The sequence below is a fragment of the Saccharopolyspora sp. 6V genome (assembly GCF_020176785.1).
Taxonomy (GTDB): Bacteria; Actinomycetota; Actinomycetes; order Mycobacteriales; family Pseudonocardiaceae; genus Saccharopolyspora_C; species Saccharopolyspora_C gregorii.
On record NZ_JAIUKB010000001.1, the window covers coordinates 1 to 55,499 of the forward strand.

Sequence of the window (55,499 nt, forward strand, 5' to 3'; positions counted from 1 at the left end):
CGGCCGTGAGGTCATCGCCGGTGTTCGTGGCGGTGATCGTCATCGAGCCGTCGGCGACCTCGACGGACAGCCGGGCGCCCCCCCCCCCCCCCCCCCCCCCCCCCCCCCCCCCCCCCCCCCCCCGCGCCGAGGTTTCGCATCTACCTGATCGCAACCCTTGGCGCGGCCGCGAACACCGCCCCTCCGCGCCTCGCGGGATCGGGCTCGCGCGGCGGATCTCGTCGTTCCCCCGTCAGCGGCGAACCCGCGGCGGGAGCCGGGCAACGGCGCCCGTCAGGGCGCGGCGATGCCGCGGAGGGAGGCGAAGTCGGCCAGCGGGGCCGGTTTGCCGAAGTAGAAGCCCTGGCCGTGGTCGCAGCCGATGCGCCGCAGGATGTCCAGCTGCTCCGCGGTCTCCACGCCCTCGGCGACCACGGTGAGCCCCACCGCGTGCGCCATCGCCACGATGCTGGTGACGATCGCCTGCACGTCGTCGGAATCGCTGAGCTCGGCCACGAACGACCGGTCGATCTTGAGCGTGTCCAGCGGCAGCCGCCGCAGCTGCGCCAGCGAGGAGTAGCCGGTGCCGAAGTCGTCGATCGCCAGGAACACGCCCAGCTTCCGCATCCCGCGCAGCATCCGCACCGCCGAGGTCGCGTCCAGCATCAGCGCGTTCTCGGTGACCTCCAGGCACAGCGAGCCCGCGGGCAGCCCGGCGTCGCCGAGCGCGGCCCGCACCGTGTCGTGCAGCCGCGGGTCGCCGAGCTGGCGGGGGGAGAGGTTCGCGTTGATCTGCAGTTCCGCGCCGTGCTCCCGCCGCAGCTCGGCGAACTCGCGGGTCGCGGTGCGGAGCATGAACCCGCCGACCTCGTTGATCAGGTCGCTCTCCTCGGCGAGCGGGATGAACTCGGCGGGGGAGACGGCACCGTGCTCCGGGTGGGTCCAGCGCAGCAGAGCTTCGGCGCCGACGATGCGCTCGGACGCCAGCTCCACCACCGGCTGGTAGGCCACCCACAGCTGGCCGCGCGGCACGGCGTGGCGCAGCTCCTGCTCCAGCAGCATGTGCCGCTGCACGCGTTCCCGGAGCTCCACGTCGAAGAACGCGTACCGGCCGCGGCCCTGCGCTTTCGCCCGGTACATCGCCACGTCCGCGTCGCGCAGCAGGTCCTGGGCGGAGCGGGTGTCGCCGGGCCGGGACACGACGATGCCGACGCTGGCGTCCACGTGCAGCCGGATGCCGTCCACGTGTGTCGGTTCGGTGAGGGTGCGCAGCAGTTCGTCCGCGCGGGCGCGCAGGTCGTCGTGGTCCGGCGAGTCCTGGGTGGCGACCACGAACTCGTCGCCGCCGAGCCTGCCGACGAGCTCCCGGTCGCTGGTGGCGCGCACCAGCCGCTGCCCGATGTTGCGCAGCACCTCGTCGCCGACGCCGTGCCCCAGCGAATCGTTGACGATCTTGAAGTTGTCCAGGTCGACGAACAGCACCGCCAGCGGCTCGGTGCGGTCCGGCGAGTTCACCGCCGAGTCCAGGTGGCGCAGCACCAGCGTGCGGTTGGCGAGCCCGGTCAGCGGGTCGTGGGTGGCCTCGTGCTCCAGCCGTTCGCGGGCGGCGAGGCTCTCGGTGATGTCGCTGAACGACACCAGCACCCGGTGCGGCGGCCGATCGTCGGGGTTCAGCGCGCGGGAGGACATCGCGAGCCACACGCTCTCGCCGTCGTCCCGCTGCACCCGCATCACCTGCGAGTTCACCGGTTTCCCCGTGCGCAGCGTGACTGTGGACGGCCGGGTGTCGCCGCTGGCGCGGTCGCCGTTCTCGTCGAACATCGGCCACCACTCGGAGTCCATGCCGACCAGTTCGCTCGGCCGGGCGCCGAGGATGCGCTGCGCCGCCGGGTTGGCCGATTCGATGATCCCGGTGGGGGCGACCACCAGCACGCCTTCGTCGAGCGCGTCGATGACGGTGGCGAAGGTCCGCTCGGCGCGGCGGCGGGCCGTCTCGTCGGCGCACACCAGCACGTAGCCGTCGTCCATCTCGGAGACGGTGACCCGCACGATGAGCGCGTTGCCGTCGCCGCGCCGGTGCAGCGCCTCGGTGACCCCGCCGGCGGCGAGCAGTTCCGCCGGGCTCAGCCGGGCGCCGACCAGTTCGTCCACCGGGCGGCCCATGGCCTGGTCCGCCGAGATCCCGTAGACCGCTTCGGCGGCCGGGTTCCAGCTGGTGACCAGCGAGTCCCGGTCGGTGGCGATGATGGCGTTGCTGACGTGCTGCACCAGCGCCGCCTGGTAGCGCAGGCTCGTCTCGGCGGCCTTCTTGTCGGTGATGTCGCGCAGGATGACCTGCAGCGCGGGACGGCCTTCCCAGGTGGTGAGCACCGAGACGACCTCGACGGGGGCGCGGCTGCCGTCGAACCGGTGCAGCGCGGCCTCGGCCGGTTTGGTCCGCGCGCCGGGGAACGTCAAGGTCCGCAGCCGCGCCCGCATCATCGGCACCGAGTCGGCTTCCACGAAATCGGTGATGGCGCGACCGACCACCCGGTCGGTGCTGTCGGTGCCGAGGATGCCCAGCGTCGCCGAGTTCGCGTAGCGGACCACGCCGTCCTGGTGCACGCAGATCGCGTCCGGGCTCAGCTCGACCAGCAGCCGGTACCGGTCGGCGAGGTCGGTGAGGGTCTGCCGGTCCTGGTGCACGCGCGTGACGTCGGCCGCGACGCCGATGAGCCGTTCGGCCTCGCCCTCCTCGCGGTGGCGCCGCGCGTGGAAGTGCACGAAGCGGGTGCCGCCGTCCGAGGCGGGCAGGCGCTGTTCGAGGTCCAGGTCGTGCCATTCGGCGGCGGTGCGGGCGGACAGCGCGATCGGTTCGAGGAGTTCGCGCAGCCGGGCGCGCAGCGAGTCCTCGTCGGCCCCGGGCAGGCCCAGCAGCGCGTCCATGCCGGAGGTCCAGACGAGACCGTCGTCGTCGAGGCGCAGCGACCAGCGGACCGCGCCGCTGGCGGCCAGCGCGAGGTCGAGGAACTCGCGGTCCAGCTCGGAGTTCTTCGAGTGCGAGACCACCGGGTCAACCATCGATCATCCAGGAGACAGATCTTGTGCACGTACTGCGCAACCGCTCCACCGCCGTCCACGCCATGTCGTTCCGCTCTCGAACAGCGAAGCGCCCTCCCCTTCTCCCCGCGAGGCGTAGGCCCCCGACCGGATGCTCGTAGTTTCCCATGTGCGCTGCTCGTGAACCGTCCTGAGTGGCGGGTGCGTCCGAGGAGCCCGCTGATCATAAGCCCGCGCCGGATCGGCGGCGAACACGGCAGGTGATCCGCCGCGGGTTGTCAGTAGTGATCTGTTGGCCCGTTCGCGTGGTCATTCGAGTTCAAAAACACTAATGGTTTTCGAGGACCGCCTTCTCGTTTCACTCTAAAGAGGATCGAGCTGGTAGGTGCGGTGCACCAAGTGACTGCGCGTAGCTCGATCTCCGACTCGGTGATCCGCCTCTCCCGCCGGTACCGCGAGATTCACGACACCGGTCCCGGCGGGCGATTCGCGGCGGCTCCGAACGCGCTTCGCCGCGACTCGTGCGGCGAACGCGGAATCGATTGATCGGAAAGCGAGAAGGAGAAGCAGATGAACCCGCAGCGCTCTGCAATCGAAATCGGCGGCATCGGCGCGGTGACCGGCTACGGCTGGGGTCGCGCCGAGCTCTGGGACGGCCTGGCCGCCTCGAAGCTCGCCGCCACCCTCGTCGACGGGTACGGGCCCGACCAGGACCGCACCGCCTGGGTCGCGCGCGTGCCCGACGGCGGCGACCCCGCGGACGGGCCGAGCCGCTTCGCCAGGGCGATGCGCTCGGCGGCCCGCGAAGCGATCGCGGACGCCGGCGAACGCGGCTGGAAACCCGGCCGCCGGGTCGGCCTGCTGCACGCCGTGGTGCTCGGTGAAGTGGATCTGTGGCGGGAGTTCTACCAGTCCCGCGGCGGCCAGGTCTCGGTTCGCGAATACCTGGCGCTGATGCCCTCCACCCCGATGTCGACGTTCATGAAGGAATTCGGATTCCACGGACCCGCCATGAACGTTTCCGCCATGTGCGCGTCGGGGAACGCCGGGATGCTCACCGCCAAGGCGTGGCTGGACGCCGGGATCGTCGACGACGTGGTCTTCGTGGCCACCGACCTGTCGGCGAGCCCGGAGAACGTGCTGCACTTCGAACGGCTCGGCGTCGTGGTCACCGATACCGATCCGTTCGACGCCTGCCGCCCGTTCCAGGAAGGCAGCCGCGGATTCGTCATGGGCGAGGCCTCGGTCGGCATGGTGCTGTCCCGCGGCCTTCCCGACGCCTACGCGCGGGTGCTCGGCGGCGCCATGTCGCACGACGCGCACCACGTCACCTCGATCGAGCCGAACCTGGCGGAGGTGACCCGCTGCGTGCGGGACGCGCTGGACAACGCCGGGGTGGCGGGCGGCGACATCCGCTACCTCAACGCGCACGGCCCCGGCACCGCGCAATGCGACCGCGCCGAAGCGCGGTTCTGCGCGGAACTGCTGGGCGCGGACACCGAGATCTTCTCGGTGAAGCCGCTCGCCGGGCACTGCCAGGGAGCGGCGTCGGCGGTCGAGGTGGCGGCCACCGCGCTGGGCCACCGGCACGGCCTCGTCCCGGCCGCGCCGCGGCACGCGGCGGGCGATCCGCGGCTGCTGGACGGTCCGACGCCGTTCGACGGCGGGCTCACCCTGAAGTCCTCCATCGGCATGGGCGGGCACAACTCGGCCGTCGTGCTCGCCCCGCCGCGGTGAGCGCGCCCCGGAGGTCGCCCGAGCCCGGCTCGGGGTGATCGGAGCGCGGCGGTGCCCGGACCTCCTCCGGGAGGCCGGCCCCCGTCCCGGGTCAGGGCGTCCAGGCCGCCACTTCGGCGAGGAACTCGTCCCGGCGCCGCTCGTCGAGGAACGCCGCGCGGAACGAGTTCGCCGCCAGCTCCCGCAGCTGCTCGGTGCTCAGCCCCAGCTCGCGGCGCACCGCGTCGAAGTTCTCGTCCACGTACCCGCCGAAGTAGGCCGGGTCGTCCGAGTTCACCGTCACCAGCAGCCCCCGCGCCAGCAGCTCGGGCAGCGTGTGCCCGCTGAGCTCCGCGAACGCGCCGAGCCGCACGTTGGACAGCGGGCACACCGTCAGCGGGATCCGCTCCCGGCGCAGCCGTTCCACCAGCTCCGGGTCCTCCAGCGCGCGGATGCCGTGGTCGACGCGCTGCACGCCCAGCAGGTCCAGCGCCTCCCGCACGTACTCCGGCGGCCCCTCCTCACCGGCGTGCGCGACCGCGCGCAGGCCCAGTTCGCGGGCCCGGGCGAACACCTCGGTGAACTTCGACGGCGGGTGCCCCACCTCGGCCGAGTCGAGGCCGACCCCGACGATGCGGTCCAGGAACGGTTCGGCCAGCCGCAGCGCCTCGGCCGCCGATTCGGCGGACTCGTCGCGCAGGAAGCAGAGGATCAGCGAGGCCGACACGTCGCTGCTGGTCAGCGCCGAGTGCAGCCCGCCGATCACGGTCTCCATCGGCACGCCGCGCTTGAGGTGCGCCTGCGGGTCGAAGAAGATCTCCGCGTGCCGCACGCCCTGCTCGGCGCAGCGGTCCAGGTAGGCGGCGGCCAGGTCGTGGAAGTCGGCCTCGGTCCGCAGCACGGCCATGTTCGCGTAGTAGATGTCCAGGAACGACTGCAGATCGCTGAACCGGTACTTCGCCCGCAGGTCGGCGACCGACTCGTGGGGGAGCTCGATGCCGTTGCGCCGCGCCAGGTCGAAGACCATCTCGGGTTCGAGGGTGCCTTCGATGTGCACGTGCAGTTCGGCCTTGGGCGGGGTGGGCGCGGCGTTCATCCCGCGAGACTAGCGAGGCGCCGGCGCCCGGGACGCCGCTCCGGTGCCCGGAGGAGACGGTGCTCACCGCGCGGGGGGCGCCGCCTTGGCGTGCTGGGCGGCGGCCATCACCTCGCGCAGGGCGGTGTTCAGCGATTCGAGGGTGCTCAGCGGCAGGCCGAGGCGGTCGACGATCTGCTGCGGGATCTTCTCGGCCTCGGCGCGGAGCTCGCGCCCGGCGGGGGTGAGGCCGACGGTGACCGAGCGCTCGTCGCCCGCGTTGCGGCTGCGCGTGAGGTAGCCGACCGCTTCGAGGCGCTTGAGCAGCGGGGACAACGTCGCCGGTTCGGCCTGCACGGTGTGGCTGAGGTCCTTGACGGAGCGCGGTTCGGCCTCCCACAGCGCGAGCATCACCAGGTACTGCGGGTGGGTGAGGTTGAGCGGTTCGAGCAGCGGCCGGTACAGCGCGATGACGCTGCGGGACGCGACCGACAGCGCGAAGCAGACCTGCCGGTCCAGCGCCAGCGGGTCGTCGCCGAGTTCCAGGTCCGGTTCGACGGGGCTCATCGCGTTCCTTCCGATCGGCCTGGGTGCACGTTAACATATAGCGGGCATATGATTAGCGTGTTAAACATCGGGTGGTCGTTCCAGGTGTGGACGGCCGAACGGGAGGCGGTTCGCGGTGACCGAGGCGAAGCGGGTGCGCCCCGACCCGGTGCGCTGGGTCTGGTACGCGTTCGGCGGCAAGCTGCCGTCGCGGCACGACGAGTGGGTGCTGCACGACGTCACCGCTCGCACCTGGCAGCTGCGCCACGCGGTGCGCAGCCTGGTGCAGATCTCCCCGGGGCTGCTGTTCCTGCTGGTCCCCGGCCCGATGTGGATCAAGGCGATGGCGATCCTGGGCGGCGCGATCCTCGCGGTCTGGTACGGCATGGCCTACGCCGAGTTCACCTGCGAGCACCGCGCGTTCAAGCAGGGCTATCCGCTCGGCACCGCGCGCCGGGTCCGCAAGGAGGCCGCCGAGTGGATGAGCGAGCAGCAGCGCGCCCGCTACGCGGCGCTCTACCGGACGCCCGAGCAGGACGGCTCCGGCGAGCAGGCCGGGAGCTGATCGCGCGGGAGCACTTCGGCCGGGTCCCGCGTGCGCGGGAGATCGCCCGGAAACCCGGGGCTCGGCGGGAGATCGTCCGGGAACTCCGGCGCCCCGGCGGAGGAACCGCCATCGCCCACACCCTCGTCGAACGCGCCGCCCCGGATGATTCATGCTGGTGACACCCGTCCCCGCGGCGAAGTGCCCGGAACGCGCCGCCCTGGGACGGTGGGTCGAGACCTGAACGCCGGAACCGGCGCCCCCGCGCAGCGATGCGGGCGGGCCGGGCGGTTCCGACGGTCCGGCGCCGGGATCGGCCGAACGACACGGACTTGAGGAAGGCAGCGCCATGACGACCACACTCGGAACCCTGCTCACCGCGATCGTCACCCCGTTCGACGACGAGCTGAAAGTGGACGAGGACGCGTTCGTCGCGCTGCTGCACCACGTGATCGACAGCGGTTCCGACGGAGTGGTGGTCTGCGGCACCACCGGCGAGGCGGCGACGCTCACCAACGAGGAGCACCTGCGGCTCGTCGAGATCGCCTGCGCCGAACGGCCCGAGGGCGTCACGATCCTCGGCTCGACCGGCTCCAACGACACCGCGCAGGCGTGCGCGATGACGGAGCGGGTGACGGAGCTCGGCGTGGACGGCGTGCTGTCGGTGACGCCGTACTACAACCGGCCGAACCGGCGCGGGCTGGTGCGGCACTACACCGAGATCGCGCAGGCCACCGACAAGCCGGTCGTGCTCTACAACGTCCCGTCCCGCACCGCGATCGACGTGCCGAACGACCTGCTCGCCGAGCTCGCCCAGATCGAGCGCGTCGACTACGTGAAGCAGGCCAACGACGACAACCTGGCGCTGATCGACGGGCTCGGCGTCTACTCGGGCAACAACGAGACCTTCGCGCGCGCCCTCGACATGGGCGGCGTCGGCGGCATCGTGGTGGCCAGCCACGTGGCCGGCCCGCAGATGCGGCGGATGATCGACGAGCCGGAGAACCGGGCCGAGCTGGACGCCGCGCTGAAGGACCTGTTCGCGGCGCTGTCGGTGACGACGAACCCGATCCCGGTGAAGGCGGCGCTGAACCTGCTCGGCCACCGCGTCGGCGGCCCGCGGCTGCCGCTGGTGGAGGCCGACGAGGCCGAGACCGCCGTCGTCCGCAACGCCCTCATCGCAGCCGGCTTCCTCGAATCCTGACCCGCCCCGAAGCGCCCCGGCCGACCCGCTCGCCCGGGGCGCTTCCACGTCCAGCCGTGTCGTCGTCCTTCGCTCGTCAGCGGCGAAGCCGCTGAGCGGCGACCCAGCACGCAGCGCGACCGCCCGCGGGTTCTCAGCTGCCTTCTCGCGAGGACAGCGTTTTCTCCTGTGGCGGAGCCACCGGTGAAAACGATCCCGCAGCGAGAAGACAGCTGAGGTTCCGCCACCTGCCCCGACTCGCAGTCGGATCCGGGGGCATCACTCGGTGATCAGTAGGTCTTCTAGTTCTTGTAGGGCGTTGCGGAGGTGGTCGGCGAACTTGTACATCTCCCCGGACACCGCCAGCGGCGTGCTCAGGTAGATGTTCAACCGGTCGGGCAGCAGCACGTAGGCCACCCCGATGCACTTGCCGCTGGTGGAGCCGAACCCGAAGTGCTGGATGTTCTTCGACGGCGCCGAACTGGTGCTCAGGTAGTCGTCGCGCATGATCGTCCAGCCGGGCGAGTCGTAGAGCGCGAGCGGTGCCGCGTCCGCCTCGCCACCGCGGCGCTGGATCAGCTGCAGCTCCCATAGGTGCTGTTCCGGCGCGTCCCCGGCCTGGCACTGCTTGGCGCGCGCCACGTGTGCTTCGGCCGCGGCCCGGAACGCCGCGGTCTTCGCGGCCGCGTCGGCGTCCGGATCGTCGACGGTGCGCACGAAGTCGACGACCTGCGGGGTGACGACCCGCATCGCCTCGGTGCGCCCGTGCCGCCATTGCCGGGTGGCGATGGATTCGTAGGTGGCGCCGATGCCCTTGGTGCGGTGGTGGGCGAGCTGGTACGCCAGCTGCACGAACGCGTCGGGGGACATGCCGAGCCGCTTGGCCCGTTCCGAGCCGAAGTCCTCGAAGGCGAGGACCTTGTTGGAGGTCTCGGCGGCGAAGGTGGCGAACGCGCCCGCCGCGTCGCGCACCTCGGCGCGCAGCGCGTCGTCGAGGACGAAGTCGAGGCGGGAGAAGTCGGGGACGCCGAGCGCGCGGGCGCCCGCGTTCGCCGCGTGCTGCTCCGGCGTCGAATCCAGCAGCCCGTCGACGAAGGCGAGGATGGTGGTGCCGTCCAGCTCGCAGTGCTCCACGTTGATCCCGGCCCGGCCGTCCTCGAACACCACCAGCGACACGGCCTTGTCGAACCAGCGGTTCCCGCTGTCGCCGTGCAGCAGCTGGTCGCAGGCCTCCTGCACGTCGGTGGGCGCGAAGTCCTCCAGGCACAGGCAGAACAGCGCCGACTCGATGGTCTCCAGCGCGTCGCCGTTGCCCAGTTCGAGCAGCCGCTGCCGGGTGTGCGCCCAGTCGGCACGGGCCTTCGTGGTCAGGTGCCCGACGGCGGTCTCGACCGGGGCGCGCTGGGAACCGGCGTCGCGGATGGCCTCCAGGCCGGTCGCGAGGTCGGCCAGGTCGTGCGGGGTGCCGTCGGCTGCGAGCACGTCGAGCCGGAACGCGTTGCCGCGGAAGAACACCACGACGTGCCGGGCGTCCGACGGGCCGGGGTGCTCGGCCGAGTACGGGGAGCGGACGGTGTCCTGCTGCTCCCCGGGGATGCGGATGGTGGAGAACAGGTACTTGTGCTGCTCCATGGAGGAGGCGGCGCCGCGCTGGACCACCGGCGGCAGTTCCTCGGCGTCCACCGCCCGCTTGTGCGCGACGGCGCCCGCGATGAGCCCGGCGGCGCGTTGCACCTGCGTCAGCTCGGAGTCCTGGAACAGGAAGAAGAAGTTGGCGTTGAGCGCGATCCGGTCCCGCCTGCCGAGGTAGCGCGACGGCCAGAACCGGTCGAGCCAGCTGTGCGTGCCCTCGGCGGCGTCGAAGCGCCGCAGCTCGGCGTGCAGTTCGCGGGCCGGGCTGTCGGGCCGCAGGTACTCGGCGACGGCCTGCTCGGTGCGGGCGGTCTGGTCGGCGTCGAGCAGCGGGGCGCACCACTCCAGGAAGCGGGCGCAGCTGCTCTCCAGGGTGGGCAGCGGCACACGCGGCAGCCGGTCCTCGTTGCCGAAGGTGCGGGTGGACCAGTCGTGGTCGTCGTTCACGGTCATCCTAGTGCGATCGGGCTTTCCGGTGTCCGGCTTGCTGGTGGTGCGGTCAGTCGTGCGGGCGGGACAGGTGGAGCTCGGCGTAGAGCCGCCCGTCGGCTTCGAGTCCGGTCGGGTCGACGCCGGCGGCGGTGAGCGTCGCCAGCATCTGCTGCTGCTCCTGCGGGGAGGCGAACCGGCGTTGCTCGAACACGTCCGCCACGCGGGTGGTGCGGTAGCCGAGCTCGGCGAGGGCGGCGGCGATCTCGTCGTACGGGAACATCCGCAGCACGAAGTGCGCCATCCACGGCTTGCGCGGCCCGGCGGCGTCGACGATGCGGCGCAGGGTGTGCTCGCCGACGTAGCCGAGGCAGCCGGTGGAGATCACCAGGTCGGCGCCGTGCAGCAGGTCCCGTTGCCGCGCATCGGGTTCCCGGGTCTCGAAGTCGGCGTGCACTGCCGCGTCGAGGTAACCGGCGGCGAGCCCGTAGTCCAGCGCCGGTCCGGCGGTGTCCAGCCCGATGAACCGGGCCTCGCACCGCTCGCCGCGGGCGCGCAGCCAGTCCCGGTCGCGGGCCAGCAGCCGCTCGTGGTCGAGCTCGTCGGCGTCGCCGGTGTAGCGGGCGTAGAACTCGTCGAGCGTCGCGTCCGCCCGGAGCAGCGCGGCGTTCACCCCGTACGAGCTGCCGACGCCCACGACGGTCGGCACCGGCACCCCGCGGGTGTGCCGGTACTCGTCGAGGAACTTGGCGAAGTACGGCTTGGCCAGTTGCGGGATCCGGTAGTCGAGGGGGTGCAGCGTGCGCGCGAAGTCCCGCGGATCGGGACGGGTGTAGATGTGGTCGAGCGTGATCTTCCCGGTCGAGTCGAACTGCACCGGCGTGCTCCTCTGCGGCTGGGGGTCAGTCGAGCAGCGCGTCGCCGCGCACGGCGTTGCCCGCGGCCGCCAGGTGCTCGGGCAGGACGCGGCCGAAGATCTGCTTCGTGCGGGAGACGCTGCCGATGACGCCGGGACGCTCGCTGTAGGCGAAGATCGCGGTGTGCCGGGCGCGGGTGCCGCCGACCTCGGTGACCCGGTGCAGCGAGAACCGGCCCTTGAACAGCTGCAGGTCGCCGGGCCGCAGCGCGAGCCCGCGCACCAGGTGCTCGCCGTCGCCGTCCAGCACGGCCCGCACGTCGTCGAAGTTCTCCTGCTCGGCGGAGCGGATGTCCTGGCAGTACTCGAAACCACCGCCGGATTCGGGTTCCTGCGTCAGCATGCTCACCGCGAACTCGTTGGTGTCGAAGTGCCACGGGTGCGACATGCCGGGGTTGACGACGTTGAGGGTGAGCCCGGCCAGCGGGTCGGCGAGCGGGTGGATCACCGGCAGGCCGACGCAGTCGGCGAGGAACCGCTGGAACCGCTCGTCGGTGTAGAGGCGGTGGATGATGGCGCCGGAGGGGATCTGGTCGCGGGCGACGAACGCGTTGCCGCGCCGCATGGTCTTGCGGCCCGGGTGCTCCGGCGGCAGTTCGGTGCGGACGTCGATGTTGTAGGCGTTGACGGTCTCGACGTCGTAGTGCGCGTCGGGGGCGATGGCGGCGCACTCGGTGCGGAGCTCGTCGCGGAGTTCCGGGCGGATGAAGTCGGTGAGCACGCTGCACCCGTGTTCGGCGAGGTCCCGCCGGGCCCGGCCGACGGCCTCGGCCCAGCCGGGTCCGCCCGGATCGGCGAGGGGGTAGCGGTCGGTGTCGACCATTCGCTCGACCAGCGGGGATTCGGATGCGCTCATGGGGTCCTCTCCGCACGTCGAGTTCACCGACCCGGTCGAGCGGGTCCGGTGCACGCGAGCCGCGCCGCTGCGGTGTACTCCGGATCCAACGAATCTGGCATGGTGCGGTTGCTGTCGGGTGCACCGCGGTGCGGGGAATCCGGAGCCTTTTTCCCGGGAAGATCAAATCAGCGGATTTGCTCCGGCGGAAGGTGGGCGCCGCCGCCGGATCGTGTGATCGGGATCTTCTTGTGCGCGGGGCCCGCGGAGAGGTAAGGGGCGGCCGAGCGGATCGGCCGCCCCGCTCGTCAGCGCCGTGCTCCGGAGGCGGTGGGGGTGAGCGCGAAGTCGTGCTCGCTGCGCCCGGCGGGCACCGACACCCGGCTCGCGGCGGGCGCCGCGCCCGGTGCGGCGGCGACCACGGTGACGAACCGGTCCGGCAGGTCGTGCACCTCGTACCAGCCCTCGACGTCGGCGTCGACCCGCGCCAGCTGGTTGCCCGCCGCGTCGGTCACCGTCACCACCGCGCCGCGCGCGGGGAGGTCCCCGGCCAGCCGGATCGTGCCGGCCAGCGTCCGGTGGTGGGCGGGGCGCGGCGGCTCGAACGTCGGATCCACGATCGCGTCCCCGTCGTCGCGGTGCTCGTAGGAGCCCGCCTCGGCCACGGCCTCCGGATCGTTCTCCCGCTTGCGCTTCGCGTGCCACTGGGTCGCCGCGGTGAGCCCGACCCCGATCGCGCACCAGACGGCGAGCCCGGTGATCCCCGGCCAGGAGCGGGCGCCGTCGAAGTACAGGACGCCGCGGATCGAATCGGCCGCCTGCCCCAGCGGCAGCAGCAGGTGGAAGAACTGGAAGAACGGTGGTACCAGCTCCTTCGGGATGGCCCCGCCGCTGGAGGGCATGCTCAGCAGCACGAACAGCGACATCGCCACCCCTGGGATGAACTGCTTGACCAGCGGCACCAGCCCGAACGTGGTCCAGCCGACCGCCTGGGTGAGCATGAACCCGAGCAGCAGCACGATCGGGTGCGGCGGGATCACGTTCAGGATCCGCCCGGCCGAGTAGCAGACCACGGCCGCGAACGCGCCGACGCCGACCAGGCACAGCAGCTTCTGCCGGGTGGTCAGCTCCGCGCGCAGCAGCACCATCACCGTCACGTACGGCGGGATGTTCATCGCCAGCAGCAGGTAGAACAGCCCGGTGCCCATCACGTCGCCCGCGGCGGTGGGCACCAGGTCGACGGGCGTCAGCGCGTGCCCGGTGGCGGCGGCGACGGGCGCGAACATCTGCTGCAGGAACTGGACGAGCGCGGCGCCGTTGGCCTTGGCGTAGAACAGCTGCCCGCTGGCCGGGTCGTAGGCGGCGACGGCCTCGCGGTCGGTGATGGCCTCCTTCGCGGCGGCGGCGTCCGGGACGGCGGTGACGTCCACGCCGCCGGGCAGCGCCGCGGCGAACTTCGCGTCGAGCTGCTGCGCGAGCTGTTCGCCGACGGCGACCACCGGCACGTGGTGCGGGGCAGGCGCGTGGAACGGCAGCAGGTAGCACAGCACGAAGCCGAGGATGAAGAACAGCGGGAACCACAGCGACGAGGCCAGGGTGCGCACCAGCGATGTCGGCTGCTGCTCGGGCACGACTTGCTCCTTGTCTCGGTGACGGTCGTGTGCAGGCGGGGGCGGGTGAGCTCGTGCGCCTGGGGCCGGTGGCGGATCGGGATCGGTGAGCCGCCGCCGGGAACGCCCGGTCCTCGGCCTGCTGCGCGGAGCGGATCGACCCGGCCGGGCCGCGGAGGGGCCTGGCGGTGCGGGTCGCCGCGCGCGGCGGGCGAGGTCGCGGAGATCCGGGCTCCGGGAGCGTATCAGTGGCTGCATCCGGTGCAAGAATGCAGATAGTGCAAAGTTCCTCCGAGTCGTGGCGCTTTGTCCGGTAGGGGCGGAGTACCCGGCCGCACCGGCCACGGCACTACGATGGTCGGTCCGACGTGCGGCCGCCGCGACGGATCCACGAGGAGTAGCCCAGGATGCCCAGAACGACGACGCCCGACGCGACCGGCGAGGCCCCGCCACCAGCGCCGGAAGGCCTGCGGGAGCGCAAGAAGCGCGCCACCCGGCAGGCGTTGCAGCAGGCCGCGGTCCGGCTGTTCCGCGAGCACGGCGCGATCTCGGTCACCGTCGAGGACATCTGCGCCGCCGCCGAGGTCTCCCCGCGCACCTTCTTCAACTACTTCGCCGCGAAGGAGGAGGTGCTGGTCCCGTGGGACCCGCAGACCATCGCGGGCACTCCGCAGCGCGTCGTGGACCGGCCGAGCGCGGAGCCGCTGCTGCGCGTGGTGCACGTCGTGCTCGGCGAGGCGATCGACACCGCGATGGCCGCCCCCACGTGGCGCGACCAGGCGCTGGTGCTGCGCGACCACCCGGAGCTGGTGAGCCGGGTGGCGCTGGCCTCGCGGGACCTGGAACTGGCGCTGGCCGACGGGCTGTCCCGCCGCGTCGGCGAGGCGCAGGACGACGCCTACGTGCGGTTGCTGGCGGCGACCGCGGTGACCGCGCTGCGGGTGGCGATCCAGTGCTGGCACCGGGCCGATCAGGAGGCGGACCTGCACGACCACCTCGACGCGGGGTTCGCGCGGTTGGCGCGCGGGTTCGCGGCGGACTGATCCGGGCGGGGCGCGGGAAACCCCTCGACTCCCTCCGTCACTCTTGCGGGTGAGTCTCGAACACGTGTAGTCACCTGATCATGGGTGCAGTCGCCGACGAAGCCGCAGGACGGGCGGAGTGCTCGCTCCGGATCAGGCCGAAGCGCTTCATCCTCGAACTCTCCGCGGCCGTCGTGCTCGCCGCGGTGGTGAGCCTCGCCGTGCAGCTGCCCCTCGCCCGCCTCGGCCTCAGCGAACCCACCGAACTGCCCGAGCTCGCCGCCACCGCCGGTGCCGCGCTGCTGCTCGTGCTGCTGCTCGGCGGCGCCCGGTTCGCCGACCGCGTCCCCGCCCGGCTGCGGCTGCCCGCGATTTGGGTGGCGCTGCCCGCGCTGGCCACCACCGTGCTCGCCTGGCCGCTGGAACCGACCCGGCTGTACTACGGCGGCGTGTCCGTCGACCAGATGTTCCGGATGCAGTACCTGACCCGGCTCGCCGACTCGCCGGTGCCGGCGGACATGAACTACCCGGGCATCGCGCCCTACTACCCGGCTGGCTGGTTCTGGGTGGGCGGTCGGTTCGCCGACCTCACCGGGCAGCCCGCGTGGGCCGCGTACAAACCGTTCGCGCTGCTGACCATCGCCGTCACCGCCGCCGTCGCGTTCACCCTGTGGAGCACCGTGGTGCGCAGGCGGGTCGCCGTGCTGTGCGCGGTCGCCACCACGCTCAGCGGCTTCCTGCACGGCTTCGACGAGCCCTACGCGTGGATGTCGGTGGCCTGGCTCGCGCCCGTCGCCGTCGCCGCCTGGCACGTGCTGCGCTGCCGCGCGCACCCGCACCGGGCCGCGCACCTCGGCATCGGGCTGTTCCTCGGGTTCACCGCCATCACCTACGCGCTGTACCTCGCGTTCGCCACCGCCGTGCTCGTCGCGATGGCCGCCGTCATCGCCACCGCCCGCATCCGCGCCGGTGACCGGATAGGGCAGGTCGCGGGCCCGCTGGTGCTGCGGCTCGCCGCCGTCGGCGCGATCGGCGGGCTGGTGGCGCTGGTGGTGTGGACGCCGTTCCTGCTCGCGAAGCTCGGCGGAGCCGGAGGTGCGGGCGCGGCGAACCGGTACCTGCCCGCGGAATCGGTGCCGCCGTTCCCGTTCCTCGAACCCACCCCGTTCGGCGCGCTGTGCCTCGCCGGGTTCTGCTGGCTGGTGCTCGCGTGCCGCCGCGACGAGACGGCGGCGGCGCTGCTCGTGCTCACCGGCGCCACCTACGCGTGGTTCGCGCTCTCCGCGCTCGCCGTCGCGGCGGGCACCACGCTGCTCGCGTTCCGCACCACCGCCGCGCTGGAGGTGCTGCTCGCCGCCGCAGGCGTGCTCGGACTGCTCGACCTGTGGCGGCGCGGCCTGCCCCGGCTGCGGGAGCGGTGGCGCGCGCGGGTCGCGGCGCTCGCCGTGCTGCTCGGCCTCGCCGGATCGATCAGCACCGTGGAGACCGCGCTGGCCACCAGCATCGCCGAGGCCGCGGGTCCCGCCTACGAGGACTACTACCCGACGGGCTCCAACGCGCAGCGCAGGCAGGACCCCGCGCAGCCCGGGGCGTGGAACGACGAGCTGGCCACCGCGCTCGCCGGAACCACCGGCCGCCCGCCCGCCCGGATCACGCTGCTCACCACGTACCACCCGATCATGTCGTTCGCGCCCTACTGGGGTTTCCAGCAGGAGACCCCGCACTACGCCAACCCGCTCGCGCACTACGAGGAGCGCGCCGCGCTGATCCGCGGCTGGGCAGGCGCCGCCGGGCCCGACGAGCTCGCCGCGATGCTGCACCGCAGCCCGTACCCGCCGCCGAACGCGTTCCTGCTGCGCCGCGAGGACGACGGGCTGCACCTGACGCTGTCGCACGACGCGTTCCCGCACCAGCCCAACGTGCAGATCTACGACGTGCGCTTCGACCCGGCGCTGTTCGACTCCCCGCGCTTCGTCCGCCGGGACGTCGGTCCCTTCGCCGTCATCGCGCTGACCGACCCCGGGGGAACCCGTTCGTCCCGGTGACCGGGGCGGTGGGCCGTTCACCCGAGGCGGATCGTCAGGTTAGCCTTGCCTCAGAGAGACGAATCGCGATGAGGAGGGCCGAATGGCTGGAGCGGGCAAGCCCAGGCCGATCAAGCGGCTGCGAGTGCTGCGCAAGGAACAGCTCACCCCGCACATGATCCGCATCGTGGCGGGCGGGGACGGCATCCGGGCTTACCAGCACAACGAGTTCACCGACGCGTACGTGAAGGTGATCTTCCCGGTGGCCGGCGTGGCGTACCCGGAGCCGCTGGACATGGGCGTCATCACCGCGGAGCTGCCCCGCGAGCAGTGGCCCAGCACCCGCACCTACACGGTCCGGTACTACGACGCCGACGCGGGCGAGCTCACCATCGACTTCGTGCACCACGGCGACACCGGCCTCGCCGGGCCGTGGGCGGCGAACGCGGCGGTCGGCGACGAGCTGCTGCTCGCGGGGCCGGGCGGCGCCTACGCGCCGGACCCGGCCGCGGACTGGCACCTGCTGGTCGGTGACGAGAGCGCGCTGCCCGCGATCGCCGCCGCGCTGGAGGCGCTGCCCGCCGACGCGCAGGCGCAGGCCGTCGTCCTGGTGGACGACGTGCAGGAGCAGCAGCCGCTGGCGACCAAGGCCGACGCGCAGGTCCGCTGGTTGCACCGCGCGGCGGGCGACGACGTGGCGACCGCGGTGCGGGAGCTGGAGTTCCCGCCCGGCGACGTGCACGCCTTCGTGCACGGCGAGGCCGGGTTCGTGCGGGAGCTGCGCCGCTACCTGCTCGACGAGCGCGGCGTCACCAAGGACCGGCTGTCGATCTCCGGGTACTGGCGCCAGGGCAAGAACGACGAGCAGTGGCGCCAGGAGAAGGCCGCCGAACGCGCCGCCGAGCAGGCCGCCACGGCCTGACCGCCCCTCGGCCCGCGGCGGGCGGGTCGGGAGGCACGAGGGTGGTGGACGTCCCGGGACCGGCGGGGGCGTCCACCGGCGCGGGAAGTGGGTACTACTACTCATGCGTCCCGCGTCGAAGGAGGCGATCATGAGTGCTCGCAGTCGTTCGCCCAGGAGGAACAGCATGACCGAGCAGAAGCGATCCCCGATCCAGGCGTTCCGCCGCCTGCTGGTCAACCCGGTGTCGCTGGGCTACCTGGCCCTGGTCGCCGCCGTCTGGGCCTGGGTGCTGGTGATGACGTTCCTGGTGCCGCACCCGGACGCGAGCCTCGCCGGGGTGTGGGGCTTCCTGGTGACCGCGCCGACCTCGCTGCTGTTCCTGGGCATGTCGAGCCCGTTGGTGTGGGTGGGCGTGGCCGTCGCGGCGGTGTTCCAGGCCCTGCTGCTCGGCGCCGCGTACCGCGGGATCACCGGCCTCGTCCGCCGGGCCGGGACCAGCGCCGCCTGATCGGGCGTTCACCGCGGCAGCCCGGGCCGGGACGGTCCCTGAGGCGAGGCCGCCCTTCGTGCACAGCCCCGTTCGGGCCGGGCGAGGTGGCTTCGCGGCCCTCGCGTTGTGCTGGACCGCCTGGAACCGCGGCCGGCCGACGCCCTGTCCAGGTGCGCGGGCGTCACGAGGCGGAATTCGGCTCCACCACGAGGAATCCGTGATCGCGATCCGCGGGGAGCACGCCGTTTCCGGGGCGGCACAGGAACTCCACCACCGGTGTGCTGGTGTGGTAGCAGACCACCGACGAGTCGACGCCGAAGACGCCCGCTGGGTCGAGGAAGAACGGCAGCTCGGCGAGCAGGTAGTCCATCCCGGCTCGCACCTGCTCCTCGGAGATGCCGGTGTCCTTCCCGATGAGGAAGCGGCGCACCAGGTCCCCGCACACCGCGGTGAACTCCGGGTCGGCCGCGATCGCGTCGTCGACCCGGCGCCGGGCGGCGCGGTAGGCCGGTTCGGGCAGGAGATCCGACAACGCCCGCACGCGCAGGACCGGCGCCGCCCGTTGTTCGACGACGCGGCGCATCTTGCGCCGCACGTCCCGCAACCTCGACTTGACCTGCCGAGCGGCTTCGGCAGGGGTGGATCCGGCCGCCACCAGCGTCGAGGCGAGGTGGGTGTCGACGTAGACCACGTCGACCGCGGCGAAGTGGTGACCGGCCCAGTTCACCAGCGCCAGCAGGCGTTCCTGGGTGAAGTAGCCGTTCCCGGTGCTCACCCCGAGCAGTGCGTGGTCCCCACGCCGCCAGAGCTCCGCACAGCGGTCGCTGCACGGCGTGGTGTCGAAGCCGTGCGCGGTGCTCGTGGCCGTGTTCGGGCGCATGATCTCGTCGTCCCTCCGTCGCGGCGGTCGGTCACGGTCGGGTCGGTGGCTCGGCCGGTTGCAGCACGTCGGCCATCCGGGCGCACAGGTCGTCGAGCAGCGGGCCGAGTTCGGTCGATCCAGGTGGCGCGTGCACGACCTCGTCGAGCCTGGTGAGCACGGGTTCCAGCCGCGGATCGGTTTCGCCGACGATCAGCAGGGCGCGCCGGGCGCCTTCCACCAGCCGGTACACCGCGTAGTCGCGGGTCTCCTCGGTCTGGCGGCGGCCGCTGCTGAGCAGGAACGCCGCGAGCAGCAGGAGCTCCTCGTGCGGATCGACGTCACCAGTGCTCATACCGGACCACCTCCGAATTGTCGCGGCGCACGGACCGCTGCGGCTCCCGGTCCGGATGGCCGATCGGCACCACCAGCACCGGCGCGATGTGCCCCGGAAGACCGGCCATCCTGCGGACGGGTTCCGCGAGGAAGCTGCTGACGGGGCAGCCGCCGAGGCCGAGCGCGTGCGCGGCCAGCAGCAGGTTCTGCACGGCCATCGCCACGCACAGCACCCCGACCTCGGGCATCCGCTGGTCGTCCGGGGCCCGAGATCCGTCGAAGCAGGCCACCAGCAGCAGCGGGGGGACCCCGATCACGCCGGGCGCGAACGCCCGGATCCGCCGCACCCGCGCGGGATCGCGGACCGCCACGAACGCCCACGCCTGCTTGTTCGACGCGGAGGGCGCGGCGAGCATGGCCGTCGTCAGCCGGTCGAGCGTCGCGTCGTCGACCGGTTCCCCGGTGAAGCGGCGGGTCGCGGTGCGCCCGGCCATCACGTCGAAGACGTCGAGCGCCTGCGGGACACCGGATGCGCGCGGGTGCGGCGCGTTCGCGATGTCGTGTTCGATGGTCATCACCTGCCCCTGTCCGCCCGGCGCCCTGGGCTGCTCCCCGCGACATCCGTTTCGGACGCGTGGTCGTCGAACCGGTCGTCGAACCACCGGGTGGGCGGGGAAATGGTCGCGACGATGCGATCGGAATTCGCTGAACCGGTACTTTCCAGCGTGGCCCGTGATTCCTGTTCGGCGCGTTTTTCCGGGGTGGTGCGTTTCCGGGGTGGTGCGCCGAATTCGGTGAACGGGCCGTCGATCTTCGATGATGGCACATCGCGCTGTGCGTGAGGAGGGGGTCGATCTCCAATCACTCGATCGGTGAGCAGCGGTGTTCCACCGGTGCAGCGCGGAAGTCATCGTGTGCGAATTCGTTGCACGATGCGGGGAAATGGGCTAACACCCGGGTTCGCGAGTCGTGGCAGGGTTGGTGGGATGTCCGGGATTCGTGATGGGATCATCGCCCATTCCTCGCCGATTTCCGCGATTTCCCCACGCGGTTCCGGCGACCCATCCGGTTTCGGGACGAGAGGAACCAATGTGATGAACAGGACGTGCCGCGGTTCTTCTACCGCGCCCTCCGCCGCGGGGAACCCGACCGGGCCGCGGCACTGCTGGCGGCGGACGTCGAGTGGTCCACCTCCGCCCGGGACGGCCGCCGGAACACCCTCCGCGGCCGGGAGGCGGTCCTGGCCGAGCTGCGCTCGGAACGCGGCGGGCTGTTCGCGGAACCCCGCGAGCACCTGCCGTCCGGTTCGCGGGTCGTGGTCCTCGGCGACTACCGGCGCGACGGCGGGGCGGCCGACGGCACCGTTCCGTTCACGCACGTCTGGGACTTCCGCGACGGCCTGGTGGTCCGCTTCGAGGACGTGCACGATCCGGCGGGAATCCGACGCGTCCTGGACGGCGAAGCCGCGGATCTCGACGAGATCATCGCACTGGGACTGGGGTTCTGGCGGTCGGCGGTGCTGCTGGCGGCGGTGCGGCTGGGGGTGTTCACCGCGCTCTCCGGGCGCGAGCTAGGCGCGGTCGAACTCGCCGAGCGCACCGGCGTGTGCGAGCGCGGTGCCCGGGACTTCTTCGACTGCCTGGTCGTGCTCGGTCTGCTGCGGCGCGGGGACGGCCGGTATCGCAACGCCGCGCACGCGGCCGCGCACCTCGACGGTCATGACCCCGGCCGGTACGTCGGCGGGTTGCTGGAGGAAGCCGGAACCCAGTGGTACCAGGCGTGGGCGCGGCTGCCCGCCGCGCTGGCCGAAGGGACTCCGCAGTGGCTGGTCCCGGCCGATGAGGTGCGGCAGCCCTACGGCTGGATCTACGCGGAACCCGAGGGGGTGCGGCGGTTCCGGTCGGCGATGGCCGGTGGCGCGATGACGGCGATGCTCGCGCTGCCGCGACGGTTGCACTGGTCGCGGTACCGGACGGTCGCCGACGTCGGTTGCTGCGGCGGCGAAGTGCTGGCCCACCTGCTCGACCACCACCCGCACCTGCGCGCCATCGGATTCGACCTGCCCCTCGTCGCGGACGCGTTCGCGACGACGGCGGCTGCGCGGCAGGCGGCGGGGAGGGTGCGCTTCGTCGCGGGGAACTTCTTCACCGACCCGCTGCCCGCGGCCGATGTGCTCGTGCTCGGGCACGTGCTGCACAACTGGGGCCTGGCGGAGAAGAAGCTGCTGCTGCGCAAGGCGTACCGGGCGCTGCCCGAGAACGGCGAGGTGGTGATCTACGAGGTGCTGGTCGACGACGACCGGTCCCGCCACGTCGAAGGGCTGCTGATGAGCCTGCACATGCTCGTGATGAGTCCGATGGGGTTCGGCTACACGGGCGCCGAGTGCCGGAGCTGGCTCGCCGAGGCGGGTTTCCGCTCCTCCCGGGTGGAGCACCTGGCGGGCGCCGAGTTCATGGTGATCGGTACCAAGTGAGCTCGGCTCACCCCTCGTCCGGCGTGGCGGTGCCCAGCACGTAGGTCATCCAGAACAGCGGGCCGGGGCTGAAGCCGAACCGGCGTGTCGCGGCGAGCGCGAACCCGGCCCGCTCCAGCTCGACCGCGGCGTCCCGGTGCAGTTCGCATCCGCCGCACAACCGGCGCCACACCGGCGCGATGCGCTGCTGGAACGCGCCCACCAGCGGTCGCGCGGACCGCACGTGCTCCAGGAAGTGCACCGTCCTGCCGGGGCGCAGCACCCGCCGGACCTCGCGCAGCGCGCGTTGCGGGCTCGGCACCGAGCACAGCACCTGGCTCAGCACCACGCCGTCCACGGAACCGTCCGCCGCGGGCAGCGCCTCGGCCTGCCCGGCCACCACCCGGACCGGGACCGGGGCCGAGCGCGCGTGCCGGTCGGCGTGCGCGCGCAGCGAGTCGTTCGGCTCCACCGCGATCACCTCGGTGACGGAAGCCGGGTAGTGCGCGAAGTTCAGCCCGTTGCCCGCGCCGACCTCGACCACCCGGCCCGTGGTGCCGCGCACGAGTTCCCGGCGGAACTCGGCGACGCCGCGCCGGTCCGCGATCGAGCTCACGGTCGTCCAGAAGCGGCTGAACATCGGGTGCTGCAGGGTGCGCAGGTCCGGGCCGGGCGATGTCTGGTCCATGCTTCGAGTTGTACTGCGGCGGCGGCCGCCGGAAGGTCGCGATCACCGGTTCGTGGGATCCGGTTCGGCCCGTCGGGTGCTGTCCCGCACCGGGCGGGCCGACTCGCCCGCGGTCAGGCGTCGGTTCCGGCGGCGCTCGCCTCCTGCGGCACCACCTGGGCGAGGCGGGCCCGCAGCGACGCGGTCACCGCGCGGTACGAGTCGCTGCCCAGCACCAGCCGCAGCGGGGCGGGCCGCTGCTCCGCGCTCTCGATGACGCGGGCCGCGATCTTCACCGGGTCGCCGACGATCGGGATCGGCGCGCCTTCCCGGAAGCCGCGCACGAACGCGGCGGGGGTGCCGTCGTAGGCGGCGAGCGGCTCACCGGTGCGCAGGCTGGAGCCCGCGAACGCGGTGCGCGCGCCGCCCGGCTCCACCAGCGTCACCTCCCCGCCGAACGGGGCGACCTCCTGGGACAGCGCCTCGAAGAAGCCCTCCACGCCCCACTTGCTCGCGTGGTACAGCGAAGCGCCCGCGTGCGCGGCGATGCCCGCGACCGAGGAGATCGAGATCAGTCGTCCGCCGCCCTGCGCCCGCAGGTGCGGCAGCGCGGCCCGCGCCGTCTGGATGGAGCCGAGCAGGTTGGTGGTGATCTGGTGCAGCACCTGCTCGTCGCTGACCTCCTCGGCCGCGCCGAACAGGCCGTAACCGGCGTTGACGACCACCACGTCGATGCGGCCGAGGTCGGCGAACGCGGCGTCCACGACCTCCCGGATGCGGGGCAGGTCGGTGACGTCGAGGTGGGCGAGCCGGAACCGGTCGCCGTGGGCGTCGCGGAGGTCGTCGGCGGAACCCTCGCGGCGGACGGTGCCCGCCACCCGGTCGCCGCGGGCCAGCAGTTGCTCCGCCAGCTGCCGCCCGAATCCGCTGTTGGCGCCGGTGATGAACCAAGTGCGCGTTGTCATGGCACCGAGCCTCGCCGCCCGCGGGCGCGCCCGGCAGCCCCCGCTGTTCCTGGTAGTGCGGGGGGCACCCACCGCGCCGCCGCGGCGGCATACTGGAGCGCATGGGCAACGCGCTCGGCGACTTCCTGCGGGCCAGGCGGGAACTGGTCACCCCGGCCGAAGTGGGCCTGGCGCCCGGCACCGGCCTGCGCCGGGTGCCGGGGCTGCGCCGCGAGGAGGTCGCGACCCTCGCCGGGATCAGCGTCGAGTACTACCTGCGCTTGGAACAGGGCCGGGACCGCAGCCCGTCGCCGCAGGTCATCGAGGCGATCGCCGGGGTGCTGCAACTGGACGCCGAAGGCGTCGAGCACCTGACCGCGCTCGCGAGCCCCCGGCCGCGCCGCAGCGCACGGCGGGAACCGCAGGTACCGCGCGGGCTGGAGCTGCTGCTGCGCACGCTCAACGTGCCCGCGCTGGTGTGCACCAAGTACGGCGAGGTGCTGGCGGTGAACGCGCTTTCCCGGGAACTGCTGCCGAGCGCGGCACCGGGTACGAACCGGCTGCGCGCCCTGTTCACCGAACCCGAGGCGCAGCACCGCGTGCCCGACTGGGACGAGCACGCCGCCGACGCGGTCGCGCACCTGCGTGCGCAGAGCGGCGCCGACGTCGAGGACGAGCGGCTGCACGCGCTGATCGGCGAGCTGTCGATGAAGAGCGAGCGGTTCCGCACCCTGTGGGCGCGGCACGACGTGCGCCGGGCCCACGGCAGCCGGTTCCGCGTCCGGCACGCGCAGCTCGGCGAGGTGGAGCTGCTGGCGGAGAAGTTCGCCGTTCCCGGCGACGGCGGCCTCGAAGCGCTGCTGCTGCACGCGGAACCCGGCACCCCCTCCGCCACCGCCCTCACCCGGCTCCGAAACCTCGTAGACGAGCAAGCCACCCCGAACCGATGAACAACCCCGTCCTCGCCGCTGCCCCACGGACCTAGCCGTCGTCCTGTCAGCGGCGAAGTCGCTGAGCAGCGACCCAGCACGCAACCGGCACCGCCGCGGGTTCTCAGCGGGATTCTCGCGAGGACAGCGTTTTCTCTTGTGGCGGAGCCACCTGTGAAAACGATCCCGCAGCGAGAATCCCGCTGAGGTTCCGCCACCCACCCCGATCAGCAACAGAAGCGGGGAAGTCAATCAGGCGTGCAGCCAGTTGAAGACCTGGTCGTAGTAGGCGTCCCGCTCGGCAGGCCGATCGTCACCGAGCAGCCCGGTGCCGATCCGGTAGCCGCGCCGGTCCAGGTGCCAGGCCAGCAGCGCGTAGGTGGGGCGGAACGCGGCCAGTTCCTCGGCCGGGATCGACGGCACCGAGCCGGGCAGCACCGGTGCGACGGTGTCCCGCTCGTAGATCGCGTCCAGCGAGAAGATCCGCCACTCCCCGTCGCGGCGCTCCACCCGGTAGCCGAGCCGGGCGTAGGAGGTCAGGTCCACCGGCACCTCGTCGACGGTGGTGCGCACTTCGATCGCGGCGGACACCTCGGCCCACGCCCGCGCGCCCGCGAGGTGCACGACCGGCGGTGCGAGGCGGTGCACGCTGCGGTCGCCGCGCCCGCTCATCTCCTCCGAGCCTGCGACGAACCCGGGTTCGTCGCCGGTGTACCAGGTGAGGTTCACCTGCGAGTCCGGCCAGAACGTGGCGGCCATCTGCGGCCACCACTCGCGGTCCCGCCCCTGCCGTTCGCGCAGCAGCAGCTGGACGATCGTCGTGGTCTCGTCGGACATGCCGGCCTCCCCGTTCGGTTCCGGACGAGGAGGCTGGTCGCCGCCGGACCGGCCCGGCACCACGAGCACCACCGAGGCGGCCGCGAGCAGCCCCAGCGCGACCACGTTCAGCACCTGGTCCAGCGGCCCGTACACGTGCAGCATCGTCAGGTGGTAGCCGCCGTGCAGCACGTTGAACACGAGCCACGCCGCGCCCGCGACGCGCGGCAGCACGCCGCCGCGCAGCAGCGCGAGGACGGCGAGCGCGCCGAGCGCCAGGAACATCGCGCCGGTGTCCTTCGCCAGGTGCTCGTTGTAGGGGCCGAGCGGCGGCAGCCAGCTCAGCCCGAACCCGGGGAACGACCCGTACCACCGGGCGGGTGCCAGGTACGCCCAGCCGCCGGTGCCGAGGGCGACGAGCGCGAGCAGCACCAGGCACACCCGGTCGGTGGTGGCCTTCGGTCCGGCGGGGCGGATTCCGGTCATGAGCGCGCTCCGATCCGTGCTGCGGGTGGTGCCGCGGTCGGCCGAATCGCGGCCCCGCGGCGGGAAGACCGGTGCGCCCGGCCGAAGTGGTGTCCCATGAGCACGGGACGGGACCGGCGCCCGGATCGTGACACGAGGTGACCCGAGCCACCTCCTGTCACACCGGGCACCGCCACCCCGTCCCCACCACGACCGGCCGCGCCGCGCCGGAGGACGGGAGGACTCGGATGAAGGTCGCGGTCGCAGGCGGAACCGGCCTGGTGGGCGGGATGGTCGTCGCGGAGCTGCGCGCGGCGGGACACGAACCGGTGGTGCTGTCCCGGTCGCGCGGGGTGGACCTGCGCACCGGCTCGGGCCTGGCGGCGGGGGTGGCCGGGTGCCGGGCGGTGATCGACGTCAGCAACGTGGTGACGATCAGCCGGAAGACGTCGGTGGAGTTCTTCGCCGCCGCGAGCCGGAACCTGGTGGCCGCCGCGCACCGGGCGGGCGTGGAGCACCTGGTGGCGCTGTCCATCGTGGGCTGCGACCGCGTCGACTTCGGCTACTACTTCGGCAAGCGGGCCCAGGAGGAGGTGGTGGCGGGCGGCCCGGTGCCGTGGACGATCCTGCGCGCCACCCAGTTCTTCGAGTTCCCGGAACCGCTGCTGGCGAAGCGGATCGCGCTGGTCCCGCGGATGCTCTCGCAGCCGGTGGCGGCCGCCGACACCGCCGCGGAGCTCGTCCGCCTGGTCGAGCGGGAGCCGGTGGGGCGCGCACCGGAGCTCGGCGGCCCGGAGCGGCTGGACATGGTGGACGTGGCGCGCCGGCTGTCCGCGGCGCACGGCCGCCGCGGGCTCGTGGTGCCGGTGTCCCCGCCCGGCCGGGTCGGCGCGGCGATGCGGGGCGGCGCGCTGCTGCCGCGCGGCGAGCACGCGTGCGGGAACCGCACCTTCGCCGAGCACCTCGCCGCGATCCGCGCCGCGAGGTGACGCGCGGGGACCGCCCGGCCACCCGGGTAGGGTCGGGGATCGACCGCGGCGAGGAAGGGACCCGGCTTGGGCGAGCGGATGCAGATCGGCGAGGTGGCCGAGCGCACTGGGCTGTCGCTGCGGACGATCCGCTACTACGAAGAGGTCGGCCTCGTCGTGCCGAGCGGCCGCAGCCCCGGCGGGTTCCGCCTCTACACCGACCCGGACGTGGACCGGCTGCGGCTGATCATGCGCATGAAGCCGCTCGGGTTCCAGCTCGACGAGATGCGCGAGCTGCTGGCGATCCTCGACCCGCACGACGGTGATCCGGAGCTTGCCGACCCGGACGCCCGGCTGGCCGAGTTCACCGCCAACGCCGAGCAGGCCTGCGAGAAGCTGCGCGCCAAGCTGCGCATCGCCGAGGAGTTCGCCGAGGTGCTGCGCGCCCACCGGGCGTGATCCCGCCCTCATCGGGGTTCGCGGGGTTGGAGTCCGCGCGACGGTCTCGTCTAACGTAAGGGGAGAGTTGCGGGTCGCCCCCCGTACCGCTGCCCCTGCCGGCGGCACGAAACCTCCGCGCCCCCCGAGGCGCCCGAGCACGTCAGGACGCCCGTGTCGAACTCCGCCGCCCCCGCCTGGGCGCGCCCGTCGTGGCTGTCGCCGAAGGTCGTCCGCACCGAGGTCCTCGGTGGACTGGTCGTCGCGCTGGCGCTGATCCCCGAGGCGATCTCGTTCTCCATCATCGCCGGGGTCGACCCGAGCGTCGGCCTGTTCGCGTCGTTCACGATGGCGGTGGTGATCTCGATCGTCGGCGGTCGCCCGGCGATGATCTCCGCGGCGACCGGGGCGATCGCGCTGGTCGTGGCACCGATCAGCCGCGAGCACGGGCTCGGCTTCCTGGTCGCCACCGTCATCCTCGGCGGGATCTTCCAGGTGGTCCTCGGCTCGCTCGGCGTGGCGAAGCTGATGCGGTTCGTGCCGCGCAGCGTGATGGTCGGCTTCGTCAACGCCCTCGCCATCCTGATCTTCACCGCGCAGGTGCCGGAGCTGATCGGCGTGCCGTGGGCGGTGTACCCGCTGTTCGCCGCCGGGCTCGCCATCATGGTGCTGTTCCCCAGGCTCACCAAGGTGGTCCCGGCGCCGCTGGTGGCGATCGTCGCGCTGACCGCCACCACGATCGCCGCGGGGATCGCGGTGCCGACCGTCGGGGACAAGGGCGCGCTGCCGTCCGCGCTGCCCGTGCCCGGGCTGCCCGCGGTGCCGTTCACCCTGGAGACCCTCCAACTCATCGCGCCGTACGCGCTGGCCTTCGCGCTCGTCGGGCTGATGGAGTCGCTGATGACGGCGAAGCTCGTCGACGACATCACCGACACCCGCTCGAACAAGACCCGCGAGTCCATCGGGCAGGGCGTCGCGAACATCGTCACCGGTCTGTTCGGCGGCATGGGCGGCTGCGCGATGATCGGCCAGACGATGATCAACGTGAAGACGGCGGGCTCCCGCACCCGGCTGTCCACGTTCCTCGCCGGGGCGTTCCTGCTGGTGCTGTGCCTGGTGTTCGGGCCGGTCGTGTCGCGGATGCCGATGGCGGTGCTGGTGGCGGTCATGGTGCTCGTCGCGTTCGGCACCTTCGACTGGCACAGCATCGCGCCGCGCACCCTGAAGCGGCTGCCCGCGGGGGAGAGCATCGTGATGGTGGTGACGGTCGCCGTGGTGGTGGCCACCGACAACCTCGCCATCGGCGTCGTCGTCGGCTCGATCACCGCGATGGTGATCTTCGCGCGCCGGGTGGCGCACCTGGTGGAGGTCAGCGCCGTCACCGATCCGGACGGGCGGCACGTGGTGTACGCGGTGCGCGGGGAGCTGTTCTTCGCCTCCAGCAACGAACTGGTGTCCCGGTTCGACTACGCCGCGGACCCGGAGCACGTGACGATCGACCTGTCGGCCGCGCACATCTGGGACGCCTCGACGGTGGCCGCGCTCGACGCGATCACCACCAAGTACGGGTCCCGCGGCAAGCAGGTGGAGATCACCGGCCTGAACGAGCCCAGCGCCACCATGCACGGTCGCCTCAGCGGCAGCCTGGCCCCCGCCGAGTGAGCCCGCGGGCCGTTCACCGGGCGCTCAGGGCGGGGGTGCTCGGCCCGCAGCCGGGCGATGGCCCTCGGCACCGCCACCGCGGACGCCGCCGGGTAGGCGCTCACCGCGAGCCGGTCCCGCAGCCCGGCGATCTCCAGGTAGGCCGCCTCCAGATGGGCGACGACCTTCCTGGCATGCCGCAGCAGCACCGCACCGGCTGGAGTGGGCCGGACGCCGCGGGCCTGCCGCTCGAACAGCGGGACGCCCACGGCGGCCTCGGCGTGGTTCCCGGGCCACCACCCGCCATCGGAACCGCATGTCACACCACGCTGATCGCCCCGGTGAGGACGGCGAAGGCGATGTAGGCGACGGAGGCCAGCAGCACCCAGGGCAGCGCGAAGCGCTGGAACTCGCCGAGGTCCCGCTTGACCAGGCCCAGCAGCACCCACAGCGGCGCCGAGGTCGGGCCGATCGAGTGCATCATCTGCCCGATCGCGCCCGCCCGGGCGATCTCCACCGCCGGGATCCCGTAGTGCCCGGCGGATTCGGCGAGCACCGGCAGCACGCCGAAGAAGTACGCGTCGTTGGACATGAAGAAGCTCAGCGGCAGGCTGATCACCGCGGTGAACAGCGGCAGCAGGTTGCCCATCGACTCCGGCACGACCGACAGCAGCGCGTCGGCCATCGCCTTCGTCATCCCGGTGTCGGTCATGATGCCGGTGAAGATTCCGGCGCCCAGCACCAGCATCACGACCGGGACCGCGCTGCTCGCGTGCTTCTTGACGACCTCGGCCTGGTCCGCGAGCCGCGGGTGGTTGACGACGAGGGCGACGACGAACGCGAGCATGAACAGGTTCACCAGCTCGGCGACGCCGAACACCAGCAGCACCAGCAGCAGCACCGTGAGCCCGGCGTTGAACCAGGTCCGCCAGGTGCGCCCGTCGCGGTCCACCCGCTGTTCGGCGATCTCGGCGGCGAACTCCTCGATGACGGCGCGGTCGATGCGCTTGCGCTGCGCGCGCCCCAGCAACCAGGAGATCGTGATGATGGCCAGCGAGGTCAGCGCCATCGGCGCGATCATGTGCACGAAGTAGTCGGTGGAGTCCAGGTGCAGCACGCTGATCCCGCGGGTCGCCGCCCCGCCCCACGGCGTGGTGCCGGAGATGGTGCCGAGCGCCATCGTCGCGATCGCGGCCAGCACCAGCGGGTTGATGCCCAGCCGAAGGTAGATCGGCAGGAACGCCGAGCACAGGATCATGTAGCTGGTGGTGCCGTCCCCGTCGAGCGCCACCAGCAGCGCGAGCACGGCGGTGCCGACGCAGATGCGTGCCGGATCGCCCTGCGAGAGGCGGATGATGCCCCGCGAGATCGGGTCGAACAGCTTCGCGTCCATCATCACGCCGAAGTACAGCACCGCGAACAGCAGCAGGATCGCGGTCGGGGCGACGATCTCCAGGCCGTTCAGCATCATCTCGTCGAGGCGTCCGCCGAACCCGGCGGCCACGGCGAACACGACGGGGGTGGCCATGATGGCGACGAAGGCGGTCAGGTAGCGGCGCATCACCAGCGCCATGAAGACGCCGAGGGTGGCGAAGCCCAGGACGGCGAGCATCGTTGCTCCTTTGCTGCTCCCGGCGGTGGTCGTGGCGAGGGGTGCGGCCGAGCCGCGGCCGGCGGGCCGGGCTCAGGCCGCGCCGAGCAGCTGCGTCCGCAGCGAGCGCGCGGCGAGCAGCGGCGGGCTCAGCACTTCGGTGCCGAGGTCCGCGGCGAGCGCGGCGGCGTGCGGGCTCAGCGAGTACTGCGCGAGCAGCACCAGGTCGGCCGCGGGCAGGTGCGGGCGCACCGCCGCGGCGAGGGAATCGGCGCCGGCCGGCTGCGCGAGCGCGGGCAGGATTCGTGCCTCGGGAGCCGCGATGTCCAGCCGCCCGGCCGATTCCGCGAGTGCGCTGTCCAATGAGGACACCAACACGGCGGTGGCCCGGCCGCGGCGGGCGAGCTCGGCGAACGCGGCGTCGTCGGCGCCCCGCACCGGCGCGGACCACAGCTGCCGGGCGAGCCCGGCGACCGGCCCGTACATCGAGCAGCTCAGCTGCACCGCGTCCGCGCCGCCGTCCACGGCGTGCCGGATCAGCCCCAGCATCCGCCTGCGCAGCGCCGGGGTGAGCCCGCCCGCCGCGTCGGCCTCGGAGACCAGCCGGTCGTCCAGCAGGTTCCAGGCCGTCGCCTCCGGGAACGCCTCGCGCAGTGCCGCGTTCGCCGGTTCCACCGCGGCGGGCGCGGCGTGCACGAACGCCACGAGCGGGCGGGTCATCTCGCGTCCGCGATGGCGGCGGCGACGGCGGCGGCGAACTCCGTCGTCCCGGCGGAACCGCCCATGTCCGAGGTGCAGGTCCCGGCGGCGACGGTGCGCGCGATCCCCGCGTCGAGCGCCGCGGCGGCGGTGCGCAAGCCCGCGTCCTGGTGCCGATCTCCCAGCCACTGCAACAACATCGAGCTGGACAGCATCATGGCGATCGGGTTCGCGAGGTCCTTGCCCGCGATGTCGGGGGCGGAGCCGTGCGCGGCCTGCGCCATGCCCTGCCGGTCCGAGACGTTGATCGACGGCGCGATGCCCAGCGAACCGGCCAGCTCGCCGGTGAGGTCGGAGAGGATGTCGCCGAACATGTTCTCGGTGACGATCACGTCGAACTCGGGGGCGCGGCGCAGCAGGTGCACCGTCATCGCGTCGATGTGGTAGTCGTCCACGGTGACGTCGGGGTACTGCTCGGCGATCTCCCGGCACACGTCGCGGAACAGGCCGGTGGTCAGCCGCAGCACGTTCGCCTTGTGCACGATGGTCAGCTTGCCGCGACGGCCGCGGGCCAGCTGGAAGGCGGTGTGCGCGATCCGCTCCACGGCGGGCCGGGTGATGATGCCGTGCGCGATCGCCACGTCGGGGGTGGGCATGAACTCGCCGGTGCCCGCGTGGGTGTTGCGGTCGGCGTAGAAGCCCTCGGTGTTCTCCCGCACGATCACCAGGTCGGTGCCGGGGACCATCGCCTTCGCGCCCTCGAAGGACTTGGCGGGGCGGATGTTCGCGTACAGCCCGAAGCGGGTGCGGATGGTGCCGCTGGGGTTGAGCTGCGAGCGGTGCGGTTCCGGGTAGGCGGCGCTGTCGTGCGGCCCGAGCAGCCAGGCGTCGAGCTCGTCGAGCGCGGCCAGCGTGGACTCCGGCGAGGGCGTGCCGTGCTCCTCGATGGCGTCCCGGCCCAGCGGCAGCGGCACCCACTCGACGGCCGGGGCCCCGGCGGCGGTGAGCGCGGCGTCCACGGCGCGGGTGGCGGCGGGCACGATCTCCGGTCCGATCCCGTCGCCTTCGAGCAGGCCGAGTCGGTAGGTGCGGGCGGATCGGGGTGCGGTCATGGATCTCTCCTCGGGTGGTGCGTTCCGGCGACATCCTGGAGGTTATAACCTCGCTCGGTCAAGACCTGAATCCAGGGAGATCGAGCCGAGCTGAGCAGCAGATGAGTGCGTGCGCAGTGCTTATAACGAATCGGATCGAGGTGGGCGCCGAATTGGTACTTGTGCGTTGAGAAAAACCATCCGGTCGATTAGCGTCCTGCTCCGCCGGGACACCGCGGACCGCCGCGACCGGGCCGCGAACCCCGGAACCCGCACCCCTCAGAACCCCTCCTGGAACGGAGCAGCCCCGTGACCATCCTGTCGATCGACCCGGCCACCGAGGCCGAACTGGCGCGGTACGAGGTGGACGGTCCCGCTGAAGTGGACGCGGCCCTCGCGGCCGCCGCGACCGCCCAGCGGGCCTGGCGCCGGACGCCGCTCGCCGAGCGCACCGCGCTGCTGCGCGAGATCGCCCGCGTGCTGCGCGCCGGGCGGGAGCGCTACGCCCGGCTGATCACCACCGAGATGGGCAAGCCGATCGCCGAAGCCGCCGCCGAGGTCGACAAGTGCGCGCTCACCTGCGAGCACTACGCCGAGCACGCCGCGGAGCTCCTTGCCGACCGTCCTGTTCGGACGGACGACGGCGAGGCGGTGGTCGTGTGCGAGCCGCTCGGCGTGGTCCTCGCGGTGATGCCGTGGAACTACCCGTTCTGGCAGTTCTTCCGGTTCGCCGCCCCCGCGCTGGCCGCCGGGAACGGCGCGATCCTCAAGCACGCCAACAACGTTCCGCAGTGCGCGCTCGCGATCGGCGAGGTGCTGCGCGACGCGGGCGCGCCCGCGGGGCTGTGCCGGGCGCTGCTGGTCGAGGTGCCCGTCGTCGCCGAGCTCATCGCCGACGACCGGATCGCCGCGGTCACCCTCACCGGATCCACCGAGGTCGGCGCGATCGTCGCCGGACAGGCCGGGAACGCGCTGAAGAAGCAGGTGCTCGAACTCGGCGGCTCCGACCCGTTCCTGGTGCTCGCCGACGCCGACGTGCCCGCCGCGGCCGCCGCCGCGGTGCGGGCCCGGTTCACCAACGTCGGCCAGTCCTGCGTCAACGCCAAGCGGTTCCTGGTGGCCGAGCCGATCGCCGAGGAGTTCGCCGCCGCCTTCACCGCGGCCGCCGAAGCGCTGCCCGTCGGCGATCCCACCGACCCGGCCACCCGGATCGGCCCGATGGCCCGCGCGAACCTGCGCGACGCCCTGCACGACCAGGTGCTGCGCACGATCGCCGCGGGCGCGCGGCTGCGCACCGGCGGCGAGCCGGTGCCGGGGCCCGGTTTCCACTACCCGCCGACCGTGCTGGACCACGTCGAACCGGGCATGGCCGCGTTCGACGAGGAGACCTTCGGGCCGGTCGCGGCGATCACCCGCGTCGCCGGTGCCGAGCAAGCGGTGGAACTGGCCAACCGCACCGAGTTCGGCCTCGGCGCCGCGGTGTGGACCCGCGACCTCGCGCTGGCGCGGCGCATCGCCGCCGAGATCGACGCGGGCGCGGTGTTCGTCAACGGCGTCGTCGCCTCCGACCCGCGGCTGCCGTTCGGCGGGGTGAAGAAGTCCGGTTACGGCCGGGAACTGGGTGCCGAGGGCATCCGCGAGTTCGTCAACGTCAAGACCCTCTGGATCCGCGAGGAGCGCGCCTGATGCCCGAGCACGAGACCTTCCCCGCCGCCGTGCTGCGGCCGGCCGAGCTGTCCGCGTTCTCCCGCGGCGGCGGTGCCCGCACCATCCCGCTGGTCACCCGGGAGCGCGGCGCCGCCACGTTCCTCAACGGGCAGACCCTGTTCGAGGGCGGGGCGGGCATCCCGCTGCACACGCACGACTGCCCGGAGAGCGTGGTGATCCTCGAAGGCGATGCGATCGCCGAGATCGACGGCGTCGAGCACGAGCTCACCGCCTTCGACACCACCTACGTCGACGCGGGGGTGCCGCACCGGTTCCGCAACGCCTCGGCGACCGCGCCGATGCGCATCCTGTGGACCTACGCCTCCGTCGACGCCACCCGAACCCTGGTGGCCACGGGAGAAACCCGGCGCGTCGACGCGGAGCACGGGGCCTGACGCCTGCCTCGTCCGGAACCTCGCCACCGGGCTCGCACCGCGGGATCCCGACCGTCGGGGCGGGAACCGGCGCCGGCGCCGAAGTAGGCTCGCTCGGCACACCGCCCACCTCGCGGAAGGACCGGGAGCACATGGCGACGCCCCTCGTCGAGCAGATCGCGGCGCGCATCGCGGAGCACATCCGCGAGGAGCGGCTCGTGCCGGGCACCCGCCTGGTGGAGCGGGCGCTCGCGGAGCGCCTCGCGGTGTCGCGCTCGCCGGTGCGCGGCGCGCTGCGGCTGCTCGCCGCTGACGGCGTGGTGGCGGCGGGGGAGCGCGGCGGCTACGCGGTGCTGCGCGTCCCGGACGCCGCGCCGGTGGCCGAGGGCGGGGACGGCGTGGAGACGACCTACCTGCGGATCGCGGGGGACCGGTTGGACGGGCGGCTGCCGGAGCGGGTGACCGAGAGCGGGCTCGCCCGCGAGTACGGGCTCACGTCCGCGCAGCTGTCCCGGATCCTGCAGCGGATCGGTGCCGAGGGCTGGATCGAGCGGATGCCCGGCTACGGCTGGCGGTTCCGGCCGATGCTCACCTCGCAGGGCTCGTACCGGGACAGCTACCGGTTCCGGTTGACGATCGAACCGGCCGCGCTGCTCGAACCGGATTTCCAGCTGGACGAGGACGCGGTGCGGGAGGTGCGCGCGCAGCAGCAACACCTCGTGGACGGCGCGATCCGGGAGGTCGGCGACGCGGAGCTGTTCGACCGCAACAGCGCGTTCCACGAGGTGCTGGTGCAGTGCTCGGGCAACGCGTTCTTCATCGACTCGCTGCGCCGGGTGGACCGGTTGCGCCGGTTGGTGGAGTACCGGCGGACGCTGCCGCGGGACCGCGCGGTGGTGCGCTGCCGCGAGCACGTGGAGATCGCGGACCTGCTGTTGGCGGGGCGCCGGGCGGAGGCGGCGGAGCGGCTGCGCGAGCACCTGGACTCGGTCGGTACCGAGAAGGCGGGGGAGTAGTACCGGTCGCGCTCCGTGTTCGGCCCGGTCCGGGGTGGCGCGCGGAGAACTTCGCATTCGTCCTGTTCACGAGGTATTTGCGATGTGCCCGCAACATCGCGACATCTATGATTTACATCACTCGGCGTCACACTTTTGCTCCGCAGTGAGCGCCGGTCCCGGCCACTAGCGTCCATTTCGTTAGTTTGAGCAGCTATCTAAATGGGTGAGGTGGTCGTATGTGCGGCATCACGGGCTGGGTCTCCTACGGGCGTGATCTCGGTACCCAGGACCGAGTGCTGCGGGACATGACCGAAACGATGGCCTGCCGCGGCCCGGACGCCGCGGGCACCTGGGTCGCACCGCACGCCGCGCTCGGGCACCGGCGGCTCGCCGTCATCGACCTGCCCGGTGGCGCGCAGCCCATGGAGGTCGCCACGCCCGACGGCGCGGTCGCCATGGTCTACTCCGGCGAGGCCTACAACTTCACCGAGCTCCGCGCCGAACTGCGCGGGCGCGGGCACCGGTTCGACACCGACTCCGACACCGAGGTCGTGCTGCACGGCTACCTGGAGTGGGGCGAGCAGCTCGCCGAACACCTCAACGGCATGTACGCCTTCGCGATCTGGGACGAGCGCACCGAGAAGCTCGTCATGATCCGCGACCGGATGGGCATCAAGCCGTTCTACTACTACGAGACCGCCGACGGCGTGCTGTTCGGCTCCGAGCCCAAGGCGATCCTGGCGAACCCGGACGCCGAACCGGTCGTCGGCCTCGACGGGTTGCGCGAGATCTTCTCGTTCGCCAAGACGCCCGGCTTCGCCGTGTGGGAGGGGATGCGGGAGCTCAAGCCCGGCCACCTCGCCATCGTCGACCGCAACGGGCTGCGCGAGCGCTGCTACTGGCAGCTGGAGGTCGGCGACCACACCGACGACCGCGACGCCACCGTCGCGCACGTGCGGGAGCTGCTCGACGACATCATCGCCCGCCAGCTCGTCGCCGACGTGCCGCGCTGCACCCTGCTCTCCGGCGGGCTCGATTCCTCGGCGATGACGGCGATCGCGGCGCTGCAGCTCGCGGAGCAGGGCGAGACGGTGCGCAGCTTCGCCGTCGACTTCCCCAACCAGGCCGAGAACTTCCGCGCCATCGACGTCGCCCCCACCCAGGACACGCCGTTCGTGCACGCCGTCGCCGAACACGTGCGCAGCGACCACGACGACATCATGCTCGACGGCGCGGCCCTGTCCGACCCGGCGGTGCGCGCCGCCGCCGTCGCCGCCCGGGACCTCCCGATCGGTCTCGGCGATCGGGACAACTCGCTGTACCTGCTGTTCAAGGCGATCCGCGAACAGTCCACCGTGGCCTTGTCCGGGGAGTCGGCGGACGAGATCTTCGGCGGCTACCCGTGGTTCCACGACGAGCGCAAGCGCGACGCGGACACCTTCCCGTGGCTCGTCGACTCGCCCCTGACCCCGTCCGGGCTGCTCGAACCCGGCCTGAGCGCGCAGCTGGACCTCGGTTCCTACATCGGCGACAACTACCGGGACGCCGTCGCCGCCGCGCCGCTCAAGGACGGCGAAACCGGGCTGGAGAAGCGGATGCGGCAGGTCTGCTACATGCACCTGACCCGCATGGTGCAGACCCTGCTGGACCGCAAGGACCGGATGAGCATGGCCGTGGGCCTCGAAGTGCGGGTGCCGTTCTGCGACCACCGGCTGGTGCAGTACGTGTTCAACACCCCGTGGGCGCTGAAGACCTTCGACGGCAGGGAGAAGAGCATCCTGCGCGGCGCCACCCGGGACACGCTGCCGGAATCGGTGGCCAACCGGAAGAAGAGCGGTTACCCGGGCAGCTTCGACCCGAACTACCTCCGCGCCATCCAGGCGCAGGCCGCGGAGCTGATCGCGACCGACCACCGGGTGCTGGAGTTCTACGACGCGGACCGGCTCAAGGCCGCCACCACCGCCGACGGGGCGACCATCACTCACGAGCAGCGCGGCGCGATCGAACGGTCCCTGGACTTCGCCACCTGGCTGGACCAGCGGAACCCGGTGCTCAAGCTGTCCTGAGCACCGGACGGGGCGCCCGCGCGCACCGCGGGCGTCCCGTTCTCCGGGCGGTGGGCGGAAATCCGGGCTTGAGCGTGCCGCAGGGGCACGGAGTGGGATGGGGTGACAACAGCCCCGAGAGGAGCCCACCCGTGTCCACCGACACCGTCCCGCGCCCGTCCGCACCACCGGCGCGACCCACCCCGCTCGCCGAGCGGGCGATCGCCCCGGACCTGGCCCGGGGCATGATGCTGCTGCTCATCGCCCTGGCCCACGTGCCGTGGTTCCTGTACACCGCAGGCACCGGTGCCGCGCTGCTGCACCCGGCGGGCGGTGGGCTCGCCGACCGGATCGTGCAGGCGGCCACGATCGTCGTGGTGGACGCCCGCACGCACACCATGTTCGCGTTCCTGTTCGCCTACGGGATCGGGCAGCTGCACACCCGGCGGATCGCGGCGGGAGCCTCGGCGCGCGAGGCGCGCGGGCTGCTGCGCCGCAGGCACCTGTGGATGTTCGGGTTCGGCCTGGTCCACGCCGCGCTGCTGTGGCACGGCGACATCCTCGCCACCTACGGCGTGATGGGACTGGTGTTCGTGCCGCTGTTCCTCGGCCGCGGGGACCGCGCGCTGCGGGTGTGGATCGGGGTCCTGGTGGCGCTCGGCGTCGCGGTGTGCGCGATCTCGGTGATGGCGGACCCGGTGCCGCCGTCGGTGGGTCCGCGTCCGGAGCGGTTCCCGATCACCGAGACCGGCTACCTCGCGTCCGCGCTGCTGCGGTTGGCGAACTGGGCGCCCACGCCGCTGGCAGGAATCGCCACGCTCGCGCTGCCGACCGCGTTCCTGCTGGGGTTGCTCGCTTCCCGGCACCGCGTCCTGGAGGAGCCCGCCCGGCACCTGCCGCTGTTGCGGCGCACCGCCTTCTTCGGCGTCGCCGTGGGCTGGGTGGCGGGTGTTCCGCTGGCGCTGCACCACGTCGGCGTGCTGGGGCTGCCGAACCTGGCGGTCTTCGGCACGGTGCACTTCTTCGCCGGGATTCCCGCCGGGGTCGGATACGCCGCCCTGTTCGGCCTCGTCGCGCACCGGATCACCGCGCGCGGTGCGAGCCCGGCCAGGCCGGTGCGCGCGTTGGTCGCGTTGGGGCGGCGCTCGCTCAGCGGGTACCTGGCGCAGTCGGCGGTGTTCGTGCCGCTGCTCTCGGCGTGGGGATTCGCGGTGGGGGCGCACCTGTCGAGCTGGTCGGCGGCGCTCGTCGGCGTCGCCACCTGGGTGCTGACCGCGGTGCTGGCGCGGCTCTCGGAACGAGCGGGCGTGCGCGGGCCTGCGGAAACCTTGCTGCGCAGGCTCAGCTACCGGAAGCCGCGGCGGCGGACCGCGGCCTGATGCCCGTCGCGGTGCGCGGTTCGAACGGGCCGCGCACCGCGACGTCGGTCAGGAGACGACGTTGCGGAGGAACGTGGTGGTCCCCGCGGCGTCGTTGACGTAGGAGTACCGCTGCGCGCTGGAGTAGATCGCGTAGTCGCCCGCGTCCACGACCGCCACCTCGTCCTCGCGCTCGATGCGCAGCCGCCCGGCCGTCACGAAGACCATCTCGTGCCAGCCGGCGGGGTCCGGTTCGGCGTCGTAGCGGTCACCGGCGGCGAGGCTCCAGGTCCACAGCTGCGCCTGGTCACGAGCGGGCGCGCTGCCGAGCAGCACCGCGCGGCTGTCGGCCTCGGCGCCGCGCCACGCGGTCGCCTCGATCCTGCCGGGCGGGGCGGACGGCGGGCTGACGACCTCGACGAGGGTGGCGCCGAGGGTGCGGGCGAGCTTGTCGAGCCCGGAGAGGCCGATGTTCGCCTCGCCCGCTTCCAGGTTGATGATCGTGCGCCTGCTCAGCCCGGCTTCGGCGGCGAGCGCGGACTGGCTGAGCCCGGCCTCGTGGCGCAGTCGGCGGAGGTTGTCCGCGACGTGCACCAGGACGTCCGGGGGCGGCTCTTGCACGTGCAGGATTCTACACATAACGTGGTGCAATATGTTGCACATTCGAGTCGGGTGGTGAACCGGCACGAGCTGGCGCTGGTGGGCATCACCGTGATCTGGGGCGGGACGTTCCTGGTCATCCACACCGCCATGCGCTACTGCGGGCCGCTGTTCTTCGTCGGCGTGCGGTTCCTGGCCGCGGGCGTGCTCAGCCTCGTGGTGTTCCGCCGGGCGTTGCGGGGCATTAGCCCGCGGGAGCTGGGCGCCGGGGCGGCGATCGGCCTCACGATCTTCCTCGGCTACGGGTTGCAGACCTGGGGGTTGCAGACGATCAGCAGCAGTTCCTCGGCGTTCATCACCGCGCTGTACGTGCCGATGGTGCCGCTGCTGCAGTGGGCGGTGTTCCGCAAGGCGCCGCCGGTGCCGGCGCTGGTCGGTGCCGCGCTCGCCTTCGCCGGGCTGGTGCTGCTGGCCGGTCCCGGGGCGGCGGGGATCTCGATGAGCGGCGGGGAGCTCGCCACGCTCGTCGGCGCGGTGGCCATCGCCGCGGAGATCGTGCTGATCGGGACGTTCGCCGGGAAGGTCCGCCTCGGCGGGGTCACCGTGGTGCAGCTGCTGGTCAGCGGTGCGCTGTCGCTGGCGATGATGCCGGTGGCCGGTGAGGCGCTGCCCGCGTTCTCCTGGGTGTGGCTGGTGGCGGCGCTCGGGCTCGGCGCGGCGAGTTGCCTGATCCAGATCGCGATGAACTGGGCGCAGCGCGAGGTCCCGCCGACGCGTGCCACGATCATCTACGCGGGCGAACCCGTGTGGGGCGGGATCTTCGGTCGCCTGGCGGGGGATCGGCTGCCGGGGCTCGCGCTCGTCGGCGCCGCGCTGATCATCATTGGCACCCTGGTCAGCGAGCTGAAATCACGCCCGAAGTCCGAAGTGGACATTCCTGCCGCCGAACTGTCCGAGTCCACCACCCGCTGACCGGTCAGCCCCTGCCCCGGCCCGGACGTCTCCGGGTTCCGGGGCGCGTCAGCGGTCTGCCCCGACCGGCACGACCGCGCTGCCGGGTGGGGTAGGTGACGCGACCCGGCGGACCGCGCTCCGCTCGACGATCGTCGAGCTCGCGCGTCAGCCGCCGATCTCCTCGCCGAAGCGGAGCAGGGAGCGGAAGAAGTCGATGGGGGCGCTGAGCACCGAGCGGGCCCCGTCGCCGAGCGCTCCCCACCAGTGGTTCACCCCGCCCGCCGCGCCGCTCGGATCCTTCGCGATCACCGCGAGCAGCACGACCAACCCCAGCAGCACCAGCACGATCACCAGGGCGATCAGGCATCCGGTGTTGCGCAGCCGCTTGCGCCAGGACCCGCGCGCGGAACGTTCGGACATGGCAGCCCACCTTCGTCGAGTGGCACCGGACCCTAGAGCAACCGCGGCCCCGTGGGGAGACCCGCGACCGAATCGCCGCCGGATCGTCCCGCGAACGCCCGCGGCGAGACGATCGCCGACGGCGAGATCGACCGCGTCGCGGCTCCCCGCACCGCCTTCGCCTGACGGCCGCGGGTGATCGGTCCGCTCGTCCGCCGGGCGGGCCGTTCACCCGGGCGGGAGCGGGCGGTGTGGGAGGCTGCGGGAGTGGAGGGTGTCGAGACGTCGTCGATGAAGGAGCCGCGCTACCTGCGGATCGCCCGCGAGCTGGCGGCGGACATCGGGGCGCGCAGCTGGCCGCTGGGGGAGCGGATGCCGCCCGAACCCGAGTTGGCGGCCCGGTTCGGCGTCTCCCGCGAGACGTTGCGCAACGCGCTGCGCGAGGTTGAGTCCTGGGGCCTGGTGTCGCGGCGCAAGGGCGACGGCACCCGGGTGCGGCGGCTGGCCCCGGTGGAGCGCTTCGACACCTCGTTGAACAGCCTGGAAGAGCTGACCCAGTACGGCAGGGACGCGGTGCGGGAGGTCGCGGAGGTCGCGGAGGTCGCGGTGGACGCCGAGCTGGCGGCGGTGACCGGGTTCCCGGTGGGCGCGGCGCGCGCCCGGTTGACGACGCTGCGCCGGGCCGAGGAGGGCTCGGTGGTGTCCTGGTCGCAGGTGTACCTGGCGCCGGAGGACGCGGCGGTGGTGTCCGGCGAGTTGGGCCGCAGCACCCGGTTGATCAGCGACCTGCTGGCTGAGCGCACCGGCCGGACGACGCACCGGGTGGACCAGCAGGTGCGGGCGGTGCCGATGCCCGCGGAGCCGGCGGCGGCGCTCGGGCTGGAAACCGGTTGCCCGGCCTTGGAGTTCGTCCGGCGCTACTTCGACGCGGCGGGCGAGCTGTTCGAGGTGACGGTCGGGGTGCACCCGGGCGGCAGCTTCAGCTACCGCACGACGCTGGTCCGCTCCGGGCAGTAGTGCCCTGCGCGCGGGCATTGACAGGAGGGCACCGCAGCCTCAATTCTGTCTAGACAGAAACTGTCTAGACACAAAGAGGTGCAGGCATGAAGTCAGCGGAGCAGCTCCGCGACGGAGGCGCACCGGCCCGCCGCTCCCGCTGGTACACCGGCGTCGGCAACCAGGTGCTGATCTCGATCGTGCTGGGCATCGCCGTCGGTGCCGCGTTCCCCGGGTTCTCCGCCCACCTGAAGGTCGTCGGGGACGTCTTCCTCGACCTGATCAAGGTCGCGGTCGCGCCGCTGGTGTTCTTCACCATCGTGCTCGGCTTCGCCTCGGCCGGAGACCTGAAGAAGGCCGGGCGCACCGGACTCCTCGCCCTGGTCTACTTCGAGGTCGTCTCGACCGTCGCCCTGCTGCTGGGGCTGCTGGTGGGGAACCTGACCGGCGTCGGCACCGGAGCGGGCGCGCTGCGCGGCGCGCAGCACCCGGCGGCCCCGGACACCGGTGCGCACGAGGACTTCCTGGACACCGTGGTGCCGGACAACTTCGCCGGCGCGTTCACCTCCGGGCACCTGCTGCAGGTCGTGGTCATCGCCGTGCTGTTCGGCATCGGGTTGCTCTCGATGGCGCCCGCCGTGCGGACCCAACTCGGCGCCGGGCTGGAGACCGCGTCCGAGGGCTTCTTCGCGATGATCGGCGTGATCATGCGGCTGGCGCCCCTCGGCACCTTCGGCGCCATCGCGTACTCGGTCGGCACCAACGGGTCCGCGATGCTGCTGGCCCTGGCCGAGCTGGTGGCCGAGTACTGGATCGTGGTCGCGCTGTTCGTCCTCGTCGTGCTCGGCGGGATCTGCCTGGCCATCGGGGTGAACGTGCTGCGCCTGCTGCGCGCGGTCCGCACCGAGCTGACGCTGGTGCTCGGCACGGCCTCCTCCGAGGCCGGGTTGCCCGGCCTGCTCAAGAAGCTCCCGCGGATGGGGATGTCGCAGCAGACCGTCGGGCTGGTGCTGCCGACCGGGTACGCGTTCAACCTCGACGGCACCTCGCTGTACATGGCGCTGTGCACGCTGTTCCTCGCCAACGCCTACGGCATCCCGATGGGGCTGGAGCAGCAGCTCGGCCTGCTGTTGATCATGCTGCTGACCTCGAAGGGCGCGGCGACCGTCTCCGGCGGGACGTTCGTGGTGTTCGCCTCCACGATCACCGCCACCGGCTATCTGCCCGTGGACGGCGTCGCGATCCTGTTCGGCGTGTACCGGGTGATGTCGATGGCGGTCTCCACCTGCAACACCTTCGGCAACGTGGTGGCCACGCTGGTGATCTCGCGGTGGAACGGCGACCTGGACCGGGACCGGTTGCGCGCCGTCCTGGCCGATCCGGCGCTGCTCGACCGGGAACCCGAACCCGAACAGATCGCCGCCGCGCGCGGCACCGACCCCACGACCTCCGGGAGCAACGCATGAGCAGCACCGTGTTCGACTCGGTCCTGTACCGGGAGATGTTCTCCACCGGCCCGATGCGCGAGGTCTTCAGCGACGCGAGCTTCCTCGCGCGGATGACCGAGACCGAGAGCGCCCTCGCCCGCGCGCAGGCCACCGTCGGCGTGGTCCCCGCCGAGGCGGCGCGCATCATCACCGACTCGGTCGACCCGGTCGCGCTCGACCTGGAACGGCTGCGCACCGAGACCGAGAACGTCGGCTACCCGGTGCTGCCGCTGGTCACCCAGCTCGCCGAGCAGTGCGGCGAGGCGGGCGGCTACCTGCACTGGGGCGCGACCACCCAGGACATCATGGACACCGCGACGATGTTGCAGTGCCGCGACGGGCTGGACCTCGTCGCCACCGCTCTCGATCGGGTGCGGGCGGTGCTGCGGCGGCTGGCCGCGGAGCACGTCGACTCGGTGGCGGCCGGGCGCACCCACCTGCAGCACGCGCTGCCGGTGACGTTCGGATTCCGGTGCGCCGTCTGGGTTTCCGCGCTGGACCGCCACGCCGAGCGGCTGGCCGCGGCCCGCGAACGCGACCTGATGGTCCAGTTCGGCGGGGCGGCCGGAACCCTGGCGTCCCTCGGCTCCGGGCCGGAAGGGCTCGCGGTCCGCGCGGCTCTCGCGGCCGAACTGGGGCTGCGCGACCCGGAGATCACCTGGCACGTGGCCCGGGACGGGCTCAACGAGATCGTGTCGCTGCTGGCGGCGATCGGCGGTTCGCTCGGCAAGATCGGGTGGGACGTGACGATGCTGTGCTCGTCCGAGTTCGGCGAGGTCGCCGAACCGTTCGTGCCCGGCCGCGGCGCGAGCTCCACCATGCCGCAGAAGCGCAACCCCATCTCCAGCGAGCTGATGGTGGCGGCGGCGAAGCTGCTGCGCGACCGGGCCGCCACCATGCTCGACGCGATGATGCAGGACTTCGAGCGGGCCACCGGGCCGTGGCACCTGGAGTGGGCGACCGTCCCGGAGGCGTTCCAGCTGGCCGCTTCCTCCTTGCACCAGGCCGAATTCATGCTCGGCGGCCTCGAAGTCGACGTCGACCGGATGCGCGCCAACACCGACCTGACCGGCGGTCTCATCGTCGCCGAGGCCGTGATGATGGCGGTCGCGCCCGAACTGGGCCGCCAGCGGGCGCACGAAGTGGTCTACGACGCCTGCCGCCGCGCCATCGAGGGCGGGCAGGACCTCGCCACCGAGCTGCGCGGGCACCCGGAACTGGTGGAGCGGCTCGGCGAGCGGCGCATCGACGAGCTCTGCGACCCCGCCAACTACCTCGGCAGCGCCCGCGCCATGACGCGGGGCGTGGTCGGCGGCTGACCCACCGCCGGGGCTCATCGCGGACCGCTCGGTGGAACCCGGCGGAACCGTCAGGAACCCAGCACGAACGGGTCCCGCGCCGGGCTCTCGTCGGTGTTGATCCAGACGCTCTTGAGCCTGGTGTACTCGCGCAGCACCTCGGTGCCGTGCTCGATGCCGACCCCGCTCTGCTTGAACCCGGAGCGCGGCGACATCGGCGACATCGCGCGGTAGGTGTTCACCCACACCGTCCCGGCCTCCAGCACCGAGGCGAGCCGGTGCGCCCGCGCCAGGTCCCGCGTCCACACCCCGGCGGCCAGCCCGTAGGTGGTGTCGTTGGCCAGCGCCACCACCTCGTCCTCGGTGTCGAACGGCATCACCGTGAGCACCGGGCCGAAGATCTCCTCCTGGCAGACCCGCATCCCGTTGTCGGTGTCCACGAACACGGTGGGGGAGTAGAAGTAGCCGTCCAGGCCCACGTCCGGCCGCTCGCCGCCGGTCAGCACCCGGCCGCCCTCCTCGCGGCCGATCCGCACGTACTCCTCGATCTTGTCCCGCTGGTCGCCGAACGCGACCGGGCCGAGCTCGGTCTCCGGCTCCAGCGGGTCGCCGATCTTGATGGTGGCGGCGCGGGCCGCGACCTTCTCCAGCACCTCGTCGTAGACGCCGCGCTGCAGGAAGACCCGGCTGCCCGCGATGCAGGTCTGCCCGGCGGCGGCGAAGATCCCGGCGACGATGCCCATCGCGGCGCTGTCGGTGTCGGCGTCGTCGAAGACGATGTTCGGCGACTTGCCGCCCAGCTCCAGCGTCACCGGCACGAACCGGGAACCGCAGGCGGCGGAGATCCGCGAACCGGTCGCGGTGCTGCCGGTGAAGCTGAGCTTCGCGACCTGCGGGTGCTCCACCAGCGCGTTCCCGGCGTCCGCGCCGAATCCGGTGACCACGTTGACCACGCCCGGCGGGAAACCGGCCTGCTCGAACAGCGGCACCAGCTTCAGCACCGACGCCGAGGTGTGCTCGGACGGCTTGATCACCACGGTGTTGCCCGCGGCCAGCGCCGGCGCGATCTTCGCGGTGGTCAGCATCAGCGGCGAGTTCCACGGGGTGATCGCCCCGACCACGCCCACCGGCTCGCGCTGGGTGTAGTTGAGCAGCTTGGTGCTGTTCGCGGGGATGACCTCGCCGTGGATCTTGTCGGCGTAACCGGCGTAGTAGTAGAAGTACTCCGGGATCCCGGCCAGCTGGGACCGCATCTCGCGCAGCAGCTTGCCGTTGTCCAGGGTCTCGGTGCGGGCCAGGTCCTCGGCGTTCTCGGTGATGAGGTCGCCGAGCCTGCGCAGCAACCGCCCGCGCGCGGTCTGGGACAGGTCGCGCCAGGACGGCGCCTCGAACGCCGCCCGCGCGGCGCGCACCGCGCGGTCCACGTCGGCCTCGGTGCCGCGCGCCGCCTCGTACCAGGGCTGCGCGGTGGTCGGGTTGGTGCTGGCGAAGTAGCCGCCTTCGGCCGGGGCGACCCACTCGCCTGCGATGTAGTGCTCGTAGCGGGGGAGTTCGGTGCTCATCTCAACGCTCCACGGTCGTGCGGGTGAGGTGCGTGCGGATCTCGGCGACCAGTCGGTCCGGCCGTTCCAGCGGCAGCAGGTGCCGGGCGCCGGGGACGACGACGGCGTGCGCCTCCGGGATGGTCGCGGCCAAGTGCTCGGTCATCGCGGGCGTCGAACCGGGGTCCTCGGCACCGGTGATCGCCAGCGTCGGTGCCGTGATCCCCGGCAGCAGCGGGGCCAGTTCGCGGTCCGCCGTCGCGAAGATCCGGTAGCAGGCCAGGTAGTCGTCGAGGTCGTTGCCCAGCAGGGTGGTGCGCAGCCGGTCGGCCAGTTCCGGTTCGCGCGCCTGCCAGTCCGGGCTCATCCACCGCTGCACGGCGGCCTCCGCGGTCCCGGCGAAGTCCTGCGCCACGCCGCGCAGCCGGTCGCCGACCGCGGCCGACTGCTCCGGGCTGCGGGCGGCCACCGAGCTCACCAGCACCAGCGACCGCACCAGCTCCGGGCGGCGCACCGCGAGGCACTGCGCCACCAGCGCGCCGAGCGAGAACCCGACCAGGTGGGCGGGACCGCTCAGCCGCCGCGCCACCGCCGCGGCGAGGTCGTCGAGCTCCGCGTCCGGCTCGACGGCCCCGCCCGCGCCGTGGCCCGGCAGGTCCGGGGCCAGCACCGGGTTGTCCCGGGCCAGCTCCGGCGCGCACCGGTCCCACATGCGGTGGTCCAGGCCGACGCCGTGCAGCAGGACCAGCTGGTCGGTCATCGCTCGCTCGACAGCGGGGCGAGCCGCGCCTGCGGGCGGCCCTGCGCCGCCGCGGCCAGGCCGACCACGATCTCGTCGGCGCGCGGTGCGTCGGCCAGCCGCACCTCGATGCTCTGGTGGTGCGAGCGGATCGTCGCGTCGGTGATGTGCTTGAGCGGGATGTCGAAGGTGGTGCCGGCCGCCGCGCGCTTCTCCACCGCGGGCAGCAGCGTGGTGGCGCTCGCGGCCTGCCGGAAGTGGTCGCCGAACTTCAAGGTGTGGATCAGCGCCGACCCGTGCTCGACCTCGCCGTCCAGCCCGACGATCGCGGCCTTGCCGTAGGCCTCGATCGGCTCGCCCAGCGCCTCCACCACGCGGGGTGCGAGCAGGGCGCCCAGCGGGGACGCGAACTCCTCGATGCCGGGCGCGAGGTCCGCCACGAACCCCTCGCCGGCCCACGGGTTCTGCAGCACCGCCAGCACCACCGCGGTGCGCGCCCGCGGGTCCACCGGGCGGCCGCCTTCGGTGAGCACGTCCTCGGTGTAGCTCACGATCTTGCGGATGTTCATCGGTCCTCCAGGTCTGCCAGCCGCACCACCGGATCCGTCTTGCGGTCGCCGATGCGGGCGTTGGGGCGCGGTCCGGTCGACGCGGCCGCGATGACGACGATCTCGTCGTCGGCGGGCGCGTCCGGGATGCGCACCGGGATGGTCTGGTAGTGCGAGCGGGTGGCCGCGTCGGTCTTGTGCCAGATCGGCACGGTCAGCGTGGTCCCGGCGGGCCCGCGCTCGTCGGAGAACACGATGACCGCGGTGCCGCCCGCCAGTTCCCGCAGCACGTTGCCGAAGTACGGGGTGTGGATCAGCGCCGCGCCGTGCTCGATCTCGCCGTCCAGGCCGACGATGGCGGCCTTGCCGAACGCGGTGATCTCGGCCTCGCCGCCGTTCGCCGTGGTCAGCGCCGCGGTGAGCTCGTCGTGCAGGGTGCGGGCGAGGCCGGGCGCGATCCGCTCCACCTCCGCGGAGAGGTCCGCGACGTGGCCGCGGCCCGCCCACGGGTTCGGGATCACCGCGGCCGCGGCGGCGCGGTGCGCGGTGGACTCCACCGGGGAGCCCAGCTCGCGCAGCACGGTCTCCGTCGTGGTGACGACCTTGCGCGGCCCGCTCACGAGCCGGAGCCCTGGAAGCGCGGCATGACCTTCTCGGTGAACAGTTCGAGGCTGCGCATCGCGTGCTCGTGGCGCAGGCCGGGGTGCGTGGTCCACAGCAGCAGGTGCTCCAGGTTCAGCTCCTCCTGCAGCTCCTCGATCTTGCCCGCCACGTGCTCCGGGGTGCCGACGAGCAGGTTGCGCTGCTCCAGGAACTCGAAGGACAGCTCGTGGGCGTCGGTGAGCTCCTCACCGGCCTCCATCAGGTTGCCCAGCCCGCGCCAGTGGGTGATCCACTTGTAGGAGGTCAGCAGCGCCTCCTCGAACTGGGCGCGGGCCTGCTCCATGGTGTCGGCGACGAACACGTCGCGGACCAGGCCGATGCCCTCGCCCAGCGCCAGGTCCCGGCCCGCCGCCTGCGCGGAGTCCTTGTACAGCTGGAAGCGGTCCTTGAGCGCCGAGATCGGCGGCAGCCAGAACAGCCCCTGCACGCCCTGCTGGGCGGCGGTCTGGATGGACCGCGGGCTGTCGATCACCTGCCACAGCGGCGGGTGCGGGCGCTGGTAGGGGCGCGGGGTGACGGCGAGCTTGGTGATCACGCCGTCCTCGGTGAACTCCGGGGTGGCGGGCGAGAGCGGGTGCTCCCAGCGCACGCCGGGGGCCGGGAAGGTGTAGAAGCGCCCGTCGTGCGAGAAGAACTCGTTCGACCACGCCTTCTGCAGGATCTCCACGGTCTCGTCGAACAGCGCCCGGTTCTGCTCCTGGTCGCGCGGGTCGGCGAGCGTGTTGAGGTTCAGCGCCTCCCGCCCGTAGAGCCCGCGGCCCAGGCCGACCTCGACGCGGCCGCCGGAGAGCTGGTCGAGCTGCGCGATGTCCTCGGCCAGCCGCAGCGGGTGCCAGAACGTGGCGATGTTCGCGGCCTGCCCGATGCGGATGTTCTCGGTGCGGGCGGCGATGTCCGCGCCCATCAGCACCGGGTTCGCGATCAGCTCGTAGCCCTCGTGGCCGAAGTGGTGCTCGGTGTACCAGATGGACCAGAACCCGGCCTGGTCCGCGTACCGCGCGAACTCCCGGGTCTCGTTCATGACCTGGTCGTACTCGCCGAACCGCCCGGGTGCGCCGAGGTTGTGGAAGATGGAGAAACGCATGTCTGCCTCCACGTCGAGGAGAGGGATCCGCACCGGACGGTGCGCGGGTGCCGCGGAGACCGGACGGGCGCGGGGATCGCGCCGCCGGGCGGGCGTGCTCGGGGGACCACCGCCGGGAGAGCTCCCCGCGGTGGCCGGTCTTCTCTTGCCGGGGCCGAAGCCGGATCACTCCGGGGCGGGCTGCTCCCGGTGGGTCATGGCCTCGCGCTCGCTGCACCGGACGTGGTCGCGCATGGCCTGCTCGGCGCCGAACGCGTCCTTGTCCACGATCCGCTTGAACACCTCGTGGTGCTCGTGCAGCGAGGCGCCCAGCCGCCCCGGGTGGCGCAACGTGTTCATCACGACCCGGTGGTAGGCGAGCTGGTTCATCAGCATCTGGTAGTGCTCGGCGAGCCTGCTGTTGTCCGCGCCCTGGATGACCAGGCCGTGGAAGTCGTGCACCAGCTGGGCGTAGCGCTCCACGTCGCCGTCGGCGACGGCGCGTTCGGACTCGGCGAGGTTGTCGCGCAGCAGATCGACCTCCGCGACGCGGCCCCGCTGCGCCAGCAGCTGCACGCCGAGCCCCTCCAGCACCGCCTTCAGCTGGAACAGCTCGCCGAGCTCGCGCCGGGACGGTTCGCGCACGAAGCTGCCGACCCGGGGGACGACCTCGACCAGACCTTCGGTCTGGAGCTGCTGGAGGGCTTCCCTGATGGGAGTCCGGCTCGTGCCGTAGGTCTCGGCGAGGGTGCCCTCCGACAGCAGCGCACCGGGCTGGTGCTCGCCGCGGATGATCGCCTCGCGCAAACCGTCCAGCACTCGGGCCCGAGCGCCCCGGGCTTGCATACCAGCGGCCCGTGTTCCGGTCTCTTGCATGGCAGGCACGCTAGCCAGACCGTGCTGGGCAGGTCAATGGGAACCCGTGATTTTTTCGCGGTACCGCCTGGTGATCGATGATCTGGCCAGTGGATCCCAGGTGGATTCTTGACAGTGACCTGGTCCACTCGTAGCGTCCCGCTGACATACAAGCAGGCTCGGTCGGACGGGCACTCGATCCGGACGGGGGACGAAGCGTTGGTCGATGCGGCGGAACCCGGAACCGGTGACCTGGCCAGGGCGGTGGACGTGCTGGCCGCGGAACTGGAACTGCTCACCGGCCACCGGCCGGTGCGGCGGCGACTCGTTCCCGGCCAGGCCCACGTGCACCGGATCGCGCTGACCTGGTGCGGCCGCCGGGACGAACCGGAGGTCTGCCTCCAGGTCCTCGCCCACCCGGCCGCCACCGGCACCGACCCCGGCTGGCTGCCCGCGGAAGCGGGTGCGCTGGCCGAATCGGTCGACATCAAGGCCCGCGCCGAGCGGTTCAAGGACCGCGACACCGGGATCGCGGCCTGGACCGGGCGGACCGGGCCGGGCTACCACCTCGTGCTGCTCGACACCGCGGGCGACCGGACCCGCGCCGAGCTGGACGGCAGGTGCGCGGCGCTGGAGGCCGGGTACCTCGACGGCGCCGGCTGGATGCGCTTGTACACCGACGGAAGGTTCGGCGAGGGAACGTTCACCCGAGTCGTGGAGCGCGTGCGCAACGACGTGCGCAGCCGCCTGGGCATCCCCGGCGGGCGCGCGCCGAACAGGAACCAGGGCCTGTGCTGACCCTGGACGGGCATCGAAGGAGTGACACATGGCCGCAGGACAGGACTCGCCGCGCAAGCAGCGGATCCGCGCAGCGTGGACCGCGTGCTGGGACCGCGGGGACGTCGACGCGCTCGACGAGCTGCTGGCCCCGGGCTACGCGCGGACCTCGGCGTCCGACGGCGCGGTGCAGGACCGCGCAGGCTTCAAGGAATCCATCCTGACCACCAGGGAGGCGTTCCCCGACCTCACCACCGAGGTGGAGGAACTGGTGGAGGAGGGCGACCGGGTGGTGATCCGCTGGCGCAGCCGCGGCACTCACACCGAGACCTTCCTGGACGTGCCGCCCACCGGCCGCGCCGTCGAGGTCGTCGGCGTCACCTTCGCCACCTTCGACGGCGACCGGGTGACCGCGGAATGGGTCACCTGGGACCCGCGCCAGCTGCTGCGGGCGCTGGGCATCATCTCGATCGGGGAGGGAAACCGATGAGCACGCGGACCGAGCAGGCCGTCGACCCCGCCGCGGTGCGCGAGGTGCACCGCCGCTTCGTCACCGGCGTCACCGTGGTGACCGCGATGGACGGCGAAGTGCCGCGCGGGCTCGCCGTGAACGCGTTCTGCAGCGTCTCGCTGGAACCGCCGATGGTGATGGTCTGCGTGCAGACCACCTCCAGCACCTACCCGGCGCTGGTGCGCGCGAGCCACCTCGGCATCAACATCCTCGCCGCCGACCAGCTGCCCGTCGCGGGAGTCTTCGCCTCCAAGAACACCGACAAGTTCGCCGAGGTCGACTGGTCGCCCGGCCCGCACGGTTCGCCGCTGCTGACCGGCTCGGCGGCCGCCGTCGAAGTGGAGATCGGGGAACGGCTGCGCGCCGCCACCCACACCGTGTTCGTCGGCCGCATCGTGCAGGCCGAGCACCGCGACGTCGATCCGCTGGTGTACCGGGCCGGGAAGTTCTTCGCGCCCGCCGACATGACCCCGCTCAGCCCCTGAACCCGATCCCCGCCTGCGAGGCCGACCCCGGTCCCGCCTCGCACGCCGAGCCGTTCCGGCTCTCAGCACTGGAGAGACCATGACGCACGAGTCAGCGCCGACTCCGCAGCCCGCGTACGGCGAATCGGTGACGACGGTCGAGCCGTTCGGCGTCGACCACATCCCCGATTCCGAACGCCACGGCAAGCCGAGTTCCCAGTTCTTCGTCTGGTTCGCGGCGAACCTCAACTTCCCGATCATGATGCTCGGGTTCAACGCCATCGCCCTCGGGCTCAGCTTCACCGCCGCCGTCACCGCGGTCGCCGCCGGTGCCCTCGCCGGGTCGCTGCTGATGGCGACCATGTCCCGGATGGGCGTGCGGCTCGGCGTGCCGCAGCAGATCCAGGCCCGCGGCCCGCTCGGGTTCCTCGGCAACTTCATCCCGGTCGCCTACATCAACGTCTTCGCCGGGGTCGGCTGGGCATCGGTGACGGTGATCCTCGGTGGCAAGGCCATCGCCGAGCTGCTGCCGGTGCCGTTCTGGGTGGGGTCGCTGCTGCTGACGCTGGTGCAGCTGGTGGTGGCGATCTACGGATACAACATGATCCACTACCTGGAGCGGATCCTGGCGTTCGTGCTGCTCGCCCTGTTCCTGCTCATCACCGTGGTCGCGCTGGCGCGCGGCGCCGGCACGTTCCACGCCGACGCCACCGCCGACGGCTACATCGGCGGCTGGGGCGGGTGGATCACCTTCGCCGGCGCCTTCTTCGCGTTCCTGGTGGCCTGGTCGCCGTTCGCCTCCGACTACTCCCGCTACCTGCCGGACACCAAGCGCAGCGGGAAGCTGACCGCGCTGTTCACCGGGCTCGGCACGTTCATCACCGTGTTCTGGCTGGGCGTGGTGGGCGCGCTGCTGGGCAACAGCGCCACCACCAGCGACTCGATCGCGGCGCTGCACCAGCTCACCGGGCCGTTCGCGGTGCCCGCGCTGGCCGCGGTGATCCTCTCGGCGCTGTCGCAGAACTTCCTCAACGTCTACGGCGGGGCGATCTCGCTGCAGACGCTGCGGGTGCCGCTGACCCGGCCGCAGGGCGTGGCGCTGATCTGCGTGCTCGGCTTCCTGATCAGCCTGTGGGGCGAGACGGGGATCGAGGCGAAGTTCGAGGTCTTCCTGAGCCTGACCGCGTACTTCATCGCGCCGTTCGCCGCGGTGCTGCTGCTGGACTACTACGTGGGCGGGCGTTCGGACCGCAGCCGCATCGGCGAGCTCTACGACCGGAGCCGCGTCGTGGGCTGGGGCTTCGTGGCCTGGGCGGCCGGGGTGCTGCTGTCGGTGCCGTTCTGGCACTCGGCGCTCTACACCGGGCCGATCGCCGCGGCGCACCCGGAGTGGGGTTCGCTCGGCAACTACGTCGCCGCCGCGGTGGCCGCGATCGTGTACCTGGCCACCCGCCGGTTGCCGTACCTGTGGGTGCGGGGTTCGGCGCGGCGCAGCGGTGACGAGGTTCCGGCGACGTCGAAGTCCTGACGCCCCGCGGGGCGCGAACCCGGGGCCCGGGGGGGGGGGGGGGGGCCGCCGGGGCGGGGGGGGGGGGGTGGGGGGGGCCGATACCATTTTGTGGTGGGGGGGGGTGTGTTGGTAATGATGGCGCGGGGGTTTGGGCAATGGGGGGCGTGGGGGGGGGGGGGGCCCCCCCCCCCGCCCCCCCCCCCCCCCCCCCCCCGGCGGCGGCCGCGCCCCGGGCCCGGCCCCCGCCCCCCCCCCCGCCCCCCCCCACTTCCGGTACGCGGTCCGATGTGGACGGACCGGGTCGCAGCGAGGAGGAAGCATGACCACCACCACCGCCGACGCCGGCCCGGCGGCACCGGCCCGGCCCGCCGACCCGGTGGCCACCGCGCTCGGCGAGCTCGCCGCGGGGCGGGCCGTCGTGGTGCTCGACGACACCGGGCAGGAGGACGCCGCGCACCTCGTGCTCGCCGCCGAACACGCCACGCCGCCGCTGGTCGCGTTCGCGGTCCGGCACACCTCCGGCCTGCTCCGCGCGGCGATCGACGCCGGGCGCGCTGACGCGCTGCGGCTGCCGCCGATGACCCGGGCCGGGGTGCGTCCCGGCGGCGCGGTTCCCTCGGTGGCGGTGGACGCGGTCCGCGGCGTGGGCACCGGGATCTCGGCGGCCGACCGGGCGCGCACCATCGCGGCGCTCGCCGATCCGCGCACCGGGCCGGACGACCTGGCGCGGCCCGGCCACGTGGTCCCGCTGCGGGTGGACGCCGGGGGCGTGCTCGGCCACCGGGGGCCCGCGGAGGCCGCCGCCGACCTGGCCGCGCTCGCCGGTCTGCACCGCGCGGTCGCGTTCGGCGAGCTCGTCGGCCTGGACGACCCGACCCGCTTGGCGGGGGCGGCCGAAGCCCGGCTGTTCGCGCTGGAGCACGAGCTGGCGGTGGTGTCCGTCGACGAGGTCGCCGAGCACCGGATGCGGCGGGACGGCCTGGTCGAGCGGGGCGCGGAAGCGCGGTTGCCGTTGCCCGCCGGGACGTTCCGCGCCGTCGGCTACCGCGCCCGCGACGGTCGGGAGCACTTGGCGCTGGTGCGCGGCACGCCGCGGGGCGCGTCGCCGGTGCACGTCCACCGGGAGTGCGCCCTCGGCGAGGTCGCGGCCGGGCTGCACTGCACCTGCCGCGCCGAGCTGGACGCGGCGCTGGCGGCCGTGGCCGGGCGGGACGACGGCGTGGTCGTGCTGCTGCGCGCGGGCGGGCGCGCCGGGTCCTGCGGTTCGCCCACCGGGGCGCGGGAGGCGCGGGAACTGGAACTCGTCGCCGAGGCGATCCTCACCGACCTGCGCGGCTAGGGCGCGGTCACCAGGTCCTCGGCCGGGGCGATGTTCAGCAGCCGCAACCGGCAGACCTGGCGCACGTAGCGGCTGGCGCGGCCGTCGCACGGCATCACCAGCGTCGGCCGGGCGAGCGTCCGCCCGTTGTAGCGGGTGGCCAGCAGCGCCGAGCACGCCCCGAACTCGGGGTCGACCTCGGCCAGCGACAGCACCACCTGGAACCCGTCCTCGGAGGTCGCGAGCACCACCACGTTGAGCAGCCCCATCTTGTGCCGGTCGTCCAGCCGGGGTGCCGCTTCGACGAGCACTTCGTGCAGCGGGACCCCGCGCACCAGGTGCACCTGATCGCAGCGCCGGGTGCGGTAGTGCACCTGGCGCTGCACGGTGGCCCGCGCGTCCAGCTCGGCGGTGTCGAGCACCAGGTCGCCGCCCACGTCCCCGGTGATCAGCAGCTGTCCCGGGGGCGGGGCCGCCCGCTGCTCCGGGATGCGCGGCCGAGCGTCCGCAGGCGGTTCCATGCGCTTCACGTTAGGACGAGCCCGGTCGCCCCCACATCGCCCGAACGGGCGAGCTGGAGATCCGCGGAAGCGGAGGGAACCCGCCTGAGATACCGCAGGTGCGGGCCCGAACACGCGGATCACCGGATTTCGCGGCAACCGTGCGAGCGGCCCGCCTGCCCGGCGCGCCGGGCGAGCGGGCACAGCAGCACCGCCGGGTCCCGCAGCACCGACCGCCGGCCGCGGCGGCCGTCGTCGTGCCGGGCGGCGACCGCGGCGGTCTCCGCGTCGGAGGTCGCGGTCCCGCCGCTGAGCATCCGCGGCGATGCCGGTGGCGCGCGTGGCCGGTGGCTCGTCGGCTCCGCAGCTGACAGGAGGACCGGCCGTGCGCGGACCGGCCCGGTTCTCGGAAACGGTCCGGTCGGGGCGCTCATCGGGGCATGATGGCTCGGCGAGAGAGCGATGCCCCCACGAGTTCGGAGCGAGCCATGCAGATCGTCGTCCTCGGCGCGACCGGGCGGACCGGCGGCGCCGCCGTCGAGCACGCCCTCGACCGCGGGTACGGGGTGACCGCGTACGCGCGGAACCCCGACGCGATCACCCCGCGCCCCGGGCTGGCGGTCGTCGGGGGAGCGGTCGACGACGTCCCGGCGATGACGGCGGCCTTCGCCGGGCACGACGCCGTCGTCTCCTGCCTCGGCGCCCGCGTCGGAGCGGGATACCTGTGGCACGGCACCGATTTCCAGCGGCGCAGCCTGCCGCGGATCCTCGACGCGATCGAAGCGGCCGCGGTGCCGCGGTTAGTGCTGCTGTCCTCGCTCGGCATCGGCGACACCGCCCGGAAGCAGTCGTTCGTGCCGCGGCTGTTCGCCCGCACCCTCGCGAAGCGGCTGTTCGACGACAAGCTCGCCGCCGAGCGGGACCTGCCGCGGTGCGCGGCGGACTGGACCGCGG

Annotated in this window: 52 protein-coding genes and 1 pseudogene (1 of these 53 running past the window's edge); 27 read left to right on the top strand and 26 right to left on the bottom strand. The window is 72.7% G+C overall.

The features are described 5' to 3' along the window. Positions 1-273: 273 nt before the first annotated feature. Positions 274-3,039 carry an EAL domain-containing protein gene (locus LCD35_RS00005; protein ID WP_224965791.1) on the bottom strand — a complete coding sequence of 922 codons (2,766 nt, stop codon included), beginning with the start codon at positions 3,037-3,039 and terminating at the stop codon, positions 274-276. 549 nt (positions 3,040-3,588) lie between these two features. Here LCD35_RS00005 and LCD35_RS00010 point away from each other — a divergent pair. Continuing rightward, positions 3,589-4,755: a beta-ketoacyl synthase N-terminal-like domain-containing protein gene (locus LCD35_RS00010; RefSeq protein ID WP_224957548.1), complete on the top strand. Its 1,167-nt coding sequence runs from the start codon at positions 3,589-3,591 to the stop codon at positions 4,753-4,755. 91 nt (positions 4,756-4,846) lie between these two features. Here LCD35_RS00010 and LCD35_RS00015 read toward each other — a convergent pair whose 3' ends face one another. Beyond that, positions 4,847-5,830 (bottom strand): adenosine deaminase, encoded by a 984-nt coding sequence (locus LCD35_RS00015; RefSeq protein ID WP_225043527.1) that lies wholly within the window; start codon positions 5,828-5,830, stop codon positions 4,847-4,849. Positions 5,831-5,893: 63 nt separating this feature from the next. Beyond that, complete coding sequence (locus LCD35_RS00020; protein WP_224957552.1) at positions 5,894-6,376, bottom strand: MarR family winged helix-turn-helix transcriptional regulator; 483 nt, start codon at positions 6,374-6,376, stop codon at positions 5,894-5,896. A gap of 115 nt (positions 6,377-6,491) precedes the next feature. Here LCD35_RS00020 and LCD35_RS00025 point away from each other — a divergent pair, with 115 nt between their 5' ends. Together LCD35_RS00025 and dapA are read left to right on the top strand one after the other, a co-directional pair. Then, entirely contained in the window at positions 6,492-6,920 is a 429-nt protein-coding gene (locus tag LCD35_RS00025; protein ID WP_224957553.1) for a DUF5313 family protein, read from the top strand. A 328-nt stretch (positions 6,921-7,248) separates the two neighbouring features. After that, entirely contained in the window at positions 7,249-8,103 is an 855-nt protein-coding gene (gene dapA / locus LCD35_RS00030) for a 4-hydroxy-tetrahydrodipicolinate synthase (protein WP_224957554.1), read from the top strand. A 258-nt stretch (positions 8,104-8,361) separates the two neighbouring features. Here the strand turns inward: dapA and LCD35_RS00035 are convergent, their stop codons facing one another. The 4 genes from LCD35_RS00035 to LCD35_RS00050 form a co-directional block, all read right to left on the bottom strand. Continuing rightward, on the bottom strand, positions 8,362-10,167 hold the full coding sequence (locus LCD35_RS00035; RefSeq protein ID WP_225043528.1) for a choline/carnitine O-acyltransferase: 1,806 nt from the start codon (positions 10,165-10,167) through the stop codon (positions 8,362-8,364). Between the two features lie 46 nt (positions 10,168-10,213). Next, positions 10,214-11,020: a class I SAM-dependent methyltransferase gene (locus LCD35_RS00040; protein ID WP_224965792.1), complete on the bottom strand. Its 807-nt coding sequence runs from the start codon at positions 11,018-11,020 to the stop codon at positions 10,214-10,216. Between the two features lie 25 nt (positions 11,021-11,045). Then, positions 11,046-11,915 (bottom strand): arpA protein, encoded by an 870-nt coding sequence (locus LCD35_RS00045; protein ID WP_224957557.1) that lies wholly within the window; start codon positions 11,913-11,915, stop codon positions 11,046-11,048. A 287-nt stretch (positions 11,916-12,202) separates the two neighbouring features. Continuing rightward, positions 12,203-13,525 (bottom strand): ABC transporter permease, encoded by a 1,323-nt coding sequence (locus LCD35_RS00050; protein ID WP_225043529.1) that lies wholly within the window; start codon positions 13,523-13,525, stop codon positions 12,203-12,205. A 386-nt stretch (positions 13,526-13,911) separates the two neighbouring features. On the opposite strand from LCD35_RS00050, the gene LCD35_RS00055 reads away from it, so the two are divergent. From LCD35_RS00055 to LCD35_RS00070, 4 genes are all read left to right on the top strand, one after another. Continuing rightward, on the top strand, positions 13,912-14,547 hold the full coding sequence (locus LCD35_RS00055) for a TetR/AcrR family transcriptional regulator (protein WP_224957559.1): 636 nt from the start codon (positions 13,912-13,914) through the stop codon (positions 14,545-14,547). A gap of 80 nt (positions 14,548-14,627) precedes the next feature. Next, entirely contained in the window at positions 14,628-16,571 is a 1,944-nt protein-coding gene (locus LCD35_RS00060) for an arabinofuranosyltransferase (protein WP_224957560.1), read from the top strand. Between the two features lie 82 nt (positions 16,572-16,653). After that, entirely contained in the window at positions 16,654-17,472 is an 819-nt protein-coding gene (locus LCD35_RS00065; RefSeq protein WP_224957562.1) for a siderophore-interacting protein, read from the top strand. Between the two features lie 166 nt (positions 17,473-17,638). Beyond that, positions 17,639-17,962: an SCO4225 family membrane protein gene (locus LCD35_RS00070; RefSeq protein WP_224957563.1), complete on the top strand. Its 324-nt coding sequence runs from the start codon at positions 17,639-17,641 to the stop codon at positions 17,960-17,962. Between the two features lie 163 nt (positions 17,963-18,125). On the opposite strand, the gene LCD35_RS00075 is transcribed toward LCD35_RS00070, so the two are convergent. The 3 genes from LCD35_RS00075 to LCD35_RS00085 are packed head-to-tail and all read right to left on the bottom strand — an operon-like array spanning position 18,126 to position 19,714. After that, entirely contained in the window at positions 18,126-18,824 is a 699-nt protein-coding gene (locus LCD35_RS00075) for a tRNA-dependent cyclodipeptide synthase (protein ID WP_224957564.1), read from the bottom strand. A 31-nt stretch (positions 18,825-18,855) separates the two neighbouring features. Beyond that, positions 18,856-19,158, bottom strand: coding sequence for a DUF6092 family protein (locus tag LCD35_RS00080; protein WP_224957565.1), 303 nt, complete (start codon positions 19,156-19,158; stop codon positions 18,856-18,858). Beyond that, positions 19,145-19,714 carry a nitroreductase family protein gene (locus LCD35_RS00085; RefSeq protein WP_224965794.1) on the bottom strand — a complete coding sequence of 190 codons (570 nt, stop codon included), beginning with the start codon at positions 19,712-19,714 and terminating at the stop codon, positions 19,145-19,147. The genes LCD35_RS00080 and LCD35_RS00085 overlap by 14 nt, the downstream gene beginning before the upstream one ends. A gap of 530 nt (positions 19,715-20,244) precedes the next feature. Here LCD35_RS00085 and LCD35_RS30355 point away from each other — a divergent pair. Continuing rightward, positions 20,245-21,612 (top strand): methyltransferase, encoded by a 1,368-nt coding sequence (locus LCD35_RS30355; protein ID WP_224957567.1) that lies wholly within the window; start codon positions 20,245-20,247, stop codon positions 21,610-21,612. Positions 21,613-21,619: 7 nt separating this feature from the next. On the opposite strand, the gene LCD35_RS00095 is transcribed toward LCD35_RS30355, so the two are convergent. Both LCD35_RS00095 and LCD35_RS00100 read right to left on the bottom strand, forming a co-directional pair. After that, positions 21,620-22,279, bottom strand: a complete 660-nt coding sequence (locus LCD35_RS00095) for a class I SAM-dependent methyltransferase (RefSeq protein ID WP_224957568.1) — start codon at positions 22,277-22,279, stop codon at positions 21,620-21,622. A gap of 113 nt (positions 22,280-22,392) precedes the next feature. Beyond that, positions 22,393-23,223: an SDR family oxidoreductase gene (locus LCD35_RS00100; protein WP_225043530.1), complete on the bottom strand. Its 831-nt coding sequence runs from the start codon at positions 23,221-23,223 to the stop codon at positions 22,393-22,395. A 101-nt stretch (positions 23,224-23,324) separates the two neighbouring features. Here LCD35_RS00100 and LCD35_RS00105 point away from each other — a divergent pair, with 101 nt between their 5' ends. Beyond that, entirely contained in the window at positions 23,325-24,152 is an 828-nt protein-coding gene (locus tag LCD35_RS00105; RefSeq protein WP_225043531.1) for a helix-turn-helix domain-containing protein, read from the top strand. 231 nt (positions 24,153-24,383) lie between these two features. On the opposite strand, the gene LCD35_RS00110 is transcribed toward LCD35_RS00105, so the two are convergent. Continuing rightward, positions 24,384-25,433 carry a nuclear transport factor 2 family protein gene (locus tag LCD35_RS00110; protein ID WP_225043532.1) on the bottom strand — a complete coding sequence of 350 codons (1,050 nt, stop codon included), beginning with the start codon at positions 25,431-25,433 and terminating at the stop codon, positions 24,384-24,386. 227 nt (positions 25,434-25,660) lie between these two features. On the opposite strand from LCD35_RS00110, the gene LCD35_RS00115 reads away from it, so the two are divergent. From LCD35_RS00115 to LCD35_RS00125, 3 genes are all read left to right on the top strand, one after another. Further along, entirely contained in the window at positions 25,661-26,401 is a 741-nt protein-coding gene (locus tag LCD35_RS00115; protein WP_224965800.1) for an SDR family oxidoreductase, read from the top strand. Between the two features lie 66 nt (positions 26,402-26,467). Continuing rightward, positions 26,468-26,839 (top strand): MerR family transcriptional regulator, encoded by a 372-nt coding sequence (locus LCD35_RS00120; RefSeq protein ID WP_224957575.1) that lies wholly within the window; start codon positions 26,468-26,470, stop codon positions 26,837-26,839. Positions 26,840-26,992: 153 nt separating this feature from the next. Continuing rightward, a complete protein-coding gene (locus LCD35_RS00125) occupies positions 26,993-28,480 on the top strand; it encodes a SulP family inorganic anion transporter (RefSeq protein ID WP_224957576.1) in 1,488 nt (495 codons plus the stop codon). 298 nt (positions 28,481-28,778) lie between these two features. Here the strand turns inward: LCD35_RS00125 and LCD35_RS00130 are convergent. From LCD35_RS00130 to LCD35_RS00140, 3 genes and pseudogenes are all read right to left on the bottom strand, one after another. Continuing rightward, a pseudogene (locus LCD35_RS00130) lies at positions 28,779-30,101 on the bottom strand (CitMHS family transporter); the annotation flags it as partial. A 42-nt stretch (positions 30,102-30,143) separates the two neighbouring features. Continuing rightward, the gene (locus tag LCD35_RS00135) at positions 30,144-30,770 is read right to left on the bottom strand and encodes a hypothetical protein (RefSeq protein ID WP_224957578.1); all 627 of its coding nucleotides are present in this window, start codon (positions 30,768-30,770) and stop codon (positions 30,144-30,146) included. Further along, a complete protein-coding gene (locus LCD35_RS00140; protein WP_224957579.1) occupies positions 30,767-31,861 on the bottom strand; it encodes an isocitrate/isopropylmalate dehydrogenase family protein in 1,095 nt (364 codons plus the stop codon). Before LCD35_RS00140 ends, LCD35_RS00135 begins: the two co-directional genes overlap by 4 nt. A gap of 288 nt (positions 31,862-32,149) precedes the next feature. Here LCD35_RS00140 and LCD35_RS00145 point away from each other — a divergent pair, with 288 nt between their 5' ends. From LCD35_RS00145 to LCD35_RS30360, 5 genes are all read left to right on the top strand, one after another. After that, a complete protein-coding gene (locus tag LCD35_RS00145; RefSeq protein WP_224965802.1) occupies positions 32,150-33,526 on the top strand; it encodes an NAD-dependent succinate-semialdehyde dehydrogenase in 1,377 nt (458 codons plus the stop codon). Then, on the top strand, positions 33,526-33,942 hold the full coding sequence (locus LCD35_RS00150) for a cupin domain-containing protein (protein WP_224957584.1): 417 nt from the start codon (positions 33,526-33,528) through the stop codon (positions 33,940-33,942). The genes LCD35_RS00145 and LCD35_RS00150 overlap by 1 nt, the downstream gene beginning before the upstream one ends. A 131-nt stretch (positions 33,943-34,073) precedes the next feature. Then, the gene (locus LCD35_RS00155) at positions 34,074-34,937 is read left to right on the top strand and encodes a GntR family transcriptional regulator (protein WP_224977928.1); all 864 of its coding nucleotides are present in this window, start codon (positions 34,074-34,076) and stop codon (positions 34,935-34,937) included. Positions 34,938-35,155: 218 nt separating this feature from the next. Then, the gene (asnB, locus tag LCD35_RS00160; protein WP_224957588.1) at positions 35,156-36,985 is read left to right on the top strand and encodes an asparagine synthase (glutamine-hydrolyzing); all 1,830 of its coding nucleotides are present in this window, start codon (positions 35,156-35,158) and stop codon (positions 36,983-36,985) included. Positions 36,986-37,116: 131 nt separating this feature from the next. Next, positions 37,117-38,343 (top strand): DUF418 domain-containing protein, encoded by a 1,227-nt coding sequence (locus LCD35_RS30360; protein WP_225043533.1) that lies wholly within the window; start codon positions 37,117-37,119, stop codon positions 38,341-38,343. 48 nt (positions 38,344-38,391) lie between these two features. Here LCD35_RS30360 and LCD35_RS00170 read toward each other — a convergent pair whose 3' ends face one another. Next, positions 38,392-38,943 (bottom strand): XRE family transcriptional regulator, encoded by a 552-nt coding sequence (locus LCD35_RS00170; RefSeq protein WP_224957591.1) that lies wholly within the window; start codon positions 38,941-38,943, stop codon positions 38,392-38,394. 54 nt (positions 38,944-38,997) lie between these two features. Here LCD35_RS00170 and LCD35_RS00175 point away from each other — a divergent pair, with 54 nt between their 5' ends. Further along, complete coding sequence (locus LCD35_RS00175) at positions 38,998-39,894, top strand: DMT family transporter (protein WP_224957592.1); 897 nt, start codon at positions 38,998-39,000, stop codon at positions 39,892-39,894. 147 nt (positions 39,895-40,041) lie between these two features. Here LCD35_RS00175 and LCD35_RS00180 read toward each other — a convergent pair whose 3' ends face one another. Next, entirely contained in the window at positions 40,042-40,296 is a 255-nt protein-coding gene (locus LCD35_RS00180) for a hypothetical protein (protein ID WP_224957593.1), read from the bottom strand. Between the two features lie 270 nt (positions 40,297-40,566). On the opposite strand from LCD35_RS00180, the gene LCD35_RS00185 reads away from it, so the two are divergent. The 3 genes from LCD35_RS00185 (at position 40,567) to LCD35_RS00195 (ending at position 44,077) form a co-directional block, all read left to right on the top strand. Then, entirely contained in the window at positions 40,567-41,292 is a 726-nt protein-coding gene (locus tag LCD35_RS00185; RefSeq protein ID WP_224965805.1) for a GntR family transcriptional regulator, read from the top strand. Positions 41,293-41,378: 86 nt separating this feature from the next. Then, the gene (locus LCD35_RS00190; RefSeq protein ID WP_225043534.1) at positions 41,379-42,737 is read left to right on the top strand and encodes a cation:dicarboxylate symporter family transporter; all 1,359 of its coding nucleotides are present in this window, start codon (positions 41,379-41,381) and stop codon (positions 42,735-42,737) included. Continuing rightward, positions 42,734-44,077, top strand: a complete 1,344-nt coding sequence (locus LCD35_RS00195; RefSeq protein ID WP_224957596.1) for an adenylosuccinate lyase family protein — start codon at positions 42,734-42,736, stop codon at positions 44,075-44,077. Before LCD35_RS00190 ends, LCD35_RS00195 begins: the two co-directional genes overlap by 4 nt. Before the next feature lie 50 nt (positions 44,078-44,127). Here the strand turns inward: LCD35_RS00195 and LCD35_RS00200 are convergent, their stop codons facing one another. The 6 genes from LCD35_RS00200 to LCD35_RS00225 form a co-directional block, all read right to left on the bottom strand. Next, positions 44,128-45,618 (bottom strand): aldehyde dehydrogenase, encoded by a 1,491-nt coding sequence (locus LCD35_RS00200; protein ID WP_224957597.1) that lies wholly within the window; start codon positions 45,616-45,618, stop codon positions 44,128-44,130. Position 45,619: 1 nt separating this feature from the next. Further along, the gene (locus tag LCD35_RS00205; protein ID WP_224965806.1) at positions 45,620-46,357 is read right to left on the bottom strand and encodes an alpha/beta fold hydrolase; all 738 of its coding nucleotides are present in this window, start codon (positions 46,355-46,357) and stop codon (positions 45,620-45,622) included. After that, the gene (locus tag LCD35_RS00210) at positions 46,354-46,905 is read right to left on the bottom strand and encodes an amino acid synthesis family protein (RefSeq protein ID WP_224957600.1); all 552 of its coding nucleotides are present in this window, start codon (positions 46,903-46,905) and stop codon (positions 46,354-46,356) included. Before LCD35_RS00210 ends, LCD35_RS00205 begins: the two co-directional genes overlap by 4 nt. Beyond that, positions 46,902-47,504: an amino acid synthesis family protein gene (locus LCD35_RS00215; protein ID WP_224957602.1), complete on the bottom strand. Its 603-nt coding sequence runs from the start codon at positions 47,502-47,504 to the stop codon at positions 46,902-46,904. The genes LCD35_RS00210 and LCD35_RS00215 overlap by 4 nt, the downstream gene beginning before the upstream one ends. Next, positions 47,501-48,631, bottom strand: a complete 1,131-nt coding sequence (locus LCD35_RS00220; protein WP_224957604.1) for an LLM class flavin-dependent oxidoreductase — start codon at positions 48,629-48,631, stop codon at positions 47,501-47,503. Before LCD35_RS00220 ends, LCD35_RS00215 begins: the two co-directional genes overlap by 4 nt. 165 nt (positions 48,632-48,796) lie before the next feature. Continuing rightward, positions 48,797-49,486 (bottom strand): GntR family transcriptional regulator, encoded by a 690-nt coding sequence (locus LCD35_RS00225; protein WP_224965807.1) that lies wholly within the window; start codon positions 49,484-49,486, stop codon positions 48,797-48,799. Positions 49,487-49,684: 198 nt separating this feature from the next. Between LCD35_RS00225 and LCD35_RS00230 the strand changes: the two genes are divergently transcribed. From LCD35_RS00230 to LCD35_RS00250, 5 genes are all read left to right on the top strand, one after another. Continuing rightward, positions 49,685-50,263 carry a hypothetical protein gene (locus LCD35_RS00230; protein WP_224957606.1) on the top strand — a complete coding sequence of 193 codons (579 nt, stop codon included), beginning with the start codon at positions 49,685-49,687 and terminating at the stop codon, positions 50,261-50,263. Between the two features lie 28 nt (positions 50,264-50,291). Further along, positions 50,292-50,732 carry an ester cyclase gene (locus LCD35_RS00235; protein WP_224957607.1) on the top strand — a complete coding sequence of 147 codons (441 nt, stop codon included), beginning with the start codon at positions 50,292-50,294 and terminating at the stop codon, positions 50,730-50,732. Further along, positions 50,729-51,238: a flavin reductase family protein gene (locus tag LCD35_RS00240; RefSeq protein ID WP_224957608.1), complete on the top strand. Its 510-nt coding sequence runs from the start codon at positions 50,729-50,731 to the stop codon at positions 51,236-51,238. The genes LCD35_RS00235 and LCD35_RS00240 overlap by 4 nt, the downstream gene beginning before the upstream one ends. Before the next feature lie 79 nt (positions 51,239-51,317). After that, a complete protein-coding gene (locus tag LCD35_RS00245; RefSeq protein WP_224965808.1) occupies positions 51,318-52,745 on the top strand; it encodes a cytosine permease in 1,428 nt (475 codons plus the stop codon). Positions 52,746-53,046: 301 nt separating this feature from the next. Next, the gene (locus LCD35_RS00250) at positions 53,047-54,066 is read left to right on the top strand and encodes a 3,4-dihydroxy-2-butanone-4-phosphate synthase (protein ID WP_224965809.1); all 1,020 of its coding nucleotides are present in this window, start codon (positions 53,047-53,049) and stop codon (positions 54,064-54,066) included. On the opposite strand, the gene LCD35_RS00255 is transcribed toward LCD35_RS00250, so the two are convergent. Continuing rightward, positions 54,063-54,566, bottom strand: coding sequence for a molybdopterin-binding protein (locus LCD35_RS00255; RefSeq protein WP_225043535.1), 504 nt, complete (start codon positions 54,564-54,566; stop codon positions 54,063-54,065). The genes LCD35_RS00250 and LCD35_RS00255 overlap by 4 nt on opposite strands. A 119-nt stretch (positions 54,567-54,685) precedes the next feature. Next, entirely contained in the window at positions 54,686-54,862 is a 177-nt protein-coding gene (locus LCD35_RS00260; protein WP_224957612.1) for a hypothetical protein, read from the bottom strand. A gap of 171 nt (positions 54,863-55,033) precedes the next feature. On the opposite strand from LCD35_RS00260, the gene LCD35_RS00265 reads away from it, so the two are divergent. After that, positions 55,034-55,499, top strand: partial view of an NAD(P)-dependent oxidoreductase gene (locus tag LCD35_RS00265; protein ID WP_225043536.1) — the 5' portion only. The gene runs 191 nt beyond the window's last position; 466 of the gene's 657 nt are visible here — the first part of the coding sequence; the start codon lies at positions 55,034-55,036; the stop codon falls past the right edge of the window.

What these genes read in the sequence shown, in the direction of transcription:
- LCD35_RS00095 (WP_224957568.1), bottom strand. Translation starts at nt 22,279, where the DNA reads ATGGACCAGACATCGCCCGGCCCGGACCTGCGCACCCTGCAGCACCCG.
- LCD35_RS00180 (WP_224957593.1), bottom strand. Translation starts at nt 40,296, where the DNA reads ATGTCCGAACGTTCCGCGCGCGGGTCCTGGCGCAAGCGGCTGCGCAAC.
- LCD35_RS00020 (WP_224957552.1), bottom strand. Translation starts at nt 6,376, where the DNA reads ATGAGCCCCGTCGAACCGGACCTGGAACTCGGCGACGACCCGCTGGCG.
- LCD35_RS00015 (WP_225043527.1), bottom strand. Translation starts at nt 5,830, where the DNA reads ATGAACGCCGCGCCCACCCCGCCCAAGGCCGAACTGCACGTGCACATC.
- LCD35_RS00210 (WP_224957600.1), bottom strand. Translation starts at nt 46,905, where the DNA reads ATGAACATCCGCAAGATCGTGAGCTACACCGAGGACGTGCTCACCGAA.
- LCD35_RS00200 (WP_224957597.1), bottom strand. Translation starts at nt 45,618, where the DNA reads ATGAGCACCGAACTCCCCCGCTACGAGCACTACATCGCAGGCGAGTGG.
- LCD35_RS00205 (WP_224965806.1), bottom strand. Translation starts at nt 46,357, where the DNA reads ATGACCGACCAGCTGGTCCTGCTGCACGGCGTCGGCCTGGACCACCGC.
- LCD35_RS00110 (WP_225043532.1), bottom strand. Translation starts at nt 25,433, where the DNA reads ATGACCGGAATCCGCCCCGCCGGACCGAAGGCCACCACCGACCGGGTG.
- LCD35_RS00005 (WP_224965791.1), bottom strand. Translation starts at nt 3,039, where the DNA reads ATGGTTGACCCGGTGGTCTCGCACTCGAAGAACTCCGAGCTGGACCGC.
- LCD35_RS00060 (WP_224957560.1), top strand. Translation starts at nt 14,628, where the DNA reads ATGGGTGCAGTCGCCGACGAAGCCGCAGGACGGGCGGAGTGCTCGCTC.
- LCD35_RS00245 (WP_224965808.1), top strand. Translation starts at nt 51,318, where the DNA reads ATGACGCACGAGTCAGCGCCGACTCCGCAGCCCGCGTACGGCGAATCG.
- LCD35_RS00150 (WP_224957584.1), top strand. Translation starts at nt 33,526, where the DNA reads ATGCCCGAGCACGAGACCTTCCCCGCCGCCGTGCTGCGGCCGGCCGAG.
- asnB (WP_224957588.1), top strand. Translation starts at nt 35,156, where the DNA reads ATGTGCGGCATCACGGGCTGGGTCTCCTACGGGCGTGATCTCGGTACC.
- LCD35_RS00220 (WP_224957604.1), bottom strand. Translation starts at nt 48,631, where the DNA reads ATGCGTTTCTCCATCTTCCACAACCTCGGCGCACCCGGGCGGTTCGGC.
- LCD35_RS00235 (WP_224957607.1), top strand. Translation starts at nt 50,292, where the DNA reads ATGGCCGCAGGACAGGACTCGCCGCGCAAGCAGCGGATCCGCGCAGCG.
- LCD35_RS00115 (WP_224965800.1), top strand. Translation starts at nt 25,661, where the DNA reads ATGAAGGTCGCGGTCGCAGGCGGAACCGGCCTGGTGGGCGGGATGGTC.
- dapA (WP_224957554.1), top strand. Translation starts at nt 7,249, where the DNA reads ATGACGACCACACTCGGAACCCTGCTCACCGCGATCGTCACCCCGTTC.
- LCD35_RS00250 (WP_224965809.1), top strand. Translation starts at nt 53,047, where the DNA reads ATGACCACCACCACCGCCGACGCCGGCCCGGCGGCACCGGCCCGGCCC.
- LCD35_RS00190 (WP_225043534.1), top strand. Translation starts at nt 41,379, where the DNA reads ATGAAGTCAGCGGAGCAGCTCCGCGACGGAGGCGCACCGGCCCGCCGC.
- LCD35_RS00045 (WP_224957557.1), bottom strand. Translation starts at nt 11,915, where the DNA reads ATGAGCGCATCCGAATCCCCGCTGGTCGAGCGAATGGTCGACACCGAC.
- LCD35_RS00070 (WP_224957563.1), top strand. Translation starts at nt 17,639, where the DNA reads ATGACCGAGCAGAAGCGATCCCCGATCCAGGCGTTCCGCCGCCTGCTG.
- LCD35_RS00105 (WP_225043531.1), top strand. Translation starts at nt 23,325, where the DNA reads ATGGGCAACGCGCTCGGCGACTTCCTGCGGGCCAGGCGGGAACTGGTC.
- LCD35_RS00035 (WP_225043528.1), bottom strand. Translation starts at nt 10,167, where the DNA reads ATGACCGTGAACGACGACCACGACTGGTCCACCCGCACCTTCGGCAAC.
- LCD35_RS00140 (WP_224957579.1), bottom strand. Translation starts at nt 31,861, where the DNA reads ATGACCGCACCCCGATCCGCCCGCACCTACCGACTCGGCCTGCTCGAA.
- LCD35_RS00065 (WP_224957562.1), top strand. Translation starts at nt 16,654, where the DNA reads ATGGCTGGAGCGGGCAAGCCCAGGCCGATCAAGCGGCTGCGAGTGCTG.
- LCD35_RS00135 (WP_224957578.1), bottom strand. Translation starts at nt 30,770, where the DNA reads ATGACCCGCCCGCTCGTGGCGTTCGTGCACGCCGCGCCCGCCGCGGTG.
- LCD35_RS00075 (WP_224957564.1), bottom strand. Translation starts at nt 18,824, where the DNA reads ATGCGCCCGAACACGGCCACGAGCACCGCGCACGGCTTCGACACCACG.
- LCD35_RS00100 (WP_225043530.1), bottom strand. Translation starts at nt 23,223, where the DNA reads ATGACAACGCGCACTTGGTTCATCACCGGCGCCAACAGCGGATTCGGG.
- LCD35_RS00185 (WP_224965805.1), top strand. Translation starts at nt 40,567, where the DNA reads ATGAAGGAGCCGCGCTACCTGCGGATCGCCCGCGAGCTGGCGGCGGAC.
- LCD35_RS00260 (WP_224957612.1), bottom strand. Translation starts at nt 54,862, where the DNA reads ATGCTCAGCGGCGGGACCGCGACCTCCGACGCGGAGACCGCCGCGGTC.
- LCD35_RS00225 (WP_224965807.1), bottom strand. Translation starts at nt 49,486, where the DNA reads ATGCAAGAGACCGGAACACGGGCCGCTGGTATGCAAGCCCGGGGCGCT.
- LCD35_RS00240 (WP_224957608.1), top strand. Translation starts at nt 50,729, where the DNA reads ATGAGCACGCGGACCGAGCAGGCCGTCGACCCCGCCGCGGTGCGCGAG.
- LCD35_RS00195 (WP_224957596.1), top strand. Translation starts at nt 42,734, where the DNA reads ATGAGCAGCACCGTGTTCGACTCGGTCCTGTACCGGGAGATGTTCTCC.
- LCD35_RS00255 (WP_225043535.1), bottom strand. Translation starts at nt 54,566, where the DNA reads ATGGAACCGCCTGCGGACGCTCGGCCGCGCATCCCGGAGCAGCGGGCG.
- LCD35_RS00010 (WP_224957548.1), top strand. Translation starts at nt 3,589, where the DNA reads ATGAACCCGCAGCGCTCTGCAATCGAAATCGGCGGCATCGGCGCGGTG.
- LCD35_RS00080 (WP_224957565.1), bottom strand. Translation starts at nt 19,158, where the DNA reads ATGAGCACTGGTGACGTCGATCCGCACGAGGAGCTCCTGCTGCTCGCG.
- LCD35_RS00155 (WP_224977928.1), top strand. Translation starts at nt 34,074, where the DNA reads ATGGCGACGCCCCTCGTCGAGCAGATCGCGGCGCGCATCGCGGAGCAC.
- LCD35_RS00085 (WP_224965794.1), bottom strand. Translation starts at nt 19,714, where the DNA reads ATGACCATCGAACACGACATCGCGAACGCGCCGCACCCGCGCGCATCC.
- LCD35_RS00055 (WP_224957559.1), top strand. Translation starts at nt 13,912, where the DNA reads ATGCCCAGAACGACGACGCCCGACGCGACCGGCGAGGCCCCGCCACCA.